Origin of the sequence: Paraburkholderia sediminicola, from assembly GCF_046027825.1 — a bacterium.
Classification (GTDB): Bacteria; Pseudomonadota; Gammaproteobacteria; order Burkholderiales; family Burkholderiaceae; genus Paraburkholderia; species Paraburkholderia sediminicola_D.
Genome location: NZ_JAQQDU010000008.1, coordinates 115,343 through 158,590, shown reverse-complemented (window position 1 = coordinate 158,590; position 43,248 = coordinate 115,343). Strand labels below are relative to the sequence as shown.

General features: G+C 60.3%; 43 protein-coding genes and 1 pseudogene (1 of these 44 running past the window's edge). 23 read left to right on the top strand and 21 right to left on the bottom strand.

The features are described from left to right. Positions 1–123 precede the first annotated feature (123 nt). Positions 124–465: a type II toxin-antitoxin system RelE/ParE family toxin gene (locus PQQ96_RS06845; RefSeq protein WP_408290242.1), complete on the bottom strand. Its 342-nt coding sequence runs from the start codon at positions 463–465 to the stop codon at positions 124–126. After that, on the bottom strand, positions 465–749 hold the full coding sequence (locus tag PQQ96_RS06840) for a type II toxin-antitoxin system Phd/YefM family antitoxin (RefSeq protein ID WP_408290240.1): 285 nt from the start codon (positions 747–749) through the stop codon (positions 465–467). The genes PQQ96_RS06845 and PQQ96_RS06840 overlap by 1 nt, the downstream gene beginning before the upstream one ends. Before the next feature lie 1,114 nt (positions 750–1,863). On the opposite strand from PQQ96_RS06840, the pseudogene PQQ96_RS06835 reads away from it, so the two are divergent. Continuing rightward, a pseudogene (locus tag PQQ96_RS06835) lies at positions 1,864–1,956 on the top strand (nucleotide pyrophosphohydrolase); the annotation flags it as partial. 54 nt (positions 1,957–2,010) lie between these two features. Here the strand turns inward: PQQ96_RS06835 and PQQ96_RS06830 are convergent. Continuing rightward, the gene (locus PQQ96_RS06830) at positions 2,011–2,220 is read right to left on the bottom strand and encodes a hypothetical protein (protein WP_408290239.1); all 210 of its coding nucleotides are present in this window, start codon (positions 2,218–2,220) and stop codon (positions 2,011–2,013) included. Positions 2,221–2,854: 634 nt separating this feature from the next. Here PQQ96_RS06830 and PQQ96_RS06825 point away from each other — a divergent pair. Then, positions 2,855–3,145, top strand: coding sequence for a hypothetical protein (locus tag PQQ96_RS06825; protein WP_408290238.1), 291 nt, complete (start codon positions 2,855–2,857; stop codon positions 3,143–3,145). Between the two features lie 133 nt (positions 3,146–3,278). On the opposite strand, the gene PQQ96_RS06820 is transcribed toward PQQ96_RS06825, so the two are convergent. Genes PQQ96_RS06820 through PQQ96_RS06810 form a run of 3 tightly spaced genes read right to left on the bottom strand, consistent with a single transcriptional unit; the run spans position 3,279 to position 6,579 of the window. After that, positions 3,279–4,151, bottom strand: coding sequence for a transporter substrate-binding domain-containing protein (locus tag PQQ96_RS06820; RefSeq protein ID WP_408290236.1), 873 nt, complete (start codon positions 4,149–4,151; stop codon positions 3,279–3,281). Between the two features lie 34 nt (positions 4,152–4,185). Further along, entirely contained in the window at positions 4,186–5,148 is a 963-nt protein-coding gene (locus PQQ96_RS06815; RefSeq protein ID WP_408290235.1) for a substrate-binding domain-containing protein, read from the bottom strand. A 60-nt stretch (positions 5,149–5,208) separates the two neighbouring features. Then, on the bottom strand, positions 5,209–6,579 hold the full coding sequence (locus tag PQQ96_RS06810; RefSeq protein ID WP_408290233.1) for a leucine-rich repeat-containing protein kinase family protein: 1,371 nt from the start codon (positions 6,577–6,579) through the stop codon (positions 5,209–5,211). 220 nt (positions 6,580–6,799) lie between these two features. On the opposite strand from PQQ96_RS06810, the gene PQQ96_RS06805 reads away from it, so the two are divergent. From PQQ96_RS06805 to PQQ96_RS06780, 6 genes are all read left to right on the top strand, one after another. Further along, positions 6,800–7,420, top strand: a complete 621-nt coding sequence (locus PQQ96_RS06805) for a methylated-DNA--[protein]-cysteine S-methyltransferase (RefSeq protein WP_408290232.1) — start codon at positions 6,800–6,802, stop codon at positions 7,418–7,420. Positions 7,421–7,625: 205 nt separating this feature from the next. Continuing rightward, the gene (locus tag PQQ96_RS06800; RefSeq protein WP_408290257.1) at positions 7,626–7,952 is read left to right on the top strand and encodes an ArsR/SmtB family transcription factor; all 327 of its coding nucleotides are present in this window, start codon (positions 7,626–7,628) and stop codon (positions 7,950–7,952) included. Then, positions 7,949–9,043, top strand: coding sequence for an ACR3 family arsenite efflux transporter (arsB, locus tag PQQ96_RS06795; protein ID WP_408290230.1), 1,095 nt, complete (start codon positions 7,949–7,951; stop codon positions 9,041–9,043). Before PQQ96_RS06800 ends, arsB begins: the two co-directional genes overlap by 4 nt. Next, a complete protein-coding gene (arsC, locus tag PQQ96_RS06790) occupies positions 9,040–9,462 on the top strand; it encodes an arsenate reductase (glutaredoxin) (protein WP_408290228.1) in 423 nt (140 codons plus the stop codon). The genes arsB and arsC overlap by 4 nt, the downstream gene beginning before the upstream one ends. Continuing rightward, positions 9,462–10,226, top strand: coding sequence for an arsenical resistance protein ArsH (arsH, locus tag PQQ96_RS06785; RefSeq protein WP_408290227.1), 765 nt, complete (start codon positions 9,462–9,464; stop codon positions 10,224–10,226). Before arsC ends, arsH begins: the two co-directional genes overlap by 1 nt. A gap of 94 nt (positions 10,227–10,320) precedes the next feature. Then, complete coding sequence (locus PQQ96_RS06780; RefSeq protein ID WP_408290226.1) at positions 10,321–10,626, top strand: panthothenate synthetase; 306 nt, start codon at positions 10,321–10,323, stop codon at positions 10,624–10,626. 95 nt (positions 10,627–10,721) lie between these two features. Here the strand turns inward: PQQ96_RS06780 and PQQ96_RS06775 are convergent, their stop codons facing one another. Then, a complete protein-coding gene (locus PQQ96_RS06775; RefSeq protein WP_408290255.1) occupies positions 10,722–11,546 on the bottom strand; it encodes a GNAT family N-acetyltransferase in 825 nt (274 codons plus the stop codon). Positions 11,547–11,896: 350 nt separating this feature from the next. Here PQQ96_RS06775 and PQQ96_RS06770 point away from each other — a divergent pair, with 350 nt between their 5' ends. Beyond that, positions 11,897–12,499, top strand: a complete 603-nt coding sequence (locus tag PQQ96_RS06770; RefSeq protein ID WP_408290225.1) for a phosphatase PAP2 family protein — start codon at positions 11,897–11,899, stop codon at positions 12,497–12,499. A 146-nt stretch (positions 12,500–12,645) separates the two neighbouring features. Here PQQ96_RS06770 and PQQ96_RS06765 read toward each other — a convergent pair whose 3' ends face one another. Next, positions 12,646–13,353: a dienelactone hydrolase family protein gene (locus PQQ96_RS06765; protein WP_408290223.1), complete on the bottom strand. Its 708-nt coding sequence runs from the start codon at positions 13,351–13,353 to the stop codon at positions 12,646–12,648. Positions 13,354–13,613: 260 nt separating this feature from the next. Here PQQ96_RS06765 and PQQ96_RS06760 point away from each other — a divergent pair, with 260 nt between their 5' ends. The 5 genes from PQQ96_RS06760 to PQQ96_RS06740 all read left to right on the top strand — a co-directional run bounded on the left by PQQ96_RS06760 (position 13,614) and on the right by PQQ96_RS06740 (position 19,987). Continuing rightward, entirely contained in the window at positions 13,614–14,591 is a 978-nt protein-coding gene (locus PQQ96_RS06760) for a transporter substrate-binding domain-containing protein (protein ID WP_408290221.1), read from the top strand. Between the two features lie 138 nt (positions 14,592–14,729). Beyond that, positions 14,730–15,128, top strand: coding sequence for a hypothetical protein (locus PQQ96_RS06755; RefSeq protein WP_408290220.1), 399 nt, complete (start codon positions 14,730–14,732; stop codon positions 15,126–15,128). 118 nt (positions 15,129–15,246) lie between these two features. After that, positions 15,247–17,349 (top strand): ATP-binding protein, encoded by a 2,103-nt coding sequence (locus PQQ96_RS06750; protein WP_408290218.1) that lies wholly within the window; start codon positions 15,247–15,249, stop codon positions 17,347–17,349. After that, entirely contained in the window at positions 17,346–19,358 is a 2,013-nt protein-coding gene (locus PQQ96_RS06745; protein ID WP_408290216.1) for a hybrid sensor histidine kinase/response regulator, read from the top strand. The genes PQQ96_RS06750 and PQQ96_RS06745 overlap by 4 nt, the downstream gene beginning before the upstream one ends. Next, positions 19,355–19,987: a response regulator gene (locus PQQ96_RS06740; protein ID WP_408290214.1), complete on the top strand. Its 633-nt coding sequence runs from the start codon at positions 19,355–19,357 to the stop codon at positions 19,985–19,987. The genes PQQ96_RS06745 and PQQ96_RS06740 overlap by 4 nt, the downstream gene beginning before the upstream one ends. Positions 19,988–20,481: 494 nt before the next feature. On the opposite strand, the gene PQQ96_RS06735 is transcribed toward PQQ96_RS06740, so the two are convergent. Further along, complete coding sequence (locus tag PQQ96_RS06735; protein ID WP_408290212.1) at positions 20,482–21,369, bottom strand: LysR family transcriptional regulator; 888 nt, start codon at positions 21,367–21,369, stop codon at positions 20,482–20,484. Positions 21,370–21,507: 138 nt separating this feature from the next. Here PQQ96_RS06735 and PQQ96_RS06730 point away from each other — a divergent pair, with 138 nt between their 5' ends. Further along, a complete protein-coding gene (locus PQQ96_RS06730; RefSeq protein ID WP_408290211.1) occupies positions 21,508–22,005 on the top strand; it encodes a cupin domain-containing protein in 498 nt (165 codons plus the stop codon). 22 nt (positions 22,006–22,027) lie between these two features. On the opposite strand, the gene PQQ96_RS06725 is transcribed toward PQQ96_RS06730, so the two are convergent. Then, on the bottom strand, positions 22,028–22,459 hold the full coding sequence (locus PQQ96_RS06725) for an Lrp/AsnC family transcriptional regulator (RefSeq protein WP_408290209.1): 432 nt from the start codon (positions 22,457–22,459) through the stop codon (positions 22,028–22,030). A 219-nt stretch (positions 22,460–22,678) separates the two neighbouring features. Between PQQ96_RS06725 and ocd the strand changes: the two genes are divergently transcribed. Both ocd and ctlX read left to right on the top strand, forming a co-directional pair. Continuing rightward, complete coding sequence (gene ocd, locus PQQ96_RS06720) at positions 22,679–23,755, top strand: ornithine cyclodeaminase (RefSeq protein ID WP_408290207.1); 1,077 nt, start codon at positions 22,679–22,681, stop codon at positions 23,753–23,755. A 57-nt stretch (positions 23,756–23,812) separates the two neighbouring features. Then, positions 23,813–24,751: a citrulline utilization hydrolase CtlX gene (gene ctlX, locus PQQ96_RS06715; RefSeq protein ID WP_408290206.1), complete on the top strand. Its 939-nt coding sequence runs from the start codon at positions 23,813–23,815 to the stop codon at positions 24,749–24,751. Between the two features lie 59 nt (positions 24,752–24,810). Here ctlX and PQQ96_RS06710 read toward each other — a convergent pair whose 3' ends face one another. Together PQQ96_RS06710 and PQQ96_RS06705 are read right to left on the bottom strand one after the other, a co-directional pair. Continuing rightward, the gene (locus PQQ96_RS06710; RefSeq protein WP_408290204.1) at positions 24,811–26,052 is read right to left on the bottom strand and encodes an NAD(P)/FAD-dependent oxidoreductase; all 1,242 of its coding nucleotides are present in this window, start codon (positions 26,050–26,052) and stop codon (positions 24,811–24,813) included. Between the two features lie 3 nt (positions 26,053–26,055). After that, complete coding sequence (locus tag PQQ96_RS06705) at positions 26,056–26,844, bottom strand: ABC transporter substrate-binding protein (RefSeq protein ID WP_408290202.1); 789 nt, start codon at positions 26,842–26,844, stop codon at positions 26,056–26,058. Between the two features lie 239 nt (positions 26,845–27,083). Here PQQ96_RS06705 and PQQ96_RS06700 point away from each other — a divergent pair, with 239 nt between their 5' ends. Next, a complete protein-coding gene (locus PQQ96_RS06700; RefSeq protein ID WP_408290200.1) occupies positions 27,084–28,055 on the top strand; it encodes an ornithine cyclodeaminase family protein in 972 nt (323 codons plus the stop codon). 111 nt (positions 28,056–28,166) lie between these two features. After that, positions 28,167–28,811, top strand: a complete 645-nt coding sequence (locus PQQ96_RS06695; RefSeq protein ID WP_408290253.1) for a helix-turn-helix transcriptional regulator — start codon at positions 28,167–28,169, stop codon at positions 28,809–28,811. A 57-nt stretch (positions 28,812–28,868) separates the two neighbouring features. Here the strand turns inward: PQQ96_RS06695 and PQQ96_RS06690 are convergent, their stop codons facing one another. Further along, a complete protein-coding gene (locus tag PQQ96_RS06690; RefSeq protein WP_408290198.1) occupies positions 28,869–30,590 on the bottom strand; it encodes a hypothetical protein in 1,722 nt (573 codons plus the stop codon). A gap of 41 nt (positions 30,591–30,631) precedes the next feature. Here PQQ96_RS06690 and PQQ96_RS06685 point away from each other — a divergent pair, with 41 nt between their 5' ends. Both PQQ96_RS06685 and PQQ96_RS06680 read left to right on the top strand, forming a co-directional pair. Continuing rightward, positions 30,632–30,844, top strand: coding sequence for a hypothetical protein (locus PQQ96_RS06685; protein WP_408290196.1), 213 nt, complete (start codon positions 30,632–30,634; stop codon positions 30,842–30,844). A gap of 113 nt (positions 30,845–30,957) precedes the next feature. Next, entirely contained in the window at positions 30,958–31,206 is a 249-nt protein-coding gene (locus PQQ96_RS06680) for a hypothetical protein (protein ID WP_408290195.1), read from the top strand. Between the two features lie 1,092 nt (positions 31,207–32,298). On the opposite strand, the gene PQQ96_RS06675 is transcribed toward PQQ96_RS06680, so the two are convergent. Both PQQ96_RS06675 and PQQ96_RS06670 read right to left on the bottom strand, forming a co-directional pair. Beyond that, entirely contained in the window at positions 32,299–34,215 is a 1,917-nt protein-coding gene (locus PQQ96_RS06675; protein WP_408290193.1) for an NHL repeat-containing protein, read from the bottom strand. A gap of 193 nt (positions 34,216–34,408) precedes the next feature. After that, on the bottom strand, positions 34,409–35,290 hold the full coding sequence (locus PQQ96_RS06670) for a LysR family transcriptional regulator (RefSeq protein WP_408290191.1): 882 nt from the start codon (positions 35,288–35,290) through the stop codon (positions 34,409–34,411). A gap of 115 nt (positions 35,291–35,405) precedes the next feature. Here PQQ96_RS06670 and PQQ96_RS06665 point away from each other — a divergent pair, with 115 nt between their 5' ends. Continuing rightward, positions 35,406–36,284 (top strand): NmrA/HSCARG family protein, encoded by an 879-nt coding sequence (locus PQQ96_RS06665; protein WP_408290189.1) that lies wholly within the window; start codon positions 35,406–35,408, stop codon positions 36,282–36,284. A 111-nt stretch (positions 36,285–36,395) separates the two neighbouring features. Next, positions 36,396–37,037 (top strand): alanyl-tRNA editing protein, encoded by a 642-nt coding sequence (locus tag PQQ96_RS06660; RefSeq protein WP_408290187.1) that lies wholly within the window; start codon positions 36,396–36,398, stop codon positions 37,035–37,037. Between the two features lie 47 nt (positions 37,038–37,084). Here the strand turns inward: PQQ96_RS06660 and PQQ96_RS06655 are convergent, their stop codons facing one another. From PQQ96_RS06655 to PQQ96_RS06630, 6 genes are all read right to left on the bottom strand, one after another. Further along, complete coding sequence (locus PQQ96_RS06655) at positions 37,085–38,431, bottom strand: serine hydrolase domain-containing protein (RefSeq protein WP_408290185.1); 1,347 nt, start codon at positions 38,429–38,431, stop codon at positions 37,085–37,087. 104 nt (positions 38,432–38,535) lie between these two features. Continuing rightward, positions 38,536–38,907: a BON domain-containing protein gene (locus PQQ96_RS06650; protein WP_408290183.1), complete on the bottom strand. Its 372-nt coding sequence runs from the start codon at positions 38,905–38,907 to the stop codon at positions 38,536–38,538. 86 nt (positions 38,908–38,993) lie between these two features. Further along, positions 38,994–40,052 carry a porin gene (locus PQQ96_RS06645; protein ID WP_408290181.1) on the bottom strand — a complete coding sequence of 353 codons (1,059 nt, stop codon included), beginning with the start codon at positions 40,050–40,052 and terminating at the stop codon, positions 38,994–38,996. 104 nt (positions 40,053–40,156) lie between these two features. After that, positions 40,157–41,461 carry an MFS transporter gene (locus PQQ96_RS06640; protein WP_408290180.1) on the bottom strand — a complete coding sequence of 435 codons (1,305 nt, stop codon included), beginning with the start codon at positions 41,459–41,461 and terminating at the stop codon, positions 40,157–40,159. A 55-nt stretch (positions 41,462–41,516) separates the two neighbouring features. Further along, the gene (locus PQQ96_RS06635) at positions 41,517–42,614 is read right to left on the bottom strand and encodes a CaiB/BaiF CoA transferase family protein (protein ID WP_408290178.1); all 1,098 of its coding nucleotides are present in this window, start codon (positions 42,612–42,614) and stop codon (positions 41,517–41,519) included. A gap of 55 nt (positions 42,615–42,669) precedes the next feature. Continuing rightward, a protein-coding gene (locus PQQ96_RS06630) for an acyl-CoA dehydrogenase family protein (RefSeq protein ID WP_408290177.1) crosses the window boundary here: on the bottom strand, positions 42,670–43,248 show its final stretch. It continues 603 nt past the right edge of the window; only the last 579 of its 1,182 coding nucleotides appear in the window; its start codon lies off the right edge, out of view; it ends in the stop codon at positions 42,670–42,672.

Here is a 43,248-nt window from a genome sequence, read left to right as displayed (position 1 = left end):
GACGGTTAGTTGCGTATGGAAAATCAACATTCCTCAGTATGGTGAGCTTTTTCGGGAGCAAGCGTGTGCCACCATCTGATGAGTGGTCCGGCACTACAGTGTGAAAACACCAATAAGGATGATTTACCAGCGAGAACGCAATAGTCGTTTCTGAAGAAGCGTTCGTAGATCACGGCGCGTATCGGTGACCACATGAATGTAAATCGTGTCGTCGCGCACCTCATATATAACCCGATTCTGGCCACTCAACGCTTCCCGGAAATTCAGACCGCCGAAATCTGAAAGCTCCGCCGGGACATAACCGCTCTGCGGGAACTGCTGGATATTGCCAAACGTGACGGCCAATTCCGCGGACGTTTGCTTCCACGTCTGAGCACCGAAGCTTTTGAGGATGTAGCGGCGCAACTCCTTCGTATCCTCCTGCGCCTCGTCGAGAATCAGGAGCTTGAACTTCGTCTGCCCCATCAGCGGTTTTGCTCCTTCCGGTCAAGGTCGTCGAGCTCAGCCAGAAGCGCATCGGCATCCTTGAATTTTCCCTGCTCGATGTCCTTCTGGCCTAAGGCCAGGATCTTGAGCAGCGCCAGCGTTTGCTGGGTGTCTTCGTAGCTTTGCACGTCCTGCACGACGAGCTTCGCCTCGCCATTCTGCGTAATGAGCAGCGGCTCGCCAGAAGCCGTCAAATCCTTGACGATCTGCGCTGCGTCGCTTTTCAGATAACTGATTGGCTTTACGTGGTCTGCTAGGCGCATGTGTGATTCTCCGTTCATTTCCTCACTAAAACCGAATATAGACTAAATTCGGTTTTATGCAAAGTCCCTGAATCAGACAGCGGCCACCCGTGATCTGTCGCCGTGATGCTCGATTTTCCACCCGCAAAATACGCTGCAGTTCACAACATTCGTCGGTCGCCATGAATGTGCCGCCCTCGCCGCGCGCGTCACGGGCGATACAATGCACTGGTCGGCGGGTCCCACGCGTGCAAGTGGCGGAGCCAGCAGACAACTGGGCTGCAATCGACAGTGCCATATTTGAACTAAAAAGATCACAAAAAGTGATCACTTTAATTATGACGAGCCATCCTATCGGGGACGGTCCACCTGCGGAATGGCGCGGTTTTTCGTGAAGACCTGTGCCATCTGAACGCTAGTTTCGCCGACTTGGATATCCCGCTGCGCGTCCTATACTGAAAGGGAGCCGCGCGGAAGCCGGCCCCTGAAGCAGAAGCGGACGAGAAATCGTTCATTGGGGCGCGGTAGCGGGGCCACGGAAACGCCTGCGTGAATAGCGCGGGCGTTTTCTTTGGAGCCCTGATGAACGCTACGCCGCAAGTGTCGGTATGTTCACCAGCGCTGATCTTACGGGTCCCAGGCCATTCAGTGGCATTGTCTCGAGCCCGGGTCCTCTCTAATAGGTGCGAAGTGTGGATACGTCCGCATGAGGTATCCCCGTGATTTCAATGCAGATTACGACGGTAGGCCATTTCAAGCCCGACAAGGTTTTGCGTACCGGCCCGCTTTAAACATTGATGAAAATCAGATAGTTGCTGTTTGCCTTTTCTGGTGCTGACAAGCGCGACAGCGCGTCGCATGAAACTCTCCCGCGCCCGCCGGAAAGCCTTGTGTAGTCGGGCTTCGCGGCGAGTCGAGCAATCAGCACGTGGTCAGCACGGTGTCGCTGGCAGATCCGCCGCCAGCGGGCGGTGCGTCTGTCTGGTCGGGATGGCAGGTGAATCTAGCGCTGGAAAACCCGTTTTCGAGCGATTGTCGACAGACTATCCGTGTGTAGTGTCCTTATCGCCACCAAACCGGCCCGGGGGGGACCCAACCTCGAGGCCGTCAGCCGTCATCGGAGACTCAACAGGAAATTCGTCACGAAATGGCAGACGTATTGCTCTACCTCGTCCGCCTTGCAGACAAGCTTGATGTCGACCTCTATCAAGCCTGTTTGGAAAAAATGGCATAACCAGATGGCCCCCAATGCGTCAAGTGTTGACGTGCCGAAGCGCCGAAATCAGTGCGCGGTGCCAAAAAACGCTTCCGCGCCTTCGGCCGGCGTGAGTCCAACTCTGAAATAGCCTTCGAGCCGTTTAGCCGTCACGTCGTTCAGAAGGAATGGCGGGCGGACGAAACCGACCGAAACGGCATGGTCGTACCATGCCAGCACCCATGCACGCAGACCTAAATCGTCCTGCGAAAGTCCATCCGACATGTCTTCAGCCATGCGCCGACTCCTTCGCCATGATCTCGCCGTCTTCCGGCAATGCGGCGGCGCTCATCGAAGGACGAACGTCTCCGGGCGGAAACACATGCCAATTTCCGTCGCCGTGGCGAAATAAAAACAGGGCGAGCGCCCCCCCGGCCGTTGCACTTCGATGCATACACGGCGAGTCCTGCCAGATCGCGAGCGATGTATCGACAGCACCCGGACCGACTGGGGGCTTTGCGTACCCAGCAGCTTTCCAACCAGTCCACGCAACGATTTTTCGGCCACGATTTTCTGCGCTCCACGATGCAAGTGAATTCATCGTAAAGCGCCCTTGGCGGCGGTTCAGTCGGGAGCAGCGGATAGTTCCCTAAGGGAACGCTGATTCGTACGTCAGGATTTCCCTAACCCAACCTCTACACCGACCAATACGGCGTCAGTTATTCGGTGGCGAAGCCGTGTCTGATCGCATAGCGCGCCAGTTCAGACTACCCTGAGCCGCGCCAACAGAGAAAACACAAGCGGAACATAAGGATTTCCTGACATGAAGTTCAGCATCGACCGGCCTTTCTTTCCTGATGTCCTGACGGCGCTGCGACAAGTGTCCACATAGGATGAACCCACTTGAATCGTTTTGTTCCTGAGCGTCGCCATGGTTCCGTATCTGTCTGAGCGAGAAAATGCGGTTGAGCATATCAACGCGGTGTGCATGCACCTGTTCGATCTGTGGTGCGAAAGCAGAAGCGTCGTGCCACTGGCGTGTTTGTTAAAAGGCTGGCCGCTGACGAACAGTGATCCGGATGCCATCCGGTGCCTCGGTAACGCGCTACGCGACCTCAGACGCCATCCTCTGCACGACGCCAACGGCCCGTCATTTCAGGAACTCTGCGAATTATCGGATTGCGTCGAGGACCTGCTTGCCCTGTCGTCCATGGCAACGTGAGCGATGAACAGCGGGTAGCGTGAACGGAGCGTGCGCTGCGTGGCAGCGTAAAGTCCGATTCGGGTAAGCAACGTATTGGCAGCGTGCCCCTATGATCTGCGCAGACGCAACGGCGCAACTGTCCGTGACGGTGTCAGCTCATCCAGTACTCGCGCGGAATTCTGCGGTCCGCTTCGGAGAGGTAGGGATTGTCCAGGTGGAAGGTCTTCCGGGACGCAGGCCTGGTGCGAGCCAGGGCATCCTGAATGTAGGGATGGGAGTTGAACAGTCTCAAGTAAGTGCCATCGCGATATGCCTGCACGAGTCCCTTCGCAATCGTACTTGCCAGGGCTTCCTGACCCGTCGCGACATAAAAAATGAAATCGGATCGATACTTCAGCATCAGACGGTTCTCAACCACCAGATCAGGCTCGCGGTGCTGGCGCGCCTCGAGTTCGGCGAACGCTTCGACAATACCTCGCGGAAAATAGTCGACCCGCCCGTTTTGTGTCATCTCGAACATCGTTTCGTAAGTCGAGGTCTGAACATCCAGACCCGCTGCTTTCAGGATATCGGTGTCGATCCACCCTAGCCCCTGACCGCACGTGAACGCCTTCAGATCGGCAAAGCGCTCGATCTTGTCGAAATCCTGTTGCCGGTCCTTTCTTATGACGAACACCCGATAGCCAATCAGCCCACGGTGTATTGGAATCCGGACCACGTTCAGTCCGCGTTCGGCTGCCGCGTCCATGCTGGTCCAGTGCAGATTGATCGCATTGCGGCCGTTCTCAAGCTCGGCGAGCGCCCGGCCACGCTCCATGACGTTGTCGGCCTGCCGCACCGTATAGACGGCATTCGCCGTTTTCATCGCCAGATCGAGGACAGCGAGCGCAAATGCGGCATGGACATCACCACCCGGAGTAATGCGCGGATAGACGATTTCGAAGGGTTCTGCCGGCCTGGCGCGCGCACCGAGTGTCACGCCTGCGGCACCCAGCGCAGCCAGTACAAAGCGCCTGCGATGCATAGATGGATGGTTTCCTGACACGGAACTCTTTACCTCAATGACTCACGCCCGTCACCAGTTGCAGTGGCGTTTCAATGACCCGCGACAATTCGTTCTGCTTTGTCTGCTCGGTGACAGCCTTCAACGCCACGTCGAGGCCGAACACAGCTTGCCGTTCGGCAAACTGATTCATCGTCGCAAGCACGCGGCCGTCGGCAAGCAGCGGCTTGATCGCATCGCTGTCGTTATACCCGGTGACATACACCCCGCCGGTTCTCCCCGCATCGCGAATCGCATCCACCGCCCCCATTGCCATATTGTCGTTACCGCACATCAACGCACGGATTTGTGGGTAGTCGGCTAACATCTTCGACGCAACGTCCCGTCCTTTTCCATAGTCCCAGTCGCCTGCTTGTATGGCGACGATCTGCATGCCGGCCGCGCTCATCGCATCCTTGCTGCCGGCTGTGCGTTGCTGCGCATTACGGTCAGCGGAAATGCCTTCGATGATCCCGACCTGATCGCCCGCCTTGAGCCGCGTCGCAAGATAGTCGCCCACCTGCTTCGCGCCGTTGCGGTTATTCGGGCCAACGAAGGGCACGGAGATATGGGCGGCATCCTGCGACGCGTCATCAAGTGGGTTATCGATCGTGACCATGATGATGCCGGCCTTGATCCCTCGCGCCACGATCGCGGTCAGCGCCTTCGAGTCAGTCGGCGCGATGACGATCGCGTTCATCCTGGCCTTGATCAACTCGTCCACCATGCGGATCTGCGCGGCAGTGTCGCTTTCCGTTGCCGTTCCGCGAATCGTCAAGCCGAACTGCGACGCATAGTGCTTCTGATAATTCCGCGCAGCGTTCGCCATCGCTACCGTGAACGGATCAGACAGCGACTTCAACACGAGGGCGATCTTCAGCGTGCCGCCCTGCATGGCGTCGACACGAGCCGCACCTGTCAGACCTGCCGCAGCAAGCGTGCCGGCAACCAGCACACGGCGGCGCATCCTCTGCGTCATTGAGTTCCTCTCCTTAGACTACGCGGACAAATCATTGCCTTGCGTCCCTGCACAAACGGATCAGACCGCCGCCAACGCCGCTGCGTCCTGATCGCCGGCACCCGTTAGCTGCCGCAAACCGGAAGCGATTTCGTCGAATGACGGCCGGCTGCCGATATCCTCGCTCAAGCACTGTTCTTTCAACGTCACCAGCTGCGTTGCGATGTCCGCTTCCGTATCCAGCCAGTCGCATCGATCGATCAACTCCTCGAGCAGACACCCATACGCCCTGACTTCGAGACGCTGCAACGCCGCGCTGAGGTCTCGATCATCGGTAGCATAGAACGACGCCGCGCCAAAATCGCCCAGCAACGCGCGACCCTGCCCACAGTGCAGAATATTGTGTGCGTACAGATCGCCATGCATGACACCTTGCCGATGCAGATGACACGCCGCCGATGCCATGCCATAGGCAATGCGTAACGCCGAGGCTAACTCGAAGCGCGTATCGGCCCCGTAGATGTCACGTGTGCATGACTCGAGGCTCGGTGGTCCGGCAAGGTTCGTGAACTGCGGATCGATCAGCTCCATCACCAGACCATGTGCGCCCGCCGGATGGTCCTTCACCTTACCCACCACCGGAATCAGGTTCGAATGATCGCCTGCACGAATGCAAGCCGCCATCTCGCAGTCCGGCAATCCATCGCTCGTCACCGCACCCTTGAACAACTTGACCGCCACCGGCCGGCTCGCATGGTTATGATGAGCAAGCAGCGCCGCACGGTAAATGACACCGGACGCCCCCTCTCCTAACTGCTGCTCGAGTTCCAATGCGTCCCATCGGATATCGGCAATCGGCGTATCGACCAGTGCCGCCGTCTCCAATGCTTCGCTGAGCGGATTGCCGGCGAAAGCCAGCCAGGCAAGCCGCGGAAGGCGCGGCAACCACGCAGGCAGTCCGCTGAGCTGATTCGCCGCGAGACGCAGCAGTTCGAGCCGCGAGCAGGCGGCCAATTCCTCGGGCAGCGTGCGCAACCGGTTACCGGCAAGCATCAGTTTCTGAAGTTGCGCGCACGCGCCGATTTCTGGCGGCAGGGCTTCGATTTCGTTGTCGGTGAGGATCAGCCAACGCAACAGCGGCGGCAGCGATTGACCCGAAACCTTGCGGATGCGGTTCGCCTTGAAGCCGACCATGCTCAGTTGCGAACACTGCCCGAGGGCCTCCGGTAATTCCGTGAACAGGTTGTCAGAAGCGAAGATGACGCGCAGCTTGCTCAAGCGTGGCAGATCGTCGGGCAGCGTCGAGAGCGCGTTGCCCGATAGATCGAGAATTTCCAGCGTGTCGGCCAGATCGAAAATTTCGCGCGGAAATTCGCTCAGCCCGCACGTCAGTTTGAGCCGGCGCGTACCCGACAGTTGTCCGGTACGCAGTTGTTCGAGGGTGGTTGTCACAGTTGTAGAGAAGATATCCGATTGCCGGTTGCCGGTCAGCGATGCGCCGAGGGTATCAATTCTACTGAGTCGCGGGCCCTGCGCGGAATTGGATAGCAAGATCCGGCGTGACCTCAGCGAGGACGAGGGTTAAGCTGTCAGGTATCGGAGCTATCGCACAGCGAGTTCGCAGCCTCACATCGAGCCATTCCAGCCTCCAGCCAGCCAGGAAACACGCAACGTGACATACGCATACAAATTAATGGATTCACCCGTCGGTGAGCTGAAACTCGTCGCAAACGGGAACCGGCTTGCCGCCATTTTGTGGGAGAACGACAAGCCGAACCGGGTGCGTCTGCCGGAGATCGTTGAAGCGGATGACCGCCCGGTCCTGATCGAAACCGAGCGGCAACTGAACGAATATTTCGCAGGCACGAGAGACCGGTTCGATCTTGAACTCGACTTCCAGGGAACGGACTTCCAGAAGAAGGTTTGGGCAGCGCTCCTGACGATCCCGTTCGGTGAAACGCGCAGCTACTCCGACATCGCCACGCAAATCGGAAACCTCAATGCGGTGCGGGCCGTGGGCGCGGCGAACGGCAGAAATCCGATCTCCATCGTCGCACCGTGTCATCGCGTGATCGGCGCGTCCGGCGATCTGACCGGCTTTGCAGGCGGATTGACGAACAAGATGTTTCTCCTCTCGCTCGAGGCCGGGCAGACTTCGCTGGAAACGGCAGCAGATTCGGCAGCGACTGCGGCTTCCGGCGCCGCACCGGCAACGACCGGCCGCGAAATGCCGCTGAAACCGGCACGCCCAGCACCAAGCCGCGGGACGCAGGCCTCGTTGTTCGGCAACTGAGCCGGTTCGAGGTCCTGCGGTGGCCTCATGCAGTGGCCTCATGCAGTGGCCTCATGCGGTAGCGTTGAATGCCTCGTGATAAGTGCCATCGCCCGCCGGCCAGGCGCCGCCGAATGAAATGACCCGAAAGTACTCCGGAGGTACACTCGGCAAGTCATTTCAACAATACTTGAAATATCAAAACGATCGGCGTATCGTTTGCGCCATGGACTCGAACCTCGTTGTACGCGCCCTTGGCGCGCTTGCTCATGAGTCGCGGCTGGCGATCTTCCGTTTGCTGGTCGTGGCCGGCCCGGATGGCATGGCCGCCGGTGAAATCGCGCAGCAGCTCGGGCTTTCCCCATCAAGCCTCTCGTTCCACCTCAAGGACCTGTCACATGCCGAACTGGTGAAACCGCGGCAGGACGGGCGCTTCATCATCTATTCGGCGAATTTCGATGCGATGCCGGGCCTGATTGCCTTTCTGACCGAAAACTGCTGCGCCGGCGCACCATGCGTCGCGAGCGATCTCCCCGGCTGCTGCGAAAAATGAGCACCACCAACACCGTGGCGCGCGGCGCACGGCCGGCGATTGGATTCTTCGAGCGTTATCTAACCGTCTGGGTGGCGCTGTGCATCGTATGCGGCATCCTGCTCGGGCAGCTACTCCCCCAGCTCTTTCAGGCAATCGGCCGCATGGAAGTGGCACAGGTCAATCTTCCGGTTGGCGTGCTGATCTGGGTGATGATCATTCCGATGCTGGTCAAGATCGATTTTGCCGCGATGACACAGGTGAAAAGCCAGTGGCGCGGTATCGGCGTGACCTTGTTCGTGAACTGGTTCGTCAAACCATTTTCGATGGCGTTGCTCGGCTGGATTTTCATTCGGCATCTGTTCGCACCATGGCTTCCCGCAGATCAACTCGACAGCTATATCGCCGGTCTCATCCTGCTTGCCGCCGCGCCGTGCACGGCGATGGTGTTCGTCTGGTCGCAACTCTGCAAGGGCGACCCGTATTTCACGCTATCGCAAGTGGCGCTCAACGACGCCATCATGATTGTGGCGTTCGCGCCGCTCGTCGCCCTCCTGCTGGGTTTGTCGGCGATTACAGTACCGTGGGACACGCTGATCACGTCCGTCGGCTTGTACATCGTCATCCCCGTCATCCTCGCGCAGTGGCTGCGTCGCCATCTGCTCACCAAGGGCGATGCGCATTTTCAGCAGGCGGTCGCCCATCTCGCGCCCTATTCGATTAGCGCCTTACTCGCAACGCTCGTACTGCTGTTCGCCTTCCAGGGGCAGGCAATCGTCAAGGCTCCGTTCATCATCGCAATGCTCGCGGTGCCGATTCTGATCCAGGTGTTCTTCAATTCCGGCCTCGCTTATCTGCTCAATCGCCGGCTCGGCGTCGCGCATTGCGTCGCGGGTCCGTCGAGTCTGATCGGTGCAAGCAATTTCTTCGAGCTCGCGGTGGCCACGGCCATCAGCCTGTTTGGGTTTCATTCGGGCGCGGCGCTTGCCACGGTGGTCGGTGTACTGATCGAAGTGCCGGTGATGCTGCTGGTGGTTGGCGTCGTCAATCGTTCGCAGCGCTGGTACGAGGCAAAACACAGCGTCAAAGGACAACGAGGACAGCAAGCATGAGCGTCACCATCTATCACAACCCGGATTGCGGCACCTCGCGCAATACGTTGGCAATGATTCGCAATGCCGGCATCGAGCCGGAGATCATCGAGTATCTGAAGAACCCGCCGGATCGTGCCACGCTGAAGGACCTGATCGTACGCGCCGGCCTCACGGTGCGCGCCACGCTGCGCAAGAACGGTACGCCCTATGCCGAACTCGGCCTCGCGGAGATGTCCTTGAGCGATGAGCAACTGCTCGATGCGATGCTGGCGCATCCGATCCTCATCAATCGCCCGATTGTGGTCACCCCGCTCGGCGTACGTCTATGCCGCCCCTCCGAGGTCGTTCTCGATATCCTGCCCGCAGCGCAGCAAGGGACATTCACAAAAGAAGACGGTGAGCACGTCATCGATAGCGCGGGACGGAGGGTTCGTTAATGTCCGGAGATCTACCCAACGTCAGCGGCCCACATTTCCACACACCGGATCTGCAACAACTCGAACCGCACACGATTTCGCAACATGCCCCGCGAATTCTGCTGCTGTACGGGTCGTTGCGTCCCACATCGTTCAGCAAGCTGCTTACACTCGAAGCCGAGCGCATCCTGCGTCAATTCGGCGCTGAAACACGAGTCTTCGATCCGCACGGCCTGCCGATCACGGACAGCGTAGCGGCCGATCATCCGAAGGTCGTCGAACTGCGCAAACTGTCTGAGTGGTCAGAAGGACAGGTGTGGTGCAGTCCGGAGCGTCACGGCACGCTTACGGCCGTGTTCAAGAATCAGATCGACTGGCTGCCGCTCGAAAGCGGCGGCGTACGCCCCACACAAGGACGCACGCTCGCGGTAATGCAGGTATGCGGCGGTTCGCAATCGTTCAATGCCGTCAACGCGCTACGCGTGCTGGGCCGCTGGATGCGGATGGTGACAATCCCCAATCAGTCGTCGGTGGCGAAGGCATACCAGGAATTCGACGCCAACGGCCGGATGAACCCTTCTGCCTATTACGACCGCCTCGTCGACGTGATGGAGGAACTGTACAAGTTTACGTTGCTGGTGCGCGACCGCTCGGACTACCTGACCGATCGCTACAGCGAACGCAAGGAAGCGCAGCCGGAACTCGCGAGCGCGTTGGCGGCCACCGCAATGGATCACGAGGCAGCGAGTGCCAATGCCGACACCGACGACAACGAAACAGAATGACGGTGGCGGCACTCGGCAGTGCTAACCCTGGCGCTCGCAGCGCATAAAGCTCCTATTCTTAAGAGGCCCTTTGGGCATCAACCAGGAGGATGACATGCGCATGCTACTCAACGTACATATACCGCACGAGCCGTTCAACACGCTGGTGCGCGATGGCACTGCCGGCGAAGTGATAGGGAAAATACTTGAAGAAATAAAACCGGAAGCCGCCTACTTCACCGAGCAGAACGGAACCCGCGGCGCGGTACTCATCGTGAACCTCGACGAACCATCGGGAATTCCCACACTCGTAGAACCATTTTTTCTGAAGTTCAACGCCAACGTCGAGATACGCGTCGTCATGTTGCCGCAGGACCTCATGAAAGCCGGGCTGGAGAATCTCGGCTCAAAATGGAAGTAGCGCATACGTTCGTATCAAACGATGGACTTGCCGTCTGCGGTTCATAAGACGCGCCGCAGATGGCAGCGCAGCAAAGGCGCAAACCTGCGCCGGGATCAACCGAGTTCGAATGACGTCACACCAAACACGCGTTCGATCTGCATAGCGGGCGGTTCCTGCGTGTACATCCGCGCAGTTTCAAAGACGCTTGTCATGCCATGCCGCTCGGCCAGCGCAACGGCAGCGGGATGGGTCTCCGGCACATCGAGGACGATAACCTCGCCCGGCATGCGCGCCGCCAACGCATCGAACAGATCGTCCGCGATCTCTTCACTATCGGCGAAGAGCGGACCGATCTTGCATCCCGTTCTGCAACGCCGCAGTACGCCGTAGCCTGCAACCTGACCGTCGCGAACCGCCGCCAGCGCGATGGCGCCAGGTTGTGCGAGCCATGCTGAGAGAAAACGCTCACGCGCGGCAGGAAAGCACTGGCGATCGTAGTCAAACAACTGTTCGAACGGGAGCGCCGACGCATTCAGAATGGTCGACCGCGTCGCGCCTTGGGCGCGGGCCTGAACGACACCCTGAAAGCGAATGTTGCGATACGCAAGCCGAAAGCCGGACTTCCTGTAATTCGCCTGTTGAGCGACGACGCCGTCCAATCCGACATTGCGGTTGCGCAGATAGTCCATACCGTGCTGCCAGACGCGTATGCCGAAGCCTCTGCCGCGAAACGCCGGCTTCACGATATACAGACCGATAAAACCGAAGTGCTCGCCGTAGGCAACTGCGGATATGCAGGCAACCGGTTCGCCTCGCCACGCTCCGATAAAAAAGCCGTTAGGGTCACCGGCACGAAAGCACTCGGCATCATGCAGACCGGGATTCCATCCTTCCGCCGCCGCCCATTCGACCGACAACGCTACGTCGTCTGCCGACATGGTGCGCACGATAAAGTCGTCATGCTTGTCGGGATTCGTCACGATCGCCTCGTCCACTGCGCTTAAAAAATAGCGACTGCTGCCGTGGCCGCCACCTGTCCGCCGAGGGCGATATGCGCCTCGACCGCACCCTCGATGAAGTCGCGGCTCACGCCGGGCACCAACCTCAATCGCTGCGGTCTAAGCGTTCCCTAAGGTTCGCCCGCTAAGATCGGCACACGATAGTCCGGCGTGCCGCATGGCCTGCACCGGTCGAATCCGGCGATTGCAGGACCCGCGCAGCGCTCACTGCCATGGCATCGGTCTGGCAACACGCCACCCTTGATAACACGTCTCAAAAACCTCACTGCATGAATTCACTCGAAGCATACAATCACGCGCTCTTTCTGATGATCAACGCCACGCCATCGACGCCCACCTGGCAAATCGATGTGGGGCGCTCAATCGCTATTTACGTCGTTTATCTCGTGCCGCTGGCGCTCATCGCGATATGGCTCTTCGGCGGCGAGCGTCAGCGTGAAGTCGCCGTGCGCGCGTTTTGCGTGACCCTGGTCGCCCTCGGACTGAGTCAGATTATCGGTGTGGTTTGGCCACATCCCCGGCCTTTCGTAATCGGAATCGGCCAAACGTTTCTGGAGCACGCGCCCGACTCGTCGTTCCCGAGCGACCACGGTACCTTCTTCGCCAGCATCGCATTGACCTTGTTGCTGGGTGGCGTGACACGTTACGGCGTGGCGATCCTGCTGTCCGGTCTCGCGGTGGCGTGGGCGCGCGTGTTTGTCGGCGTCCACTTCCCGCTCGACATGGTTGGCGCCGTCGCCGTGGCATGCGTGGCGTACCTGTTGGTCGCACCGCTGTGGCGGCTGGGCGGCGCTATGGTGACACGCTGCCTTATCACCGTGTACCGCAGGCTGCTGGCGTGGCCGATCGGGCGCGGCTGGTTGTCCTCATAGGCCGATGTCAACACGCGGGCCTTTGCTTCGGAGCTTCGTAGTTAGCCAGTTTTGTTGTCTGTGCATGATAGCCCGGCGCTACCGCAAGCGTTCAAGCCTGCGGTAGCGCTCAGAACGCCGCTAGCGTCCTGCTCGCCGCTTGCCGGTTACTTCCAGAGCGTTCGACCAAAGAACGTCAGCGTGCGGTCCCAGGCCTGCTGCGACCAGACCGGATCGAACTGGGTTCTGGAGATACGGCCCGGCCCGACGGCCGTTTCGTTAGCAAACCCGTGGTACGCGAGATAGCGATGAAACTCGACGTCGACATGGGCCGCGGTGAGCTTGGCTTCCAATGCGTCGACTGTTTCAGCCGGGAAGAAGGCGTCCTGGGTCGCCCAGTGACCGAGAACGGGAACCTTGATTTTCGATGCGTCGATGTACTCGAGCGGGGGGAAGCCGTACCACGCCACCCCGGCCGACACTTCAGGGATATTGCATAGCGCGAGCCACGTGAGCGCGCCACCCATGCAATAGCCGGTCACGCCGACGTTCGCCGCATGCTGCTTCAGATACTGGACGGCACCCCGAACATCCTGCGTGGCGGCATCGCCAAAGTCGAGCGCGCTCAGCAAATGGTTCGCTTCCGCCTCTTCAACCGTCGACTTGCCGCGGAAGAGATCGGGCACCAGCACCTGATAGCCGGCCAGCGCGAGCCGGTCCGCCACGCCGCGAATCTGGTCGTTCAAACCCCACCACTCCTGAATCACGACAATGGCGGGTGCGCCCTCCGATTTCTCCGGTTTGGCCAGATAGCCCTGGACATCCTTGCCGTCCGGGCGGCTAAACGTGATCATCGATCCTGCAGTCTGTTTCATCAGTTGCTCCTCAAAGTAGGCGAAAGCGCCAGCATAGCGCCAGTGTGGCAAGTTCTGCTGGGCGCCGGCCAGGCAGATCAAGACGGATCGCCCTTCCTGACCGGGTCAGGAAAACCCGGCCGGCTCAGCGAGGGCGCCCTCATTCAGGCCATCTGGACGACCGGAAGAATCCGTCCCCACACGGCAACGATTGACGTTGGCCAAATCGGCCGCTCGAACTCATACTGGCTCTTACACGTCGCCGCCGGTTCAGATCACTCATGTTCGCCCTCAATCACATAAATGGCCTTCGTCGATCCAGATCAAGCGACCGTATCAAACTGTCTGTGGTGCTCGCCGTCATGACCGGCGCGCTGTTGAGCCCGGCCTTCGGCAGCGCCGCCACGTCCGATCCGTCGACCGTTGCCGCGCACGCCGCCCCGACTCACGTGCGCATTCTTCGCGTATCCGGGGACGTGGTGAGAGACGGCCGGTGGGCCTTTCTTATTGCCGCGCTGAACCACACCGTCTCCACCTACGGCCCCTACGTCATCGACGCCTATTTTTCACCGATGTCGGCCCAGCGCGAGATCGACGAGGTGATATCGGGCCGCCTGATCAACGTCATCGCGAGCGAGCCCGGACACGCAGAGCTCGACAGCGCTGCGATTCCGGTGCCGATTCCCATCGACCGTGGCCTGCTCGGCTATCGCGTGGGCCTGATCAATCAGGGCGAGCAGGCGAAGCTCTACACGATCCACGACCTCCAGGGGCTTCGCACACTCAGCGTGGGCCAGGGGCAGGATTGGGGCGATGTCCCCGTCTATCGCGAGGCCGGCGTGCCACTTGTTACCGCAAGCCGTTATGACCTTCTCTTTGCGATGCTGGCCGACCACCGCTTCGATATCTTCCCGCGCGGCGTGGTTGAGATCACGCATGAACTGAAGGCTTTTCAGGCGCGCTACCCCAACATGAGGATCGATTCTCACCTGCTGATCCGATACCCGTATGCGCAGTTCTTCTACGTCAGCAAAACCGACCCGCTGCTAGCGAAGCGGCTTGGAGACGGCCTCGAAGCCATGCTGAAGGACGGGAGTTTTGAGGCGTTATTCCGCGAACACTTCGCGCAGGGGATCGCCGATCTGCATCTCGAGCGCCGCGTGCTGATCGATTTGAAAAATCCCTTGCTCCCGGCCTGGGTGCCATTGGATCGCAAAGAACTCTGGCTCGATCCGTTCGACGGACAGAAACGGAATTGATTCGGGGGACTAGGGGCGGTAAGGATTTCCTGACCCAAAAATCAGGAAACCGGCCGCCGATAGTCCGGACTGCCTGACGGCGACACGTGGGCCGAGCGTTTAAAGTGGTCCATCGCAACCCATCGCCAGGCCAGCGTCATGACCAACTATATTTTGCCGCTCGAGCAAACAGTTGAAAGCATCGACACACTGTGTGGACAGCTATTCGAGCTTTGGTGTGAAGAAAGAAAACTGGTACCGCTCGCCTATCTTTTCCACTGCTGGCCATTGACCGGTCACGATGAGATTGCGATCAAGCGTCTGGCCGACGCCATGACGGATCTGGCCCGGTTCCAGCCGGGTAAGCTCAGCGCGCATGAGTCGATCATGGTCCGCGAAGTCATCGGGAACGCCCGCGAAGTTGTTGGTACGCCATTGCCTCGTGGCACCGCTGCCGCGAATGACGCGGGCACCCTATGGACGCGTGTGCGGCTCGCAGCCGCAGGGGGCCAAGCGCCGGGGGTTGCAGTAGCGGATTTCCTCGACGGCCCCTTATAGACCGCAATTCGGCTGCGAGTGCAAAATACACAAACAAGCATTACAGCACTCGCGGGGAAATATGGTGGTGAATAGCGTTGGTTCACTCTTTGCCCCACCCGGCCGATTCCGGCACAGCGTGGTTCTCAGGCTGCTGGCCACGGTGCTGCTATTCAGTTGCGCGGTAACGTTACTGCTAACCGCACTACAGCTCTATCGCGACTATAGCCGCGGCGTCGAACTGATCGAAACACGTCTGTCGGACATCGACAGAAGCAATCGCGACAGCCTTGGCGAGGGTCTGTGGCAGCTCAACCGGACTGAGCTTCAGCTTCAACTGAACGGCATCTTGCGGCTTGCCGACCTGTGCGCCGCCGAGGTTCGCGAGACCGATTCGAGCGCGACGCCGATGGTGGTGACGGCCGGCACGCGGATGAAGGGCGCCGTGATATCCCGTGAATTTCCGATCTTTTACCGTATCCACGGGGAACAGCAGCAGATCGGCACCCTCTATGTGCAGGCGACGCTCGCCAACCTCTATCAGGCGCTGACGCAAACCGCGCTTGTCATTCTGGTCAGTCAGGCTACCTATACGTTCATCGTTGCGCTGTTCACCATCTACATCTTCTCGCGCCTCGTCACCCGGCATCTCGCCACGATTGCCCGGCAGGTCGGCGAATACGATTTCCGTGCAGCGCCGAAGCCGTTCGTCCTGCCGCGCCGTCAGCCGCGCTGGCCCGACGAGCTCGATCGCGTGGTGACCGCGTTCAACAACATGGGCGCGCGGCTGCACGACGCCTATCTGGCCGAGCGCGACGCCGCGCAGCAGCGGGAGGCGCGGCACCTGGCAGAAGCCGCCAACCGGGCCAAGAGCGAATTCCTCGCGAACATGAGCCATGAACTGCGCACACCACTGAACGGGATCCTCGGCTATGCGCAGGTTTTGCTGCGCGACGGCAGCCAGAACGAGCGCCAGCGCAACGCGGTCGAAGTGATCTACCGTAGCGGCGAGCATCTGCTGACGCTGATCGACGATACGCTCGACTTCGCACGTATCGAAGCCGGCAAGCTGCGCATCGAGATGACCGATGTCTCGCTGCCGGGCGTTCTCGATGCGATTCGCGACGTCATCGGGATGAAGGCGGAGCAAAAGCGCCTGCGATTCTTATGCGAGCTGGCCCCTGACCTGGGCTGCGCGGTGCGGGCAGACGAACGCCGCTTACGCCAGGTGCTGCTCAATTTGCTGGCGAATGCGGTCAGATTCACGGATGCAGGGTGGGTTGTTCTGCAAGTCACCCGTGCGCCTTCAGGCGCGGTGCGCTTCTGCGTGCGCGACTCAGGCGTCGGCATCCCGGCCGACAAGCTCGGCAAGATTTTCCAGCCTTTCGAGCAGGCCGGCAGCCTCGACCGGCGCGCGGGTGGCGCAGGGCTTGGCCTTGCGATCAGCCAGCAATTCGTGCGCGCAATGGGCGGCGAAATCCGCGTGGAAAGCGTGGTCGCGCACGGGAGCGCCTTCTGGTTCGACCTCGCGCCGGCCTTTGTCGAAGCGCCCACGGCGCCGAGCGATTCGGCAACGCCGGCCGCGCGGCGCGCGACGGGCTACACCGGCCCGCGCCGCTCAGTGCTGGTGATCGACGACGAGCCCGTCAATCGCGCCGTCGTGGTCGAGTTTCTGGATCAACTCGGCTTCGACACCCTGGAGGCCGCCGGCGGTCACGAAGGACTCGTTCAGGCGCAAAGCGAGGCGCCCTCGCTCATCATGACCGACATTCTGATGCCGGAAATGGATGGACTCGAGACGACACGCAGATTGCGTCGATTACCGGGGCTTGGCGATACGCCGATCATCGTCGTATCGGCGAATCCTTCCTGGAGCGACGAGAAACGAAGCGCCGACGCTGGCGCGAACGCTTTCCTTTCCAAGCCCGTCGACTTCGACTGGCTGCAAGCCCATCTGGCGGACTTGCTGGTTCTAGAGTGGACTTACTCGCCCGTGACCCGCTCGCCCTCACCTGACCCATCGCGCGCGCCTGTGCTGCCCGATGGCGAACTCAACGCGCTGCATCGTCTCGCCCGTCTAGGCGACATGCGCGCGATCGCCGAATGGGCCGACAGGATGGCGGCGCTCGATGCACGCAATCTCGCATTGGCAACGGAGTTACGCGCACTTGTGAAAGGCTATCAGTCCAAGGCCATCCTGCTGCTCGTGGAGGAATATCTCGAGAGGAGGCCCAAGCCATGACTGACATAGCGCTCATGGCAGAGCCGGCCACAATTCTGGTTGTAGATGACGCGCCCATCAACCTCGGCGTCGTGGTCGACAGTCTCGAGAATCGGGGCTTTCGTGTGTTCGTTGCGCTTGACGGCGAGGAAGCGCTCGAACGTGCACAGTTTTCGCAACCCGACCTGATCCTGCTCGACGTGAAAATGCCGGGGATAGACGGCTTCGAAACCTGCCGCCGGCTCAAGCGCAACGAGCAAACCCGCGAGATTCCGGTGATTTTCATGACGTCGCTCGCCGATACAGACGACCTCGTCGAAGGATTCTCAGCGGGTGGCATCGACTACGTCACCAAACCGTTCCAGATTGCCGAAATGTTGGCGCGCATTCGCACGCACCTCGCGTTGCGTGCCATGAACAAGGCACTCCGTTCGCAGAACGACAGCCTCTCGAGCGAGGTGGCGGTCCGGCAGCAGGCGCAAGAGGCGCTCTCCCGCGTGCGCGATGAACTCGAAATCCGCGTCGTCGAGCGGACCGACCAGCTCGCGCGCGCGAACGCAAGCCTGCACGTCGAGATCGACGAGCGCAAACGAACCGAAACGAAACTCGTGTCAAGCGAGGCGCGCTTTCGCACGATCGTCGAAACGAGCCCAGTGCCGTTGTGCATAACGTCCATGCTGGATGGCCGGGCCCTGTACATGAACGGGCCGTTCCGCTGGCTGTTTGGTTTCGGCGCGGACGATTGCAGCGACACCTACATGGGCGACTTCTATGTCGATCCGACAGAGCGCGACAGAACGGTCGAACTGCTGCGCGCCGAAGGCGGATTCACCAACGCCGAAATCCAGTTCAAGAATGTGCAGGGCGAGCGCTTCTGGGCGGTGGCGACCGCTCGCATTGCGACGTTTGCCGACGCCCCGGCGATCTATGTCGGCCTCAACGACGTCACGGCGCGCAAACAGGCCGAAGAGAAATTGCGCGCCAGCGAAGCCAGTCTGGCGAACGCCCAGCGGCTGGCCAAACTGGGCGACTGGGAATGGAATGCGAGCGCCGGTGTGACGCACTGGTCTTATGAGATGTACCGGATCCTCGGTCTCGAACCGACGGGGGTGAAACCGAGCTATCGCACCCTGCGTGCGGCCATTCACCCCGAGGACCGGGCCGCTGTACGACAGGCCGTGCGCGCGGTGATCACCGACCGGCAGCCGCATTTCCTCGATTGCCGCCTGACCGGCGCCGACGGCGAGCCGCGCATCGTGCAGCTACATGTCGAAGCCTCGCACGAAGGCCCGGGCTACCCGCTCAAGCTGGTCGGCACGATTCAGGACATGACGGAACGCAAGCGTGTCGAACAGGAACTGCTCGAATCGCGCGAGCGGCTGCGCGAGTTATCCGCCTACATGGAGGCGGTTCGCGAAGAAGAAAGAAAACGGATTGCCATGGAAATCCACGACGAACTCGGGCAGTTGCTGACCGCGTTGAAAATGGATGTGTCGTTATTGCGGATGCGGCTCGACAGCGATTCGGAGGCCGCCAGAAAAACCGAAGACATGCGCGAACTGGTCGAAAAGACGATCTGGATGGTGCGCAATGTGGCCAGCCACCTCAGGCCGGCTGCGCTAAACTTCGGCATCCTGTCGGCGCTTGAGTGGCTCGTGGACGACTTCGTTCGACGTAATCGCATGCCGTGCCAGTTGTTGATCCATGGCAGCGAACCGGTCCTGCCGGATGCCCATGCAACCGCCGTGTTCCGTATCGCGCAGGCCTCACTCACCAATGTTGCGCGCCACGCTGACGCCTCGCGCGTCGACGTGACGCTGACAGGCGGCAACGGCGAGTTAGCCCTCCATATCAGCGACAACGGACGCGGCTTCGATCTGCCCACGGCGCGCCGGCGCTATTCCTATGGCCTGCTCGGAATGAGCGAACGCGCGCGGTTGATCGGCGGCACCCTGCATATCGAGAGCGCACCCGGCGCGGGCACGATCGTCTCCATTCACGTCCCGCTCAGGACAGAGAAAAAACCATGATAAAAATCCTCATTGCAGACGACCATGCAATCGTGCGAGGCGGCCTGAAGCAGATCATCGCGACCACCACCGACATGATCGTCGCCGACGAGGCGGCTGAAGGCGCCGAAGTGCTCGAAATACTACGCGCCCGCCGTCCGGACCTGTTGCTACTCGATATGACGATGCCGGGCATTAGCGGTATCGACCTGATCCGGCGCATCAGGGCCGAGTACGCCAGCCTGCCGGTGCTCGTGCTGAGCATTCACAACGAGGCCCAGGTCGTCTCTCGCGCCCTGCGCGCCGGCGCAACCGGCTACCTCACCAAAGACAGCGACCCGGAGGTCCTGCTTACCGCGATTCGCAAGCTGGCCGAAGGCGGGAGATTCATCGATCCGAAGCTGGTGGACTCGATGATCTTCGGCACTCACTCCGGCGACACCCCACCGCACGACATCCTGTCCGATCGTGAATTCCAGGTGTTGCAAGCCCTGGCTGCGGGAAAGAGCATCAACGATATCGCCGATGCGTTCGCGCTCAGCGCCAAGACTATCAGCACCCATAAAATGCGCCTTATGCAAAAACTGGGGCTCAGCAACAATTCAGAATTGATTCGCTACGCGATCCGCCATCACATTAGTATGGAATAGAGTTCAACTAAGGAAATCCCTACGGGAATATCAGGATTTCCCGACTACCGATGCGGCGACGCCCCAGTGACTTATTTTTTTTGCATACTTATGCTGGATTGAAGCTTTTGGTTTATGATCTCTCCCCAGCAAAGTCCGCCCACTAACGAACAAGCCTGTCCGGTGGTGCCTGGCAGGCAAATTGTTAAACTTTAGTGCGCGGCAAAGAGTTACCGAATTCCTTACGGTTATCCGTAAAATTGACTGATTAACGTCTCTCAGGTTCTGGCATGCAATCCTCGGACGCCAGAGTCTTTCCGGCCGACACACTGTGTCGGCTTTTTTTTGCCCGATTACTTACCGGAATAAAAATTTCATCCGGTTGAGTTTCAAAGCCATTAATTAAATAGAGAAGTTAAATCTCCCGCAAACCTTTGCAAGGTTAAATCTTTTCAGACAGGCGCCGTGATACGGCGCTAGATGGCGGACCGTGAGCGCGGTCTTTCCGATACCTTCTATCGGATCTGAAACTCGCGCATGAAATCGACAAAGCGTCGAACTTTCGCGGGGACGTGGATCGCATCTGGAAACACAGCGTAGACGCCTTGTTGCGGCAGCGCATAGTCCGGTACAAGTTGAATCAGACGCCGCTCACGCAGGTCGTCCGCGACAAGCCAGTCAGGCAGGATTGCCGCACCGCATCCCGCGAGCACCAGGGTCTGCACGGCGACTGCGGTATCCGCCTCGAGCGCCCCTTTGAAATGCGGTGTTTGCGTCGTCTTGCCGGTTCGCGACTCGGTCCATGTCAGGGGCGATGTGAACCCGGCATGCCCCACCCAGGCGAGTACCGCCAGGTCACGTGGCGTGACGACCGCCTCTTGTGCTCCAAGATACGCGGGGGTCGCCACGGGCAATGTACAGAAGCGCTGGATCGGCACCGCGCGCAGCGTGGAATCACGTAGCACACCAAGACGAATCGCAAGATCGAATCGGTCCGCGATGAGGTCGGCGTGATGCTGCGACGTCGAATATTCGATCCTCAACGCCGGATGAATCCTGCTGAATTCGGCAATCGCGGAAACGACATAACGCAGGCCGTATTCTGCCGTCGATGTCACGCGCAACGTCCCGGTCAGCGCATCCTGTCCGGCTCGGGCTTGCTGAACCGCCGCGTCCGCCTCGCCGATCAGCCGAACACAGTCGCTATGAAAACGCGCCCCGACCTCGGTCAAAGCGAGGCGGCGTGTCGTCCTCACAACGAGCGACACACCCAGTTCGGCCTCAAGCCGCTTCAGGTCCGCGCTCACCATCGCTTTGGTTATGCCGAGCGCCTGCGCCGCACGGGTGAACGAACCGGCATTGATAAGCGCCACAAAGCTGACGAGACGATTGAAGTTGACCATTGAGCGCGCTGTGCATTGTCAAATATTGATTGACAGTATATCTGCGCAACGCACGATATTCGATCCCAATGGGGCACCCTATAATGGCCCGGCCCTTAACGGCATTGCCGTCAATCCACGCTTGAGACCGAGGTCTTCATGAGCAGTCGCATCATCAATATTGATTCCGTCGAATTGCATCCGCTACCGCCCGACTATGCACCGACCGGCGATGCCGCGACCCGTTTCGCACCCCAGATCGGCATGTTGGGGCGCCACCTGGGGGCGGTTAAACTCGGCTATAACGTCATCGCATTGGCGCCGGGAAAGCGAGCGTTTCCATTCCACAATCACCGCGTGAACGAAGAGATGTTTTTCGTGTTGAGTGGACAGGGCGAGGTACGGATCGGTGACACGCTTCATCCGATCCGTGCCGGCGATGTGATTGCCTGCCCCGCCGGCGACACAACGACAGCCCACCAGATCGTGAATTCGAGCGATCAGGAACTGCGCTACCTCGCCATCAGCACGCAGCAGTCGCCGGAGATCTGCGAGTACCCGGATTCGAACAAATATTCAGCGATGCTCGAGGGTCCTGACGGCTTCAACGCGATCGGCCCTGGCGGCAAAAGCGCAGGCTATTGGGACGGTGAATAAAGGCGGGATTCGCCCCGCCAGTTCACATCTTGTGCGTCGACAGAAAGATGCTGGTTTCGGTGCTCGCGATTCCGTCAATCAAACGGATCGCGCCGAGCACCCGATCGAAGTTCTCCAGTGAGTCTGCCCGCAATTCGGCGATGAGGTCCCACCGCCCATTGGTGCTGTGAATGGTGGCAACGTTGGGATGGCCCCGCAGCACCTTGAGCACGTCAGCCGCGCGGTTGCCCTCGACAGCAATCGACATCAGCGCGCGAATCCGGTGCGCCTCGGCCGCCGGCTTCAGCCGCACCGTATAGCCCACGATCACGCCACTTTCCTCAAGACGCGTAAGCCGGTTCTGCACGGTCGCACGCGCCACGCGCAATTGCTTCGCAAGTGTCACTACGGGCATGCGTGCGTTGTCACGCAACAGCGCGATGAGCTGCCTGTCGATGTCGTCGAGATTGATCATGGTGGTGACCCGTGTGGCCGGCGACGGCGTTTTCGCCGTCCGCACGTTACCTGGTAAAGCCTTGGCACGGCAATGTACAAAACGCCATTTCAGCTGAGCATTTTGCCACTTTAGCTGTGAACTTTGCGAGGTTTGCTGTCTTTTTGTTGGCGAGGCCTGAAGGAATAATTCCGTTATCGCTCCCGTACCGGAGCCCGCATCAATAACGGAGACATGACCATGACCCGCTTTCTCGACGTACCCGCCACGTACCGACTCGTCGCCGATATTGGCGTGCCGCGATTCCTGAGCGAACTCGCCGACACCATCCGCGCCGACTATCTTCGATGGCGCGAATTCGATAAGTCGCCGCGCGTTGCATGTCACTCCCAGGCGGGCGTCATCGAATTGATGCCCGTCGCCGATTCGAACCTGTTCGCCTTCAAATATGTGAACGGCCATCCGATCAACGCCGAACGCGGCATTCAAACCGTGATGGCGTTCGGCGCGCTCGCCTCCGTCGATACCGGCTACCCACTGTTCCTCTCCGAACTTACACTGACCACGGCCCTGCGCACCGCGGCCACTTCCGCGCTCGTCGCAAGAAGCCTGGCCCGCCCTGACTCGCGACGCATGGCCTTGATCGGCAACGGCGCGCAAAGCGAATTTCAGGCGATCGCGTTTCACACACTGCTCGGCATCAATGAGATTCGCGTGTTCGACGTCGATGCGCGCGCAACCGATAAGCTGGCGCGCAATCTCGCCGCATGGCCGGCCCTGCGGCTCGTCCGTGCGGCATCGACCGCCGATGCGGTGCGCGGCGCCGATATCGTCACGACCGTCACCGCCGACAAAACCTATGCGACGATCGTCACGCCCGACATGATCGAGCCCGGCATGCACCTGAACGCAGTCGGCGGCGACTGCCCCGGCAAGACCGAATTGCACGCGGACGTGCTGCGTATGAGCCGCGTGGTTGTCGAATATGAGCCGCAGACGCGTATCGAAGGCGACATCCAGCAGCTCCCCGCCGATTCGCCGGTCACCGAACTGTGGCGCGTGCTTGCCGGAGACGTTGCGGGCCGGGAACACACGGATCAGGTTACCGTGTTCGATTCCGTCGGCTTCGCACTCGAAGACTACTCGGCGCTCCGCTATCTTCACGCACTGGCGCAGCGCCACGACGTGGGCATCGATGTCGCGTTGATCCCGACAGCCAGCGATCCCAAGGACCTGTTCGGCGGCCTGATGCAGACGGCAGCCACACCGGTAGCCCTCGCCCCCGCACTTGCCGGCGCGCTCGCGTTTACGCGCTAATCGAGCTACCCATCCAACCGCCTCGCCTCATATTTCCGTAACCCGCTAACGAACGCCATGAGCCTTCTGTCCGTGCAAGCACCCGCCGCCGTTGTCATGATTCGCCCTCATCGCTTTCATCCGAATCCGCAGACGGCGGCCGACAACGCTTTCCAGCGTACCGGCCACGCCCTTGACTTCACCGAAGCGGCAGCACTCGCCGCGGCGGCACGCGACGAAGTCAGCACTGCGGCGGCAAGCCTGGAAGCGGCAGGTGTACGCGTTCATGTGTTCGACGATGACGGAAAGAACGAGACGCCCGATTCGGTCTTTCCGAACAACTGGTTCTCGACGCATGCGGGCGGCCACGTGGCGCTCTTTCCGATGCACTCGGTCAACCGCCGGCGCGAGCGCAGGCACGATGTGATCGAGCTGCTCAAGACGGCGTACCGCGTGCAGGACGTGATCGACTACTCCGGGCTGGAACACGACGATGTCTTTCTGGAAGGCACCGGCGCCATGGTGCTGGACCACGTCGCACGCGTGGCCTATACGGCGCGCTCGCATCGCGCCGACCCGGTGGCGCTCGAACGCTTCTGCACGCATTTCAACTTCGAGCCCATGTGCTTCGATACCGCCGACGCGGACGGCCGTGCGGTCTATCACACCAACGTCATGATGAGCGTGGCGACCGAATTTGCGCTGATCGGGTTGGACCTGATTCGTGACGACAAGCGCCGCGGTGAAGTCCACACGCGCCTGCTGGAGAGCGGCCGGACTGTTATCCCGCTCACGCACGCGCAGATCGGCAATTTTGCCGGGAATGCACTGGAATTGTCGGGGAAGGAGGGCCGCGTTCTGGCGTTGTCAGAACGGGCGATGTCGTGCCTGACGGCACAACAGAAAGCGCTCATCGAGCGTTCCGCGCAACTGCTGCCGTTGCGCGTGCCGACTATCGAGCTGGCCGGCGGATCGGTGCGCTGCATGCTCGCCGGGATCCACCTGGCTCGACGTTAAGGCAGTCGTTGCCGGGGATTTTGCTTCACCAAGGCCAGCTCAGCGGCTGGCCTGGTCACTTACCTGAATCGCTCAGGACGAAACGGATAGGGATCGGTGAAAGGCTCGGCGCCCGTCATCATTTCCGCCAGCAAGCGGCCCGTCACGGGGCCGAGCGTCAATCCATGGTGGTTGTGGCCAAACGCGAACCAGAGTCCTCGATGGCGAGGCGCTCGTCCAATGACGGGCCGCATGTCGGGCGTGCAAGGACGCAAGCCGAGCCACGGCGCTTCGTCCAGCCTGCGGCCCAGACCGAATACCGGCCGGGCAAGGCTTTCCGCACGCGCGAGTTGAATACCTGTCGGCGGGGCCTCGCGTTGGGCGATTTCAACACCCGTCGTCAAACGCAACCGGCCTTCCATCGGCGCCACGACGTACCCTTTCTCTGTGTCGACAAGCGGCACCGAGAGCATCGTCTTCGTGGCCTCGTAGTGCATGTGATAGCCGCGTTTCGCACGCAGCGGTATCCGATATCCGAGCGGCGCAAACACCTTGTCGGACCACGGGCCAAGGGCCACGACCACCTCTTTGGCACTGACCCTGCCTTGCGACGTCTGCACGGTCCATGCGCCGGCTTCTGGACGCACCGTAGTCGCCTCTCCGGTCAGAAGCGTGCCGCCGCCACTCTCGAACAGCCGCGCATATCCCTTCGTCAACGCCCCCGGGTTGGAAATACTCTTCGGGTCCTGCCAATGCAAGGCGCCACAAAAGCCCGCCTCCAGGCCAGGTTCGCGCGCCAGAAGCCGCGCGGCGTCGAGCGACGCCACGCGCAGTCCATATTGACGTGCCGTCACTTCAGCGGCTGCCGCCTGCCGCTCAAATTCCGTTCGCGTGCGAAATGCCTCGAGCCAGCCACCGTCATGGACGAGCCCTTCGAGACCCGCACGCCCGATCAGTCCATCGTGCTCGGCGACGCTCTCGCGGATCAAAGGCAGCATATCGCGCGCGGCAGCCTCGAGCCGTTCCGGGGACGACGCCCACCAGAATCGCGCGAGCCACGTGGCGAAAGACGGCAAGGCCTTGTAGTCCCAGTAAAGGTCGGTCGACTGATTACGCATGTAGCGCAGCAGCGTTCCAAGATCGCGTGGAAAGCCGTAAGGGATCACCGACGAACACTCGATCAGGCCTGCATTGCCGAAACTGGTCTCTTCACCGGGCCCTCGCCGATCGACGAGGGCCACACGGCGTCCGCGATCCTGCAGATGCAGCGCCGACGATACGCCGACGATCCCGGCGCCCAACACGATCACGTCGAAATCCATAAGTTACTTCGCGATGATGTCGCGCTTGAAGTACTTCTGCGAAAGATTGCTGAGCGTACCGTCCTTCTTCAAAGCGTCGAGCGCGGCATCGATCTTTCCAGCCAACGCCTTGTCGCCTTTGCGCAAACCGAAACCCGTCCCTTCGCCAAGCGTTGCCGGATCGCTCAGCGGTTTGCCGACAATCACATAGTCATGGCCGGCTGGCTTGTTCAGAAAACCATCCTCAACAGTCTGCGCCTCCTGAACGGCAGCATCCAGGCGTCCGGCGACGAGGTCGGCATATACCTGATCCTGGTCCTGGTACGAGACGATCGATACGCCGGCATTCGCCCAATGAGCCTTGAGGAAATCCTCCTGCGACGATCCCTGCAGGACGCCGACGCGTTTGCCCTGCAGGCTCTTCACATCGGGCAGCAAGGGGGAACCGCGCTTAGCCACCATCACGATCGGCACCACGTAGATCGGCGGCGTGAAATCGATGGACTGTTTGCGCTTGTCCGTGATGTTCATCGCGGAATTGATGACGTCGAACTTGCGCGCCTGCAAGGCGGGAATCAGGCCGTCGAACGAATTTTCCACCCACTCGCACTTCACGGCCATCTTTGCGCAAACCGCGTTGCCGACGTCGACGTCGAATCCCTGCAATTGCCCTGTCGGCGACTTGCTCTCGAACGGCGGATACGCCGCCTCGATGCCGAAACGCAAGGTGCTTTGAGTCTCCGCGCTGACGGTGCCGACCGAACCGATCAACGCAGCCGCGACGAAAAGTGAGAGTGAAAGCTTCAGAGGCATGGTGGTTCCCAGTGTAGTTGAAGGGTCGCGAATTCAGGGCGCGAACTGACGCTAACGGCGCAACCTCAAGAAGCCGCGTGAGAGACAAAAGAGACCGGTTTCTCAGTCGCTCTGGAACAACAGTCTATTCTGGACATCGACAATTGCAAGCAATTTTCAAAATAAAAGTCCAGACTGGACTTTTTGACTTTAGAATCGTGCCAACGCCGCAAGCCGGCAACGATCTGGAGAGCAAGCCCATGAGCAGCACAGACCCAGTATTCCCGTTGATCGTCCAACAGGACGCGGTGCGCAACGCACTGCCCCATCTCGATGTTCGCGGTGCGTTGACACGCATGTTTCTCGCGCTGGCGAACGACGCCGCGGTGCAGCCGCCTCAGACCCTCACCCCCTTTCCGCAAGGGGCTGGCGATTTCATTACATACCTCGGGGTCATGGCGGACGCCAAGGTGTTTGGCGCCAAGTTGTCGCCGTACATCGTGACCGGATCGAAGCCGGTTATTACGGCGTGGACGGCACTGATGTCGATGGAAACCGGTCAGCCTTTGATGTGGTGCGATGCGGGTCTGCTTACTATCGAGCGCACCGCCGGTGCGACCGCACTCGCGGTGGATCACCTTGCGGCGGCCGACGCGCGCCGCCTCGCCATCGTCGGTGCGGGTGCGGTGGGACAGGCGCATTTGCGCCACCTCGCGGCACTACGGCCATGGGACTCGATCAACGTGTTTTCACCCGAGCTTGCAGGGAACGAATCGAAGCGCGCGGCGGTGCGTGCCCGTCATGAACGTGTACAGGTTTGCACCACGCTCGAAGCATGCTTGCGCGACGCCGACGTGGTGGCGTTGTGCACGTCCTCGGGCACGCCGGTTCTGTCGGAAAAGATGCTGACGAAGCCGGCGCTCATCACGTCGATTAGCACGAACGTCGCGAATGCTCACGAAATTCCGCCCGCGTGGCTGCAAGACATGGACGTCTATTGCGACTACCGAAAAACCACGCCTGCCAGCGCGGGGGAAATGAAATTGGCGGCGCAGTTGCATGACTGGTCGCCGGAAAGCGTACTCGGCGACCTGCCTGAACTGGTGTCCGGCACAGCCAGAAAACCTTCCGGGCGACAGCACGCGTTTTTCCGCTCAATCGGGCTCGGACTCGAAGACGTCGCGATCGCCAACGAACTATTCAGACACGTAGCCGGGCAGCACAGCGCTTAAGAAAATGGCGGGTGCGTCGCTCATGGCAAAATGGCGCGCAACATCCGGATTCGCGGCATCGTGGCGCAACACGGTGCAGACTTTCCGAAAACTGGAATTTCACCCACCTCTATGCGCAAAACAAAGACAACAGCTGCACGCAGGCTTCTTCTGGATCGATACGGCCGAGTCGCCGACGGTATCGCACTGCTGTTTTTTCCGTACGTTGAAATCGTCATTCATGACTTGCAAAGCCAGACGGTTGCGTACATCGCCAATAACCTGTCCAAGCGCGAACTGGGCGACGACTCGGCACTGGAAGAAATCGACCATTCGGCGGAGTCGGGCACGATCGGTCCATACGAGAAAATCAATTGGGATGGCAGGCGGATGCGCTGCGTCAGCACGGTGCTCTTTGACGACGCTGGCGTTGCCGTTGGTGTGATGTGCGTGAACTACAACATTGCCGTGTTCGAGGACATGAAACATGTCATCGACCGCGTGATCTCCGGTGCCGGCGTCATCAAGCAGCCAGAGGAGCTGTTCAAGGACGACTGGCAGGAACGCATCAACACGTTTCTTCACGCATGGCTTCAGGAACGCCAGCTGGCGCTGAACTCGCTGACTCGCGACCACCGTCGCGAACTGGTCGAAGCGCTTTGGGCCGAAGGCGCATTCAAGGGGAAAAGTGCCGCAAACTATGTGGCAAATGTACTAGGGATGGGACGCGCGACCGTGTATCAACACATCAGGGATCTGCGAGACGCGGAAGCCTGAACGGGTTGAGCGACGCGCCGCCGCTCTAACCGGCGGCGCGTCGATACAACTCAGGCCTTATTGGCCCGTATACCCGAGCGGAACAGTCGCATTGGCCTTGGCGACCGTCGCGTTGTTCGAGACGATGTACTGCGGCACCTCGGTGAGGGTCAGCTTGACCTGGCCGTTGGTATAGGCAAGCGTGCTGGTATTGCCGTAACCATCGATCTTCGTCACGTTGCCCGACGTACCGGCGCTGTCAACCTGAAGCGTATAGCTCGTCGAGTAGGTCTGGCTATAAAGACCACCGCTCGCGGGCCACTGCGCATTGCTGTGCGCCCACGCAGCCGTCACCACCTTGCCGTTGCCGAGTTGCTGGAACGCATACACAAAGTCTCCGGCCGGCGCACCCGTGACCCGGCCCAATGTATTCGTGCCGTCCAGCACACGCGTCATCGTGGCGAAGGCCATCGCTTCGGGTTTCGGCGAGAGGTTCGATGCACCGTACGCGCCTTGTGCATCATTCAGGTCGAAGAACGTGCCATATCCCACTTCGCCGGGATAGTCAGGACCATAGAAGAGCGTCGTCAACTGCGCGCCACCACCCAGCACAATAATGTGCGACCGCACGCCAACCGCGGCCTGGGCAAACAACTGGTTCTGCGACGGCACCGTGGGACCGTAGTTAAGACCCGGATCGTAGCTCGTACCTTGTTCGGTGACGAAGAGCTTCATGTTCGGCTTGCCCGCCTGCATCACCGAACGCAACTGCGTCATCTGGTTATCGAGCGCGTTCGCCTGGTTCGCCGTACTCGGGTCGGAGTCCTGCAATTCAGGCGGATGAGCCGGATAGGTGCCCGCATTCCAGTAGCCATGCGTTGAGACCGCATCAATATAATTCCACAGGCCCAGCGCACCGAATGTCTGCAGATAGCCGGTTGTGCAGGTGGTGCAATTCGCAGGGAACGGGTTGGTGGGGCCCATCACGACGGCATTCGGATCGGTTGAATGAAGGCCCTGGTATGCGGCCTTGTACATGGCGACGAAGTTCGCATTACTATCCGCCCAACCGAGGCTCGGCTCCCACGTCACCTGATAATAGTTGCTTTGCTGGTTCGGGTAGTTTGCAGCGCGAATCAGGCTCGTATCGGTACCGACCTTGCCCATGAAGGTCTGGAACTCAGACATGTTCAACGGCGCGTAGTAGCTGTCGTTGAACTGACCCGTCTTCGAATCCCAGGCAGGCAGTCCATCAAGACGCACGATGCGCATCTGGTCAGGATTGGCCTTGTAGAACGGATCAAGGTCGCTCACGCTCGGCGTGTACGTGTTGGGGCCATTGGGTTCCATGGCCGATACCTCACGATCGTCGATGGTCCACGAGACGCCCATATCGTGCAGCGCGGCAATGTTGTCGTTGAAACCCTGCATGCCGAAGCGGTGCTGATCCTGATGGGCATACGTGACGGTGCCCAGTACCGGCGTCAGATTCGGCAACACGCCGAACGTCGCGATACCCACCGGACGCGTTCCGGTGTTGGGCAAGGTGCCACCGTTCGAGCTCAGCGTGGCAGTCAGCGCGCCATAGCCGGACCACGTCGATGTACACGGAATCGAGTTGGTTTGCACGCCCGCGCTGACCGCAAAACTACCCTGTGTCTTGATCGCGCCATTCGAGTCCGCTACCGACCAGACAACCGTATCTGCGCTCGGCGCGTTCGTCGTAATCGCGAGCGTGAACGGTGCGTTGTTCTGGAAAATGCGCATGCCGTCGGTGGTCGGCGTGTCGGCGCTGATCACGCCGTTGGCGGTTCCGCCGGCGGTGTGTGTCGGCGTGCCGCATGAAAGGGTCGAACTGCCAGGAGTCGGCGTCGGAGTGGGTGCCGGTGCTGGCGTCGGAGTCGGTGCTGGCGTCGGAGTCGGTGCTGGCGTCGGAGTCGGAGTCGGTGCCGGTGCCGGTGCCGGTGCTGGAGCCGGGGCCGGAGTGGGCGTCGGCGTCGGCGTCGGCGCAGGAGCCGGAGTGGGTGCAGGAGCCGGAGTCGGCGCCGGGCTAGCCGCAGCCGCTTTCATCCAGCATGACTTGCCGTAGCCGTATGCGGGATCTGTCTGCGAAACCGCGCCGACATAGCATCCGACGCCGTTGCTAAAGGTAGCAGGCGCCGTCAGCATGACCGACGGCGAGGTGGGCGGAACTGCACCGAACACCACGGAGGCTGTTCCGAGGAATTTGCAGGTGCCGTTCTCTTGTGCGCACAACTTGTATTGCTGTCCTGCGACGGTGATGGTGCTCGTTGCGGCCTGCGCGTTTTCTGCACCAAACCATGCAAACACTGTTGCTGCCGCAACCCCAAAAATTTTGAAGTTTCTCGTCATTGCCGTATGTATCGCTAAAAAGCAGGTTATCCCCGAGGAGTGAGCAAGATCGATCTAAGCCGTCCCGCTTTGGCGTTCTTTTGAGTACAGAGAGAGTTGATGCGGCGAACGCAATGATTGCGTTCATTGCTGATGAAGCGGGTGCTACCGATGTGCCGTTATCCGTTGGCAGAGACCGTTAGGCATTCGAAGGCAGGCCTACTGCCTCCGCAGCGACAACGCGCTCACCATTTCGATCCGTCACTGGTCAACGGATATTTATTACGTATTCCTTACCATCAATCTGAAAGATCCACGCGTTGAAGTTCTATCAGTGACTACACCCTGGGATCTACCACGCCGGGCATCCAGATCGGCATGTAGCTGCGACTCGCGCTGTACACACCCATGGCGTGACAAGTTCTGTCAACGTACCGGCTGGCGTCACAATCGATTCGATTGGCGCACGGACAAAAAACATATGCAAATTATTTACTGCGTGCAGACGACGTGGCCAATAACCTCTGACCCGTTTCGCGCTGACAGGCCAGCGCAGCGTCTATGTGGCAAACAAATTTCCGCTCAGCGCGGACAATCATTAAATTCAGGACACCTGAGAGATTAATCAGACCATTCCGCTTTCAGTCGTGATGGTCCATGCCGATACGAACCCGGTGGTTCGCCGTCAGCGAGTCGAACCCACAACGCGGATACCGCGTCCGGAACCCGAAATTAATTGGGTTGCGAGCCTAATTCCACCAACACCGCCAGAACATCTACCCACGCAACCTTTACTGGATCGATGAGACTTCGGTGCAAGCTCGGTATGACTTACGCGCAGATTTTACGCAGACGAATTATAAACGTTTCATCCGTGTAACGTGGCAACGACCCGAGGTGATAAGTAGTAGTTCAAAGAATCTTCCTCGAAACACTCCCGTCGGTTTTCCAAAGACATGCAAATGGAAAATCTCTGCCTCACGAGCGTGCGGAAAACGCAAGTCTTTGACTCTTGCCGAAGGACGGAGCGTGATCGGAACAACGAATTGCTTCGCTGATTTTCATATTATTAATATCAAACCACGCAAGCAGCCGATATACGTGTCGCGATAACTAAAAAAACACGTGCTCCTGATGCCACCCCAAAGTGAACCCATCAAGGTGTCCAGCGATAAACAACCATGCTGGAACCGTTGTAGTTGTCTTTCGTGATGACGTACTCACCGGCCGATCTAAGGTACGCCCTGAGGCCATACATCGAATCCACGTCGTTGCCCACGTCCACCGTACCCGCACTCGAATTGATTAGCGTCGTGTCGAGATGACCCGTAGTGAGATTGAACGCGTCGATATTGGGCACCGTGTGCACGTAGCCGACGAAAAGATAATTGCCGGCTGCCGTGATCGACTTAGGATTCGCGCTGGTGAGGTTGATCACCGGATTGGGGCTCGTGGTGTTGCCCGCGCTCCAGCCGTGATACACCTCGATCCTCGATTGCATCGCCGTCCAGTCCCAGCTCCCGGCGATGCCTTGCGCGAGAATCATGGTGTCGCTCTCCGGGAGGTAGATGATCCGCGTCAATGGTCGGATGCTCTCCGGAATGGAGATCGTGACCGCGGGTCCCCATGTCGGTTTGCCGTTGCCGTCGAAACCCGCCAGCGGGTAATGATAGATGTGGTTCGTTCTGTCCAGACCAGCCCACACGTCTCCCCTGCTATCGATGCAGAACCCTCCCGTCACCTGTAGCGCCGTATTGAACGCAGGACCTGGAATCGACGCATCCGGAATGGCGATATGGCCGCTCGCCGTGTTGAAATGGAAGAAGTAGAAAATGCCAGGGTTCTGGCCGGAGGCGACGAGGATCCGGTTTCCGCCGACGCTGACGATCTGACCGAAGTGCTCGTCGCGCTGGGTATCGTTCATGTTGAGGCGCGGATCGGACGGATAGGTGAATGGATCAACGGTGTTCGCGACGAAGGTGCCACCCGCGGTGCCGGTGTAGATGTTGGTGCCACCGTAAAAATAGGCGCCGTCCGTTGCCGGGTCCGGGGCGGCGACCGCCTCGAAGTTGAGAGACTGAAGCTTCCATTGCAGGTTGCCGGCATTGTCGTACGCGTGGAGGTCGGTACCGCCATTACGGCCCAGGTCCCACCCTCCGCCCCACGGATTGTTGAGCACATACAGGTTGCCGGCCGCATCTTTGCCAATCCCGGCGACACGCGTGAAGCGCTTGTCGCCAAGCTGGCCTTTGATGCCAGTGGTGTTGTCGAGATAGCCGCCCTGAATGCCGAACGTGCCGACCAGCGTTGGCGCGGCCGACACGTTGTAGATCTTGATGTTCATGTCGGGACCTTCGTCTCCGACCATTAGCTGTCCTGATGATGCGTCGAAATACAGCGCGGACGGTCGCGAGACTGCGGGCATCTGGATGGTGTTCAGCGGCGCGCCAGCTGGACTGAACTCGACGATCGCGGCTGCGCTCTTCTGCGCGACCCAGAGATTGCCAGCGCCATCCAAAGCGAGCGCACCGGGACTCGATACGCTGATGTCCTGCTGCCACACGCCGTCGGTGGTGAAGATCCGAACGCGATTGCTAAAAAAATCGCTCGCATATAGGAGAGAACCAGTCGTTGCGAGGCCGGTGATGACATCGCCCAGCTTGAGCGCGTTCCACACGCTCACGGGGATAAGAAGATCGCGTTTCTGAGTCGCACGGTTGTATCGTCCTACCGACCCGCTGCCATACGATCTGCTGTACTGCAACGCGGCGAAGATCGACGTGGCATTCCCCGTGATGGCGCTACCCTGAAACTCGCTGTTGATTCCAATGGAACCGATGCTCTTGCCGTTCTGGTAGATCGCGACGCCACCCTCGTTTTCATCCCATAAGGATGCCGTATAGATCACGCCTTCGGGCGCGACCCACATCGAGCGCGCGGTATTGCCCACGTGAGTGGCGAGCGTCCCGAATGTATTCGCCAGCCAGTCGGTGGTGTATTGCGCCTGACACACTGACGCGATGACGGCGATCGCGGCGCCAAACAGCGCAATACAAATTCGCTTCCTGATCATGAGTGATGCTCTCCTGGCAACTGTCCGTCGATACCATAAGTCACCGCGAGTCACCGGGTCAAACGTGGGCAATTCAGCAAGCATATTCTTGCCGGGCATTCGCAAGCTCGCTCGCATCGCTCAGTGTGTTGCCATTGCGTGTCGCATACATTTCTGACCATGCCATGCCCTGTTCAAGGCAAGGTGCAGCCCATCAGAACCTGCCTGAGTCCTGTTTCAGCAGGTCCATAAACGCCCGCACCTTGGCGCTCAGCAAACGGCGCGAACTATAAAGCGCCCAGATTTCCACGGGCGAGCCGGCCTCCGCTCCCCAGCAAACGAGCCGCCCCGTCCGTACATCCTGTTCGACCAGCAGACGAGGCAGGAGCGCCGCCCCCACACCCTGCAGCACGGCCTCGCGCACCATCAGCAGCGATGACATGCGCAGCACCGGCATCGGCTTGATGACCCTCACGCCACCACCTTCCGTCTGCATGTTCCAGAGCACGCCGGACGGCGCCGCTATCGACATGACCGCCGGCACCTGCAGCTCGCCTGCTTCACTTGCAGACATGGACGGTATCGACATGCCGGGCGAAGCGACCACGAGACGTTCGTCACCGAGAATGCGCCGCCCTACGAGCTGCTCGTCATGCGGTGGATCGATACGGATCACCAGGTCGTAGCCGTCCTCTACCGGATCCGCGACGCGGTCTTCTGCAATGATTTCGAGCTCGACTTGCGGATAGGCCAGTGCAAAGCGCGCAGCGATCTGACACAGCGCGACGTGCGCGAAAACGACGGGCGCGCTGATGCGCAACCGCCCGCGCGGAACCGGCGCGCGCGACGCGACCGCTTCACCTGCCTCCTGAATCTCCGCCATGAGCCCCCGCGTGCGCTCATGGAGTGCGAGACCTTCTTCGGTCAGACGCAACCTGCGTGCGCCCCGCTCGATCAGCCGCACACCGAGGTCTTCCTCCAACTCGGCCACGTGCCGCGACAGGGTGGCCTTGGGACGGTCGAGCGCGCGACTGGCCGGCCCGAAACCGCCGTGCAGCGCGACGGCATTGAAATCTGCCAGCGACGTTAAATCCATGATCGTTCCATATACGAGACGAGATGTCTAGATTCTTGCACTTTCTACCTCCGTATGGAACGACTATTGTTCGTCTCACGGACTAACCCAGTCCATTCAACCCCAGGAGAAAATCATGGCAATCCTCGTAACTGGCAGCACAGGCGTGATCGGCAAGCAGGTTCTCGATCATCTGAACGGCAGCGGCGCCGACGTGCGGGCGCTAACCCGCTCGCCGGAGAAAGCTCAATTTCCCGAAGGCGTGACCGCGTTCAAGGGCGACCTGGCCGACATCGACGCCGTGCGGCACGCAATGAACGGCGTCAGCACGTTATTCCTGCTGGCCCCCAACGCCGCGGACGAGTTGACACAGGCCCTGCAGACCCTGAGCGTCGCGCGGGAAGCCGGCGTAAAAGGCATTGTTTATCTGTCGGTGTTCAAGGGCGCGGAGTATGTCGATGTGCCTCACTTCACCGGCAAGCACACGGTCGAGCGCATGATCGAGCACTGCGATCTGCCGGCGACGGTGCTGCGCCCCGCCTACTTCATCCAGAACGACGTCAGGCAGAAAGACCCGCTACTGACACACGGCGTCTACGGCATGCCGATTGGCGGCAAAGGCATTTCCATGGTCGATGTCCGCGATATCGGCGAAGCCGCGGCACGCGAACTCCTGCGCCGCGAACGCGCCGCCCACCCTTTGCAGCGTGAAACGTACGAACTCGTCGGACCTGACGTGCTGACGTCGGACACCATCACGGCAATCTGGGCAGAGGCACTGGGACGTCCGGTCCGCTACGGGGGCAACGATCTCGACACCCTCGAACAGCGTCTCAAGGCGGTCGCGCCGGGCTGGCTCGCCTACGACATGCGCCTGATGATGCGCCGCTATCAGCAGGACGGCGCAGTCGCGTCGAAGGCGGAGGTCGATCGCCTGGCCACGCTGCTCGGGCGGCAGCCGCGGTCCTACCGGGACTTTGCGGCAGCGACTGCCGCCGCGTGGGCGAAGGGCTGATTGCTCAGGATGGGCGAAGCGCGCCGTCTCGTACCGCAAGTTTGTACAAGTCGCTGAGTTTCGCCCTCTGTAGCATGTCCGCCGACAAACGTCGTTTCATCAAGGCAAGGCATGACACAAAAAATATTCTGGAGTGCCCCGTATCAAACGGAACTCGATGCGGTGATAACCCAGGTCGACGGCGATCGGGTGCAGGTCGATAAGACGATCTTCTTTGCTTTTTCGGGTGGGCAAGAGAGCGATGCCGGGACGCTCGGTGGCTACCCGGTTCTGTTGGCGGAAAAGCGCGGGCAAGACATCGTCTACACACTGCCGCCCGACCATACCCTCGCGGTCGACGAGCGCGTTACGGTGCGCATCGACTGGGATAGGCGCTACCGGATGATGCGACTTCACTTTGCGGCCGAGATGATCCTTCAGATGGTGTACAGGCATCGTCCTGGGATAGAACGCATTGGCGCGCACATATCGCCGGACAAAGCACGCATCGACTTTGCCAGCGACGTCAGCCTGGCGCCACTGCTGCCGGTCATCGAGCAGGAAGCAATTGCTCTTATCAGCCATGACCACCCGATCCTGACGGCGTTTAGTGACGAGAAAGCCGAGCGCAGGTTCTGGGAAGTCGAAGGCTTCGCCCGAATGGCATGTGGGGGCACGCATCCACGCTCGACCGCCGAGATCGGTGCGCTGAAGCTCAAACGCAAAAACACGGGGAAGGGAAAGGAGCGTGTTGAAATTACGCTCCTTCAGTAGCGCTTCCAGCGCGCGCCCGTGGCCAATCAAGAAGGCAAGCTCCGCGTTCAGGATCCAAGGGCGGCTTTGATCGCACGCGCCGCCGCGTCCAATGCTTCGGCAGTTGCAAGTGGTGCGCGAGGGATAGCGACGCCTGCCGTGGCGCTCGTCGGGCGCGCGGCTTGATCCGGATACGAGGAGAACTTGACGATTGTGATGCCCGCTTTGGGATTCACTAGAATCGATTGGCCAAATCGTCCACCGGCCGCGAATGACTGGTCACCATCGTTCACCTGGTACCAATAGTCGTGGTACGAATACCCGGGATGCCCTGCGGCAAGATTACCCTGCGCGAATGCACCTGCATTGTCAGTGGGTTTCAAGGCAAGACGAATCGACGAAACCGGGACGAGCGTAGAAGCGCCCGCCGCTCCCTTGCGCATCAACTCGCCGAAGCGAGCCGCGTCGCGCAGCGTCGTGTTGAAGCCGCCGCTTGCCATTTCCGTACCCGTGCGATCCACGACAACGTCACCGTCATCTTCAGCAATCTTTTGCCATATCGAGCGCGATACCATTTCGCTCCACGATAAGCCGGTAATGCGCCGGAGCGCCCAGGCGAGCGCTTCCGGCGAGCCATTCTGGTAGTACCACATCGCACCCGCGGTCGCATTCGGCGTTGGGTGTGTCACTTTCAGAAAATCGTAGATGCTGTCCGGTGCATCGTTGCGCCGGGGAATGAATCCTACCGCGCCAAAGAGACCGAGATCCGGTGGCAGATCCGCCGGATAACTGACCGGTACCTCCATATCGAGGTTCTGCTGCACAGTGGCTTGACCAAAAGGGGTGTCCGCCAGTTCAGGTACGTACACGGACAGTTTCGCTTCCGGGTCGAGCTTCCCCTCCTCGATCAATTGCGCGGCAATCAGTCCCGTCACGGATTTGGTCATGGAGGCCCACGCGTGAGTCTGATGCGGCGTATAGGAGTTGAAATAGCCTTCGTAGACGATCCTTCCATCGTGAATGACGATGAAACCATCGGTATAGGTTCGCCGCAGATAATCGCTGAGGCTCAACGTCGTTCCATCCACGGTGAACTGCACTTTGTCAGCATCGAGCGTGGACGCCACCGGCAAAGGCATCGGCACACGCGCATGTTCGACATTGGCCGTCGGCATCATCATGCGCGTGTTGCGCAGTGCCCAGCCAAGGTTGGGAAAGCGCAGGGAGTTCGCCTTCGTTACCAGCTTGTCCGCCGGCGGAGGAAAACCTTGCATGACGCCAAGTTCAACGGGATCCGCGACGGGCGCAGCCATTTGCGCATGGGCCGCCGTTGGCAGCACTGTACCGATGAGCACGGCGGACACGGCAACGCGCAAGCGAATTGTCGAAGCCGCCGAAAGTTTGCTGATGTCCATGCGTTTTCTCCTGGTGAACGGTCTTGCAGGCTCATCGTTATCGTTGCCGCCTTCGCAGCGGCAACAAGGCTCGACGCAGCACGATACGATGTTTCTCAAAGCCATTAGAGCGACGGCCCGGCAACGCGGACGAAATTCTCCACCGTCTTGACGCCGTCGACCTGCTTCGCGGCATCTGCAGCCAACGCGACCTGCTCGTTATCGGTTACCGAGCCATTTAGCGTGACATGCCCGTCTCGAACCTTGACGAGAATGCGGGCCGGGTTGAGTCCACGGGTTCTTTCGAGCGCGGTAGCAACGCGATGGGCAAGTTTCCTGTCCGCAGCTTTCGACGCCTTCGTGGTGGCTACGGTAGAGGCGCTGGAGAACGACGTCCCTTCTGCCGGGGCAGGCGTGGACTGGGCCATTGCATGGCTGGCGAATGCGAGAAGCGCAGCGGCAAACAGGGTATGCCGGCTTAAGTGCGGGTTAGTCATGCCGTTCCTTCGGTCAATGTGAACAAATAGGGAATACAAGCGGAGAACAAGCGGGATACAAACGCTCATCAGCGCGCCGCGAATGCCTAAAAGCGGGTCATCAAGCCGACTGAAACGCCGGTCAATCCGTGGCCGCCAGGATTGAGGCCAAGCGCGGTGATGTTGGCAGGGTCATAGCGATAGGCACCCGAGAAGCCGTTGCGATCCACCTCGGCATAGAGCTCGGTCTGCTTGGAAAGGAAATATTCGGCGATCGCAAAACTCGTGATCTTGTGGCCGCTGGCAGACTGAACGTTGCCGAGGTCGCTGGCGATGTCGTCGATGAAAGCCGCCGTGACCTGGAATGACGGCGTGACCACCCACACCAGGCCGCCGCCCGGAATCTTGTCTCGGCGGCGGGGCGCGCTCGATGCCACGCCGGTGACCGTGAGGTCGGCATAGTTCAGGTAAAGGCGCGCCGGCCCGATCTGCAGCGTACCGCCTGTCTGGAACGTTTGCGCCCACTGCATCGTGGTGGCGCTCCAGGTCTTCTGATAGGACACGCCGCCAAGCGCGGGTCCCCATTGATACATGGCAGCGCCCGAGAAGTTCGTACCGGCGTGCGAGTCACCCGCCACGCCGCCTGGCGAATAGCTGGCGCCGAAGCGGAATCCGCCGACCTGCCCGAGATACTTGATGGTGTTGTTGAAGCGCGAATCGAGCGTGAAATAGTTCGCGCTGTACACCACGCCGGGTTCGATTGCGATGGACTGCCCTCGCCCGCCGGCAGGATCGATGAGAATGCCAAAGTCTTCGTTGGCGTTCAGTTGCCTGCCGAATGTCAGACGCCCGAAATCGCCGGTCAAACCAACAAATGCTGCTTGAGAGAACAGCGTACCTGAGGTCTTTAACGCGCCGCTGCCACTATTGAACGCGCTCTCGAGTTTGAAGATTGCCTTGAGACCGTCACCCAGGTCCTCTTTGCCGGTGAAGCCGAACTGGTTACCGGCAATGAGATTGTTGTTGAAGCCGACTACGCTACCGCCCTTGGCACCGTTCGTCCATCGGACGCCTCCGCCAATGTCGCCGTACAGCGTGACGCTCGATTGCGCATAGGCCGCACCGGAAAGCACGCTCATCAACGTCGCATACAAGACCTTCTTCATACGTCTCCTTGATTTTTCTATCTATATTTATATGGATAACTAATGAAACATAAAGCTACCGCATATCCCGAGATACGCGGCGAGGAACAGGCTTGCGGTTGCCGTCAGCCCGGTTCGACCAGGTTGAGGTCCGCCGGCGCTCGTGTCGTGCCGAGGGCCAGTCGGCGTTGCGAGCGCTGCGGGTCGAGGCAGAAAGCGCACAGCACACCGCATCCCAGCAGCACCACGCCGCTCGCGACGCTCGCCTCTTCGAACCCAACCGCAGTCGATCGGCCGGCGCCTTCGATCAGCAAACCGGTCACGATCGGCGCGGCGAGTCCGGCGAGTGACGAAAAACCGTTGCTTAGCGCGAGAACGCCGCCTCGCTGTGAATCGGGCGTCACTTCGCCGAGCATGGCCGGCCCAATCGAGTACGTCACGAGCGTCATGCCGCTGCCGAGCGTCAGCAAGACAAACCTGAGCATCGGCGGGAGACCCGGCCACGCCAGTGAGGCAAGCAGTGCCCCCGCCACGATGAGCGTTACCGTCAGGAAGCCGCCGCGCCCAACCCGCGACGGCATGCCGCGCGCCAACAGTCGCTGGGACAGCCAGGCCAGGCCCAGACTCAGCGGCGCGGTAATCGCCACGAACAACGCGAACATTCTGCCCGCCGTCTGCGGTGCGTAGCCCATCCCAAGCTGCAGCCAGGTCGGCGTCCAGGTGAGCGTCATCGCGAGAATCCAGTTGGCAGCGAAATGCCCTGCGAAAACGCCTAGGACCGTTCGGTCCGTCAGCAGCAGCGCGTACGGGACACGTGCGGTGTGGTCCGATCGCACCGGACTCGACAGTTTCCCTTCGGCGCCGAACACGAGCCAGGCGACGCACCAGAGGCCGCCAAGTGCGGACAGCACCAGAAAATTGGCTCGCCAACCCCAATGGGCGGTAATAGCCGGAATGCTCAGGCCAGCCACCAGCAAGCCGAGCGCGCTGCCCTGGTGAAGTACCGCGACAGGCAGGTTGCGCTTTGCGTCGGGAAACCACTTGTAGAGCGCATGCACGGCAACCGGCGATGCGGGCCCTTCGCCCGCACCGAGCAGGACGCGGCACGCGATCACGCTCCAGATCGAGCCAGCAACGAGCATCGGCAATTGCAACGCGGTCCATGCACCGGCCATCAGCAACAACAACCATTTTGTCGACGCGCGATTCGCCGCGAGACCGCCGAGCACGGCGGAGATCGAGAACAGCCAGTTGAGGCTGCCGCCGATCAGCCCGAACTGCGTGGGCGACAGATGAAGCTCACGCATCATCGGTACGGAAACGAGGCCGAGCACGACCTTGTCCAGAAAGTTCACGAGCATCATCAAGGCCAGCATGATCGCGATGGACCACGCCCGCCAGGGCCGATACCCGCTTTGTTCCGTTGCCATTCGGTTTGTCTCCATGATTGTCGGGACGTCTTTGCGTCCGTGGTATTGCGTTGCCTCAGCCGTCGTGTTCACCGAGCAGCGGGACGGTGTCGCCTGCGTCGGGCAGACCTGCGGAGAACTTCACGGGAAAGCGCACCGCCATTGATCCGTCGTGGGCGAACTCGTGGACCATGCCGCGTGCGCGCACGTGCGGATCGAGAAACAGCTCGTGTGCGTCAAGCAGCGGCGAAACCGGCAGATCGAAGCGCCCTAGCGTGTCGATCCAATCAGCAAGCGGGCGCGCCGAAAACATGTGCGCGAGCAGCCCGTTGACCTCGCGTTTGAATTGCTGCCTGCCGGCGCGCGACGCGAACCGATCGTCCATCAGTTGGGGGTAGTCGGCACCGAGCGCTTCGCGCAAGGTCAGCCAGAACTTGTTTTCCAGAATGCCCAGCGCGAGGTAGCGCCCGTCCCGGGTTTCGAAAATGTCGTTCTCGGGCATGACCGTCGGCGATGCCAGGGGATCGTCTACATAGTCGCGCGACGTCCACGCGGCAGGCGCGGTCCATGCCATCACGCAGTCGTGGATCGACACGTCGAGATGCTGGCCACGGCCGTTCTGGCGTGCGCTGAGAACCGCCACGGCCAGCGCGAGCGCGGCATGACTCGACGCGGCATAGTCCGCGAGGCGAACCCGTGGACGCGCGACGCGCTCGCTCACCTGAACCGGTATCGACCAGAATCCACCGAGCGCCAGATAGTTGAGATCGTGGCCGGGCAACGCCGAATACGGTCCTGTCTGCCCGAACCCGGATATCGAGCACATGACGATGCGCGGGTTCACCTCGGCGAGCGCGGCGTAGTCGAGTCCGAGCCGCTGCATAACGCCCGGCCGGAAGCCCTCCACAACCGCATCCGCGTCCCGTATCAGATCGAGAAACGTCGCCTTGCCCGCGGCACTCTTCAGATCGAGCGCGACAGAGCGCTTGCCGCGGTTGAGTTGCGCGAAAACCGTACCGCCGAGTTGCCGCGCCGGATCGCCCGTACCCGGCGGTTCAATCTTGACGACGTCCGCACCCAATTGCATCAGCAGTGAGGTGGCGTGCGGGCCGGGCAACAACTGGCTCAGATCGACAATCTTGACGCCATTCAGGCATGACCAGTCCGGTTTCATCTGCATCGTTTCCTTGCAAAAGGTGCGTCGAGGTTCGACGTACCGTGCTGGCTTGTCATGCCGCTGTTCCGGCAGGGTCGAGAATCACGCGGGCGATCGTATTGCGCTGGATTTCGCTCGTGCCGGTGAAGACACGAAACATGCGCAGTTTGCGGAAGGTCTGCTCGATCGGATGATGGCGCGTCACCCCGACGTTGCCGTGAATCTGCACGGCCTTGTCCGCGATTTCAAAGCAGCGTTCCGACACGAACAGCTTGCAGGCTGCCGCCTTCATGCGCAGATCGGCTCCTGCATCGGCGAGCGCGGCGGTCTGCGCGATCATGCTTTCGCATGCCCACAGCGCCGCGGCCATATCGGCGAGCATGTGCTGGATCGCCTGAAACCGCGCGATCGGACCACCGAACTGCCGGCGCGTGCGGGCGTAATCGAGCGATGCATCATAGGCCGCCGTGGCGAGGCCGAGCATCGTCGGACAGTGCAATAGGCGGTTGACGTTGATGCGCGACATGCCAAGCTTGAACCCGTTGCCCTCGCCGCCGAACACGTTCGCGCGCGGCACGCGAACGTCGACGAAGCGGATGTCCGCATCGATGTGTTGCCCCGACATCGGCACGTATTGCTGTTCCACCGTCAC

Excerpts from the sequence above, each read along its gene's own strand:
- PQQ96_RS06675 (WP_408290193.1), bottom strand. The coding sequence starts at position 34,215 with ATGATCAGGAAGCGAATTTGTATTGCGCTGTTTGGCGCCGCGATCGCC.
- PQQ96_RS06735 (WP_408290212.1), bottom strand. The coding sequence starts at position 21,369 with ATGGTCAACTTCAATCGTCTCGTCAGCTTTGTGGCGCTTATCAATGCC.
- PQQ96_RS06685 (WP_408290196.1), top strand. The coding sequence starts at position 30,632 with ATGAAAGGGTCGAACTGCCAGGAGTCGGCGTCGGAGTGGGTGCCGGTG.
- PQQ96_RS06830 (WP_408290239.1), bottom strand. The coding sequence starts at position 2,220 with ATGGCTGAAGACATGTCGGATGGACTTTCGCAGGACGATTTAGGTCTG.
- arsC (WP_408290228.1), top strand. The coding sequence starts at position 9,040 with ATGAGCGTCACCATCTATCACAACCCGGATTGCGGCACCTCGCGCAAT.
- PQQ96_RS06760 (WP_408290221.1), top strand. The coding sequence starts at position 13,614 with ATGTTCGCCCTCAATCACATAAATGGCCTTCGTCGATCCAGATCAAGC.
- PQQ96_RS06845 (WP_408290242.1), bottom strand. The coding sequence starts at position 465 with ATGGGGCAGACGAAGTTCAAGCTCCTGATTCTCGACGAGGCGCAGGAG.
- PQQ96_RS06815 (WP_408290235.1), bottom strand. The coding sequence starts at position 5,148 with ATGACGCAGAGGATGCGCCGCCGTGTGCTGGTTGCCGGCACGCTTGCT.
- PQQ96_RS06710 (WP_408290204.1), bottom strand. The coding sequence starts at position 26,052 with ATGGATTTCGACGTGATCGTGTTGGGCGCCGGGATCGTCGGCGTATCG.
- ocd (WP_408290207.1), top strand. The coding sequence starts at position 22,679 with ATGACCCGCTTTCTCGACGTACCCGCCACGTACCGACTCGTCGCCGAT.
- PQQ96_RS06740 (WP_408290214.1), top strand. The coding sequence starts at position 19,355 with ATGATAAAAATCCTCATTGCAGACGACCATGCAATCGTGCGAGGCGGC.
- PQQ96_RS06670 (WP_408290191.1), bottom strand. The coding sequence starts at position 35,290 with ATGGATTTAACGTCGCTGGCAGATTTCAATGCCGTCGCGCTGCACGGC.
- PQQ96_RS06820 (WP_408290236.1), bottom strand. The coding sequence starts at position 4,151 with ATGCATCGCAGGCGCTTTGTACTGGCTGCGCTGGGTGCCGCAGGCGTG.
- PQQ96_RS06765 (WP_408290223.1), bottom strand. The coding sequence starts at position 13,353 with ATGAAACAGACTGCAGGATCGATGATCACGTTTAGCCGCCCGGACGGC.
- PQQ96_RS06645 (WP_408290181.1), bottom strand. The coding sequence starts at position 40,052 with ATGAAGAAGGTCTTGTATGCGACGTTGATGAGCGTGCTTTCCGGTGCG.
- arsB (WP_408290230.1), top strand. The coding sequence starts at position 7,949 with ATGAGCACCACCAACACCGTGGCGCGCGGCGCACGGCCGGCGATTGGA.
- PQQ96_RS06660 (WP_408290187.1), top strand. The coding sequence starts at position 36,396 with ATGACACAAAAAATATTCTGGAGTGCCCCGTATCAAACGGAACTCGAT.
- PQQ96_RS06745 (WP_408290216.1), top strand. The coding sequence starts at position 17,346 with ATGACTGACATAGCGCTCATGGCAGAGCCGGCCACAATTCTGGTTGTA.
- PQQ96_RS06665 (WP_408290189.1), top strand. The coding sequence starts at position 35,406 with ATGGCAATCCTCGTAACTGGCAGCACAGGCGTGATCGGCAAGCAGGTT.
- PQQ96_RS06635 (WP_408290178.1), bottom strand. The coding sequence starts at position 42,614 with ATGAAACCGGACTGGTCATGCCTGAATGGCGTCAAGATTGTCGATCTG.
- PQQ96_RS06770 (WP_408290225.1), top strand. The coding sequence starts at position 11,897 with ATGAATTCACTCGAAGCATACAATCACGCGCTCTTTCTGATGATCAAC.
- PQQ96_RS06725 (WP_408290209.1), bottom strand. The coding sequence starts at position 22,459 with ATGATCAATCTCGACGACATCGACAGGCAGCTCATCGCGCTGTTGCGT.
- ctlX (WP_408290206.1), top strand. The coding sequence starts at position 23,813 with ATGAGCCTTCTGTCCGTGCAAGCACCCGCCGCCGTTGTCATGATTCGC.
- PQQ96_RS06840 (WP_408290240.1), bottom strand. The coding sequence starts at position 749 with ATGCGCCTAGCAGACCACGTAAAGCCAATCAGTTATCTGAAAAGCGAC.
- PQQ96_RS06695 (WP_408290253.1), top strand. The coding sequence starts at position 28,167 with ATGCGCAAAACAAAGACAACAGCTGCACGCAGGCTTCTTCTGGATCGA.
- PQQ96_RS06700 (WP_408290200.1), top strand. The coding sequence starts at position 27,084 with ATGAGCAGCACAGACCCAGTATTCCCGTTGATCGTCCAACAGGACGCG.
- PQQ96_RS06650 (WP_408290183.1), bottom strand. The coding sequence starts at position 38,907 with ATGACTAACCCGCACTTAAGCCGGCATACCCTGTTTGCCGCTGCGCTT.
- PQQ96_RS06755 (WP_408290220.1), top strand. The coding sequence starts at position 14,730 with ATGACCAACTATATTTTGCCGCTCGAGCAAACAGTTGAAAGCATCGAC.
- PQQ96_RS06655 (WP_408290185.1), bottom strand. The coding sequence starts at position 38,431 with ATGGACATCAGCAAACTTTCGGCGGCTTCGACAATTCGCTTGCGCGTT.
- PQQ96_RS06825 (WP_408290238.1), top strand. The coding sequence starts at position 2,855 with ATGGTTCCGTATCTGTCTGAGCGAGAAAATGCGGTTGAGCATATCAAC.
- PQQ96_RS06780 (WP_408290226.1), top strand. The coding sequence starts at position 10,321 with ATGCGCATGCTACTCAACGTACATATACCGCACGAGCCGTTCAACACG.
- PQQ96_RS06705 (WP_408290202.1), bottom strand. The coding sequence starts at position 26,844 with ATGCCTCTGAAGCTTTCACTCTCACTTTTCGTCGCGGCTGCGTTGATC.
- PQQ96_RS06640 (WP_408290180.1), bottom strand. The coding sequence starts at position 41,461 with ATGGCAACGGAACAAAGCGGGTATCGGCCCTGGCGGGCGTGGTCCATC.
- PQQ96_RS06800 (WP_408290257.1), top strand. The coding sequence starts at position 7,626 with ATGGACTCGAACCTCGTTGTACGCGCCCTTGGCGCGCTTGCTCATGAG.
- arsH (WP_408290227.1), top strand. The coding sequence starts at position 9,462 with ATGTCCGGAGATCTACCCAACGTCAGCGGCCCACATTTCCACACACCG.
- PQQ96_RS06680 (WP_408290195.1), top strand. The coding sequence starts at position 30,958 with ATGACCGACGGCGAGGTGGGCGGAACTGCACCGAACACCACGGAGGCT.
- PQQ96_RS06775 (WP_408290255.1), bottom strand. The coding sequence starts at position 11,546 with ATGTCGGCAGACGACGTAGCGTTGTCGGTCGAATGGGCGGCGGCGGAA.
- PQQ96_RS06730 (WP_408290211.1), top strand. The coding sequence starts at position 21,508 with ATGAGCAGTCGCATCATCAATATTGATTCCGTCGAATTGCATCCGCTA.